Raw genomic sequence first — 57671 nt, forward strand, 5'->3', positions numbered from 1 at the left:
ATAGAACATTTACACCTCCACAGTAAATTTTTAACTATATTTTACCATAAATGTATGGAGGAGGGTGTTGTTTTAGAAGAGAAAAGTGAGCATGGAATTGAAATTATAAGACGGAGTGTTGAAAATGAAAATAATACAATTAACTTTTATAAATGAAGGTAAGAGCAGGGAATGTGATTGTATCCTTTTGTTAATGAGTTAGATACACTACTTAGAGAAACTGGTTTTTTAAGTGTAAACTGGAGACAAACAGCTCCATGTCATTGGGCATTAGTTGCATATAAATAGAGCATAAAGAGGTGATCATAGTATTTTGATCACCTCTTTATTTTTTCTAATCATGCAAAAGCAAGAAGGGTTATTTTTAGTTCGTATTGAATTAAGAGGATAAGCTTCTCTAGAAATATTTGATAAATGGGACATTGAGGACTTTCCTAATTATAAATACTTTTTCTGCTATAATGAATGAGTAGAAAGAAAGGAGTGATCCTGTGGCGTTTCCTATATTAGAAACAGAACGTTTGCGTTTAGTTGAAATAGAACAATCTTATTGTCAAAAAATATATGAAATCTTTTCATTGGATGAAGTAACGTGTTATTACGGTATGAATTCTTTTACGGAGTTTGGACAAGCTTCACGTATGATTGAATCTTTTTCAAAAAATTACTTTGAGAAAAAGGCAATACGATGGGGGATTGTATTAAAAGAAACAAATACTTTAGTGGGTACAATTGGATTAAATAATTTACAACTATGGAGTAAACGATCTGAAATTGGATATGACTTACATCCTCGTTATTGGGGGAATGGTTATGCATCAGAAGCGGCTCGAGAAATTATTCATTATGGATTTCGAGATTTAGGCTTATTTAGAATTGGAGCTATTACATACCCTGAAAATGTTACTTCTTGTAAAATGTTATCTAAAATAGGCTTTCATAAGGAAGGGTTATTACGTGGATATATTCATCAAGGAAATAAGCAACATGATGCACTATTGTATTCTATAGTTCGAACGGATGTAGAGGATATAAATTTATAATAAAAAACCCCTCTTATAAAAGAGGGGTTAAGTAAAAATTAACCTATTTTAGGTAATAAACGTTCTCCGCTTTTCATGCTACTTTTACATAAAGGGCATTTAGGCTCTTCTTCAAATGAAAAGTTCTTTCTCATCCATCCTAAACAATCCTCTGATTCACATTCCCAGACAGGGGTTTGTTCTGGTGGTACTTCAGCTACATCGTTCTTTCGATTGCGATACATATAACCACTCCTTTTATGTAAAAAATTTTAGTTATATATTAAAAAGGTTGTTAACCGAGCTGGTAACAACCTTTTTATTGTTTGAATTATAGCTTTACAACGTTTTTAGCTTGAGGTCCACGGTTACCGTCTTCAACTTCGAAGCTAACTTCTTGACCTTCGTCAAGAGACTTGAAGCCGTCGCCAGTGATAGCTGAGAAGTGAACGAATACGTCGTTACCGTCTGCAACTTCGATGAAACCGAAACCTTTTTCGCTGTTAAACCATTTTACTTTACCTGTTAATGTCATGGTAATGCCTCCTAAAATTTAAAAAGATTACAATATGATCGGCCTTATTTGAATGAAAAATAAAAGTTCACATATTATCAAAGACCCATAAGGAGTACAAAATAATCCTGATTGATACTTGATAATATGCAAAGAAAATATGGTGTTAAATTGACCTTAATTACTATCTTACAACAAATGGTGGGAAATAGCAAGTGCTGGTAATACCAGTGAATAATCTTGGTGATAATAGTAAAACGCACAAAGTCATCTCTTTTATTTATATATTATTCCAAATTTAGGTTTATGCTAAACAGAGAAAATTTTTATTGAAAGTTTGTATTAGAGAAACGATATATAGTATTGATATATTTGTTATGGAGGCGAGAATATTGCAATTTACTCAATTTAAAATAATTGAAGCAGCTAAAGAAGGAAGAAAAAAAGTTCATCCAATATTCGCTGTTATACTCGCAATTGTATTTTTAACTTTAGGTGAATTGTTCATGTTATTTATGTTGTTTTTACCGAAAGCAGAAACACTTTTAATGAAGGCAATTTATAGTGATATTGAGATGGTACTGACGTTTGGCGGAGCTGTATTTTTTGTTTTTTTATGGGTTAGATTTGTAGAGAAAAGATCAATTTCATCCATTGGTTTTTGGAGAAATCAGTGGATAAGAAAATATTTGAGAGGTGCATTATTAGGGTTTGTTTTCATTTCAATACCAGTCATGCTACTTTTATTAACAGGAATTATACAACTACAAATGCAACAAATTACGCCAACCGCTATAATTGGAATTGTGGGATCTTTAGTTGCTTTTTTAATACAAGGTGCAACAGAAGAAATTGTAGTTCGAGGTTGGTTATTTCCGGTCCTTTCTGTTAGAAGTCGTATATGGATTGGGATTGTTGTGACTTCTTTTTTATTTGGTTTTCTTCATTTACTAAATCCAGGTATTACAATTCTTTCAATATCCAATATAATATTAGTTGGTGTATTTGCAGCTTTTTACGCTTTGAAAGACAGTAGTCTTTGGGGGATATGCGCGTGGCATTCGTTGTGGAATTGGGCACAGTTTAATATTTATGGTTTTGCAGTTAGTGGAATGGAAATGTATTCTACACCACTTTTTAAACCTGTAACAAAAGGATCGGAAGTCCTTCATGGGGGCTCGTTCGGAATTGAGGGGAGTATCATTACAACAATCATGCTTTCTGTCGCTTCAATTGTTTTATGGAGACAGTTATGGGGTAGAAAAGAGAAACAAAGAGATTTAAGTTAATGAAAGTGGGAGAAACTATGGGGATTATAGCATTTGAGGGAGCGAGTGCGGTTGGTAAGAGTAGCACGTGTCGTGAATTAGAAAAAAATTATGGTGCGTATATTATACCTGAAGTGAATTTTTTATTTGAAAGACCAGAAAATGAACATAGAACTTGGTATTTTGAAAAACAAGTAGAGCGCTGGAAAATAGCATTGCAGAAGTCAGAGCAATATGAATTAGTAATACTTGATGGTGATATTTATCAACCACTTAGTTATAATTGGTGTTTCCATTTTGATATATTTAATCAGCCGTTATCTTTAATAGAAAACTTTTATAAAGAAAAGCTGATACATAGGGAAATTGGTTTTCCCGATCAATATTTTTATTTATATACGAATGATGAAGAACTTAGAAAACGGAAAGAATCTGACGAGACAAAAAGAAGAAGAAACTTTGAAAAACACTTACATATATCAAAATCGTTTCAACGTTATTATGAAAATTTAAATGCTGTTACAGACGGGTATTGCAAAATGATTGATGCGAAAAGTGTAAAATCGAATGAATTAGAAATTGTGAAAAGTTTAAACAGTTTAAAAGTGTGTGAAGAGAGACGTGTTGATGTTTCCAGGTTAGATGCGATTACGAAGTGGTTAAAAGAACATCGTGCATAAAAACAACGAGTGCCTTATAAGGTACTCGTTGTTTTTTTATGTATTATATATTGATTTTAAAATTTGTAAGTTTGCTTTTTCATTTTTCTTAATAGCAATTGCATATTTAGCTAGAAAGAGCTGAGAAGGATAAACGGGTAGTTCACCACAAATGTCAATACCATAGACATTTTTATTCCTAATAAGAGAATGTAAACATTTTAATAGTGTAGAAATTTTCATATGTCCTTGGTCCCAATTTGTAATAGTTACTTTTGAATCTAAAACATCTTTATCAATGCTTACATATATAGTATCTGTATGAATATGTGAAAGTATCGTATGTGTAGATACTTCATAAGTTGTATCTATCGGGAATACTTCTACGCATGAATAATCATTAGAATGAATGGTTAAAGAAGAAGGTCCGATAATAATTACTTTCTTTAATTTCGGGTTATTTTGAAGTGCGAATGATACCCATGAACCGCAAGAAATAAGAGTATGTTCATTTTGTTCTTCTAAATTCATGTCAGTGTGATGATCAAATAAAATAAGGCTAAATGGTTCATCTATTTCTTTTAGTAGCAAATAAGATACATAATGATAATTTCCAGAACCGATAAAGGTGATTCCTCTTTGCTTTCTACGATATAACTCCCGTTTTATACGCTTTAAAGAAGGAGTCTCGCAATACAGGTTTGAGTGCTCTAAATGACTAAAATCAATATCTTCATGTGAATAAGAATGAAGTTTATTTTGTAATAAATATGTATCATCAAAGTTTAAAAAAGTTAAACCGCTATACAATAAACTCATATTTATTCATCTCCTTTATATGTAGGCTAGCATATATTTTTGTGAATTTAAAACGAAATGCTTTGAGGTGGATTTGCATTTGAAATAGATGGGTTATTTTTACAGAATAATCTTTCAATTTATAAAAGAAAGAAATATAATATAAGGAAATGTATATGTGGTTCAAGAAATAGAAAATATGAATGGGATATGTGGGAGGAAACAAGCAAGATGAAAACATTATTTAAAATAATAGGTATTATAGCTGGTATGGCGGTAATCGGCGTAGGTTTAACATATGGTATGCTGTATTATCTAAATAATAGTAAACCAGCTGCGAAAAAGGCATCACCAGCTGCTCCGGCAGCAGAAGTACTAGCTGATAGTAATGTAAAAGCTGAAGATGCAAAGCTTTTAGAAAATGGCAATCATTCACTACAGAATAGCGGTTTTAATAAAAATTTTAAATGGACAGATGAGAAAATACAGACAGCATTACATGAAATGGCACATCAAAAAACGAAAGCTGATCAAAAGTGGGGCTATATTTTTATCACACAAGAACGAATTGAAAGTTTACTTGATATTGTAAAGAGTAATGATCTAGTACAAGGAAATACATATGCAGATATTTTAGAAAGATGGAAACAAGGAAAATATGAAAAGATGGAAGCGGATCACAACAAGATTTGGAAATTACAAAGCGGGAATTTAGGCGAAGGAAAAGGAGTAATGTCAGAAGCGGAACAAAAAGAGTTAATTAATCAAGTGTTTATGCAAAAAGGTACATATTCAGGCAGTAAATTAATTGCAGATGGGGGACAGACTAATAAATAAGATAATATTGGAAGAGAGTAAGTGCTTATTAGGCAGTTACTCTTTTTTTTGTGCACCTTTTAGTCCCGCTCTAGTAAGGAAAGAAACGATTGTAAAACGGGTGAAATCCATCTAGATTTATGATAGATTACATGGCTTTGAATAACTGTTGGAGTTTCGATAGGCTGAAAACAGAGTTGCTCTTTTTGACAACTTTCTTGTACAACGATGTAAGGAAGAATTGAAATTCCTAACTCACACATGACAGATTGTTTAATGACTTCAACGTTGGAAGTTTCAAATGTTTTAGCTGGAATATTTCCGCTTTGACGTAAAAAACGATCTACCATCGGTCTATAGCCACAGCTTTGTTCTGTAAAGATAAATTGGGTAGCCTTTAATAAATAAAATGGATTAGAGTGTGTTGAGTAATGTGTAGGTAAAATCCATCCAAATGCTTCATTACAAAAAGTACGTGTAATAAAATCATTATGTTCCATACTTTCCCCAATTATGAAAATAACATCTGTTTCTCCTTCACGCAGCTTATTCATTGCCTGTTCGTTTGTAGTTGTTTCCAGTACGATATTTACTTTCGGATTCTCCTGTTTGTACATACGTAATAATTGTGGTAATCGGTACACTGCTAATGATTCGTTAGATGTGATACTTAATGTTCCCTCTAAATCATCACTATTTTGAGGGATTTCTTGTGCTTTTTCATAAATAGCAAGTAATTCTAGAGCATAAGGGTGAAATTGATGACCTGCTTTTGTAAGAAGAACTTTTTTCCCTAATCGATCGAATAGAGGGAGATGTAAATCGATTTCTAATGCTTTCATATGCGCTGTTACTGTAGGTTGCGCATACCCTAACGCTTGAGCAGCTTTAGAAAAACTACCATACTTAACGATGGCACAAAATGTTTTAACGTGTCTTATTTCCATCAGTTATCCCTCTTTTATTATCATGATTTGTGAATGATTATATCATGTATTTCAATTTTCAAAATGGTTAAATTCTTTATAAAATGAAATTGTAGAAATATTCATTTAAGTGATATTGGGGGGAGAAAAGATGATCAAAAAGGGCTATCATGTAGCTGTAGTTGGGGCTACAGGTGCAGTAGGACAGAAAATTATTGAACTGTTAGAGAAAGAAACTCAATTTAATATAGTTGAAGTTACATTGCTTTCGTCAAAACGATCCGCTGGTAAAGTAGTGCGATTTAAAGGACGGGAGATAATAATAAAAGAGGCAAAAACAACTAGCTTTGAAGGTGTAGATATTGCCTTTTTTAGCGCTGGAGGAGAAGTTTCTAGACAATTTGTCAATCACGCAGTCTCTAGTGGTGCTATCGTAATTGATAACACGAGTGAATACCGAATGGCACATGATGTACCGCTCGTTGTTCCAGAAGTAAATGCGCACACTTTAAAGAAGCATAAAGGGATCATTGCAGTTCCGAATTGTTCAGCATTACAGATGGTGACGGCACTTCAACCAATTCGAAAAGCATTCGGATTGGAACGAATTATTGCTTCCACATACCAAGCTGTGTCAGGTTCAGGAATTCATGCGATTCATGAATTAAAAGAACAGGCAAAGTCAATGCTTGCAGGTGAAGAGGTTAAGAGTACTATACTGCCAGCGAAAAAAGATAAAAAACATTATCCAATTGCGTTTAATGTACTTCCGCAAGTAGATACATTCACAGATAATGATTTTACGTTTGAAGAAGTAAAGATGATTCAAGAGACGAAGAAAATTTTGGAGGACCAAAACTTGAAAATGGCAGCTACTTGTGTGCGCGTTCCGGTCGTATCCGGGCACTCAGAATCGGTTTATATAGAACTGGAAAAAGAAGCAACTGTTGCAGAAATAAGAGAAGTGTTGCTGGATGCACCAGGTGTTATATTGCAAGATAACCCAAGTGTACAGCTGTATCCAATGCCGCTATATGCAGAAGGGAAAATAGATACATTTGTTGGTAGAATTAGAAAAGACCCTGATACACTAAAAGGATTCCATCTTTGGATCGTTTCCGATAATTTATTAAAAGGTGCCGCTTGGAATTCAGTTCAAATTGCAGAAACGTTGGTGGAGGAAGGGATTATTTAGTATAGATCAAAACTAGGGAACGGTTTATGACTACAGTTTCCTAGTTTTTATTTTATAATTGTTTTTTTATTCTAGCCAGATTTGATTTGAAAGGTAGTAAAAAACATCAAGAATGAATAAAATTCATTTGGTATGATATGGATATATTCAAAGTGAGGGGGAATTAGATGTACCAAGTAAAAGGCTACTTTTCATCATTAAAAGGAAGTCATTATGATATTGGAAAGCAACAAGGAGAGTTTGTGAAAAATCATCCGTATCTCATTCCACAATTTATACAGCAAGAACATTTAGTATCAGATAATTATTGGACAGAATCTAGAAATATATTAAATCAATATTGTCCAGGAATTAATGCAGAAATTGAAGGTTTTTGTGAAGTATTGAAAATTCCTGCTAGAAATATGATGTATTATTATCAAACACTATTAAAAGCAGGATGTAGTCATTGTGTCGTATTACCTAAAAAGACAGATTCAAAGCACACATATGTATTAAGAAATTATGATTTGTCACCAGAAATAGATGATATTCGTTTTTGCTCTACACATGTTGAAGGCGCGTATGCCCATAGTGGATTTTCTACTTTTTATTTTGGTCGAACTGAAGGTGTTAATGAGCATGGGTTAGCTGTTACATTTTCAGCATGTGGTCAACCAGTAGGAAATATTGAAGGCTTACGAAAGCCAGTGTTAAGTGGTTTACAATGTTTTGCGGTAATTCGAGTAGTATTGGAGAAATGTAAAAATGTGCAAGAGGCGAAGGCACTAATAGATGAAATGCCAATTGCAAGTAATATTAATTTAATTGTAGCAGATCCTTTAGACGCAGCACGTATTGAAATATTTGACGGTTTTAAATCAATTACTACAATTGATGAGGAAAGCCAAGATTTTATCGTATCAACAAATCATGCGATCAGTTTATCTGTTCAACAATTGAATAATAGAAGATTAAAACAATCTACAAACAGATATCAAACATTGTATGAACATTTAAACCGAAATGAACAAGTGAGCATGGATTCTTTAAAAGGATTAGTAGAAAGAGAGTATCCTACTGGGCTGACAGTACATAATTATGAAGAATGGTTTGGAACTTTGCATTCTGTCTTATTTGATTTGCATAATTGTACAATGAATATTTGCTTCGGATCTCCACTATTCAACGATTGGTACTCATTGAAAGTTGGAGAAAGCCTGTCCTTTTCTGAGGTGAATGTGAAATTTAATAATAAAACGTATACTGACTTTTGGAGAGAAGAACGCTATTAATTGATTCAAGAAGAATAAATGAGATAAAATGGTAATAACAAGGTGTATATACGGGAGGAATTGCCATTGTTAAAAGTTATGTTACCGATTGTTCTTATTTTATTTGTTGCCGTTTCAATGTATATTACTTATGAAAAAAGAAAAAAAGCAGGGGTAAAAGGATTGAAGAGTGCGTTAACTTCAATTTGTTTCTTTACACTAGCAATCTTAAATTTGGTTGCATATTGGTTTAACTTTGGCGGGATTTTTATTTGGTTCATTTCAATTGTTTTATTGCTAGTTGGGGCATATTTTACGAAATATATTCCAATATCTAAAAAGGTACATTGAAATTTATATGAGTTTACATGTTATGTTTTATAATGTTGTGAAAAGAGATTATTCTACTAGGTCGTTGTGAAGCGGTTTTATAGGATAATCTCTTTTGTTCGTTTAGCTGTGTAAAGAACGTACTGTTCTTTTTAGTTGCTCAATAAATTCTCGAGTTGCAGCACACATATATTTATCTTTTCTATAAATAAGCCCAATTTCTATTGTTGGAGTAGGATGCTCTATTTTAATAGCTTGAATGTTTTTATTTTGTAAAAAGTCTATATACGGTTTTGGTAACACTGTAATTCCCATTCCTTTTGAAACCATTTGGATTAAAGATTCCATCGTACTAATTTCTAAAATTGGTTTTGGTTTAAAGTTAAATTTTTGACAATGAGATGTAATTAGTTCGGTTAAAAAGAAATTTTTAGGTAAAAGAATTAAAGGGTAGTTCTGTAATTCAGCAATAGATACATGATTACGTTCAGTTAATTGATGACCGGTTGGTACGACTAATGTAAGTTCACTTTTGTATAGAGGGGTAGAAATAATCTCTTTATCTTGCACCGGGAGAAATGTAATGCCAATATCTAGTTCGTTTTGTAATAATTTTTCACGAATATCTCCTGTGCGAAGCCCTAATACAGAAAGCTCTATATTGGGATATGAATGATTAAAATTTAATATAGCTGGTGGTAGTAAATAATTTACGACGGTTAACAAAGAGCCTATTGTTAAGGAACCTTGCTGTAATCCGTTTAAATCTTGAATTGCAGAACGAGCTTGTTCGACTTCATGAAAAATGGTTTTACTATGTAATAATAAAATCCGTCCTGCATCAGTTAAAGATATTTTTTTACCGATACGATCGAAAAGCGGCATTCCTACTTCATGTTCTAATGCACGTATTTGCTGACTTAGAGAAGGTTGTGAAATATTTAATTTCTCAGCTGCTTTTGTGAAATGCAATTCTTTTGAAACAGCTAAAAAATATTCAAGTTGTCGTAATTCGATTGGGATCACCTCAAGTTTAATGATAGGTTATACCTATCATTATTATATAAATAATTGGATTGAACAATGATTTTTCGGGTTTTATAATGAACTTTATATAACAGAGATAGTTGTGAAAATAAATCGAGAGAGAAAATCATGTGACACCTTTAAAGGAGGAAAAAGAATGGCTAATGGATATCAATTATTATCTTTAAATATAGGGTTACCAAAAGAGGTTACATACGGGGGGAAGGTAATTCATACAGGTATAAATAAGAAACAAGTAAGGGAACCGGTGTTTTTATCCTTTTTAAAATTTAATGGAGATGGCCAGGCGGATTTAGTACATCATGGCGGAGTAGATAAAGCGGTATGCGTATATTCGGGAGAACATTATGGATATTGGGAAAAAGAGTTGAATCAAGATCTTGTATATGGAGCATTCGGAGAAAACATTACAATTAGTGGTCTGTGTGAAGAGGATGTATGTATTGGTGATACATTTCAAATTGGAGAAGCAATTGTACAAGTAACACAGCCAAGACAACCTTGTTTTAAATTAGCTAAGAAATACAATATTCCAAAGTTACCACTTTATTTTCAAGAAACAGGATATACAGGATTTTATTTTCGTGTATTAAAAGAAGGATGGGTATCACCTGTTGATACGTTAAAGTTACTGAAGTCTAATCCGAAAGGTGTAACAGTAGCATTTGCTAATCATATCATGCATAAGGAAAAACAAAATATGGAAGGGCTAAAAAGGATCTTAGAAGTACACGAACTTTCTACTAGTTGGAGAAATACGTTTGAAAAGCGAATGAGAGGAGAAGAAATTAATACGAAGGAAAGACTAGAAGGAAAAAAATAATAATAAATATTTTTTTATAAATGGTGCATTTCTATTAGTAAAAACGAAGTAGATAGCACTATTTTTATATAATAAACTTATTAATATTCAAAAATCTTAATATTTTTTTATTCGACTTATTTTCGAATAGTCAAAACATAAAATAAATTAGACTTTTTTTTTATATTTTATGATAGTATATTGATTGGTAAGACCTATTATTTTAAGAGCAGGTTCTACAACTACATCTAATTTGATGGAATTAACGTATGGAGGGACAACATGGGGAATGTTGAAAATTTTGAAAAACTTCTTTTAGAAGAACCGAAAAGAGAGCAGTTATTTCCTTTATTTGAAGAAGTGTTTGGGATTACAACTCAAACATTAAATGATTTTTCGGAGAAAGGATATTGGGACAATACATATAAGGCTGTATCATTTTTACAGGATGATAAAGTGATAGCAAATGTTGCGGCATTTTCGTTACCATTGCTAGTAAATGGTGAAAGAATAAATGCAGTGGGAATTCAATCGGTAATGACACACCCTAATTTTCGTAGACAAGGACTCATGACACAATTAATGAGTAAAATGATAGTAGAAATCGATAAGAAATGTGAATGTACTTTATTGTTTACGGAAATACCTGAACTATATGCATCATTTGGGTTTAAAGTTGTGCAGGAGTATTTGATGACTATTTCATATGATAAAAAGAATAATAATGATTCCTTACTTAGAAAGTTAGATTATTATATGGAAGAGGATAGAAAGTTAATACATGAAACTATTGATAGTAGCCAAAGACTTTCAAATAATTTTTCAACATTAAACTTCCGCCCTTCGTTTTATTTGAATATGTATGACTTGGAATGGAATGAGAAATTGTATTATTCAGAGAAACTAGATGCTCTTATTGTGTATGAAATAGATAATGAAAAGTTGAAATTATATGGAGTGTTTGCGCCAGTAATTCCAGTTTTAGATGAAATATGCAGGGAAATCGCTGAAAGATTTACAGAAATCGAATTTTATTTCTCTCCAGATCAATTAGGGATTGAAGATGTACAGTTTACAGAATTACAGTCTAGTAAGTATTTAATGGTGCGAAGTAATAAAGAGTTAGATTTTAAAGGATATAAGTTCCCAGTATTAACAGAGTTCTAATTGTTTATATAGATATTTTTGATGGGGAGGATATAAGTATAAATACTATTTAAATAGGTTTATACATGTGAAGTCCACCTAAGAAAATGAATTTGAGATTAAATTTTGCAGTTGAACAAATATAGATAAAAAACCGTATTCTTTCTATTTAAGAATACGGTTTTTCTAATTGCGTAATATAAAGCACATTTATTGACCCGAAAGTCATAAATGCTTATCATTTAATAATGTTAAATATTAATTTACATAATATAATAGGAATAAGAAAGAAATTACAAACTACATCGCTTAAATAAGGAGGGATATGAATTATTCAGTGGTAATTTCATGGGAAAAGGAGATTATGTATGAAATCATTTCGCAAGTTATTACAGTATTTAAAACCATACATGTTCTTCGCTATAATTGGACCGCTATTTATGGTACTTGAGGTTGCGATGGACTTAATTCAACCGACTATTATGCAACATATTATTGATGTTGGGATAGCAAATCGTGATTTGAATTATGTAATAAAAATGGGGCTTCTTATGATAGGAGCTGCAGCACTCGGTTTAGTTGGAGGACTTGGGTGTATGATGTATTCTACAAAAGCAGCTGTTAATTTCGCTACAGACATACGAAAAGATGTATTTGCGAAAGTAGAAACATTTTCTAGTGAAAATCGTGATTCATTTGGAACTGGGAAATTATTAACGATTGTGACAAATGATATTACTTCTATTCAATCGGCGATGACGATGACATTACGTGTACTTGTTCGTGGTCCTTTGTTATTTATCGGAAGTATAATAATTGTTTTTGTAACAGCACGCGAGTTATTTCCTATATTACTTGTGGTTGTTCCAATTTTATTACTTGCGATTATATTCATTGCAAGTAAAGCGAGCGGAACGTTCAAAAAAGTGCAAGAAGCATTAGATAAAGTGAATACAAAGCTACAAGAAAATTTATCTGGAGTACGTGTTATTAAAGCGTATGTAAGACAAAAATATGAAATTACTCAGTTTGGAAATGTTAATACAAATTTAACGAAGATAAATATTCGAGCGGTGCAGCTTATTTCCATAATGATGCCAATCATTATGTTAGTTGTAAGCGGCGGGATTGTCGCAACATTATGGATTGGTGGAGAAAAAGTATTTGATGGAACGCTTCAAGTAGGAGCTATTTTAGCGTTTATAAACTATTTGAATATTATTTTAATGTCACTTATGTCTATAAGTATGGTATTTATGCAAATCGCGCGAGCATTTCCATCTGCGGATCGTGTACAGCAAGTTTTAAATACTGAGGTTGATATTATAAGTGAAACAAATGCGTTTGTACCTAAGCAAATTGGGGGACAAATTGACTTTAAAAATGTTAGTTATAGTTACACGAAAAATAATGAATATGTTTTAAAAGATATTTCATTTAACATATGTAAAGGTGAAAAAGTAGGAATTATCGGTTCTACAGGAAGTGGTAAATCCACTTTAGCAAAACTGTTACCGCGTTTATACGATGTTGATCAAGGGGAAGTATGCATTGATGGAATAAATGTTAGAGCATACGATTTACAAAAACTTCGTGCTTCAATCGGGTTTGTACCTCAAAAGGCATTATTGTTTTCAGGTAGCATAGAAGAGAACTTACGTTATGGTAAAGAAGATGCAACGAATGACGAACTGGAAGTAGCGGCTTCATCAGCTTGTGCGACTGAGTTTATTAACAAGTTGAAAGATTCATATCAATATCATTTAACACAAGGTGCGACGAATTTATCAGGTGGACAAAAACAACGTGTATCCATTGCAAGGGCACTTGTGAGAAAGCCATCCATTCTTATATTAGATGATTCTACATCAGCAGTTGATGCGAAATCAGAATCTAACATTCAATCGGCATTAAGAACAGAATATAAAGGAACAACAACATTATTAATCGCCTCTAAAATCTCATCTATAATAGATGCTGATAAAATTCTCGTCTTAGATAACGGTGAATTAGTTGGTGATGGTACACATGAAGAATTGTTAGAACAATGTGAGGTATATCAAGAAATCTATCTTTCCCAAGGTGGCAATTTACATAAAGAAGGTGGGAAAGAACATGCGTAATTTTCAAGGGCAATTTGCTAATAAAGGTGGGCGTAACGCGCCTAAAATGGGTGAAGCTAGAAACACTAAAGGAACTGTATTGCGAGTATGGAACTATATGGGGTATCAAAAGGCTGCTCTTACGTTCGTTATATTTTTAGTATTTGTTACGACGTTACTTGGGTTATTAGGTCCTTATTTAATGGGAGTAATTATAGATCAATATATTGTACCGAAAGATTTAAGTGGAACTGCAAGAATGTGTATGTTACTTATCGCAATTTACGGTGTTACAGTGTTTTTAACATGGTTACAAACATTTGTTATGATTAACGTTGCATTAAAAACAATACAAAAAATACGACAAGATATTTTTGAGAAAATCCAAACGCTTTCTTTACGGTTCTTTGATGTACGTTCTCAAGGGGATTTAATGAGCCGTGTTACAAATGATATAGATAATTTGAATCAAGCGTTGACGCAAAGTGTTGTACAAATTATTTCATCAGCATTAACCTTTATAGGTGTAACGATTGCGATGTTCGCATTAGATTGGATTTTAGCGATTGTTACTTTAATTACAGTACCTATTATGTTTTTCGTTACAAAAAAACTAGTTACTTATAGTGGTAAAAACTTTGCAAAGCGTCAAAAAGATTTAGGAGAATTAAATGGTTTTATTGAGGAAGCTATAACAGGAGCGGATGTTACAACATTATACGGGAAAGAAAAAGAAACCGTACTAAATTTCAATAAAATTAATGAACAACTAAGAATTTCAGCTACGAAGGCGGATACATTTTCAGCTTTTATTTTTCCAAGTATGAACTTTATAAATAACTTAGGTATGGGGCTTGTAATTGGGACTGGTTCAGTTATGGTTTTAAATGGAATGACAACAGTTGGTGTCATTGCTGCTTTTATTAATTATTCTCGTCAATTCTCAAGACCACTCAGTCAATTTGCAACTTTAATGAATACAATTCAAGCGGCAGTTGCTGGTGGAGAACGTGTCTTTGAAATTATGGATGAAGTACCGGAAATTCAAAATAAAAAAGATGCATGTATTGTACAAAATTTACAAGGGCATGTTGCACTCGAGAATGTTTCATTTGGTTATGAGGAAAATAAAACGATTTTAAAAGAAGTGAGTCTTAAGGCACAGCCAGGGGAGACAATTGCTTTAGTTGGTCCAACTGGATCGGGCAAAACAACAATCATTAATTTGCTAACTCGCTTTTACGATATACAGCAAGGGCAAATTCATATCGATGGAAAAGATATAAAAGATTATGATATGAATTCGTTGCGAAGTAAAATAGGAGTAGTTTTACAAGATACGTATTTATTTGCTGGGACGATTATGGATAATATTCGTTATGGTCGATTAGATGCTAGTGATGATGAAGTAATTAATGCAGCTAAGGCAGCATCTGCACATTCTTTTATTAAACATTTACCGAATCAATATGAAACAAAAATTGCTTCAGAAGGATCGAATTTAAGTCAAGGACAAAAACAACTTCTTGCGATTGCGCGGGCGATTTTAGCAGATGCAGATATATTAATTCTTGATGAAGCGACATCTAATATTGATACGAGAACAGAATTACAAATACAAGAAGGACTAAACAATTTAATGAGAGGTCGAACAAGTTTCGTAATCGCTCATCGACTGAAAACGATTGAAAAAGCAGATCAAATCCTTGTTATAAAAGATGGAAGTATTTTGGAAAGAGGGAATCATGAATCTCTTATGAAAGATAGAGGGTTTTACTTTGATCTGTATACGAGTCAGTTTAAAATTTAATAAAAACTTTAATATGATGCGGTTTCTCTAGGAAAGAGAAACCGTATTTTTATATTTGTAAACATTATTATCCAAATAGTTGTTCACTAAATGTTTTAACTGCGTATTCTTGCATCCAAGGTAAAACATTCGTAAGGTTATGAAAAAATCTTTATGACCCATTCGTTCACTTGTAATTTTTGGATGTACAAATTGTTCCGAAAAAGTGTTGCATGATTATGACGTAAACTATGAAATCGAAGTTTTTGTATTTAATAGTGAAATAATTGAACTTTGATTATACAACGGCAGTGGAACAAATAGAGCGAATGAAGACAACCTTAATGAGTGTTTCACGTTATATTTATACGTTTTAATGATTTAATAAATAATACAATTTGAATTTTATTAAAAAAAGACACTGTTTCCAGTGCCCCAATTTACTACGAGAGTTTTATGAGGAAACTTAAATAGGTGAATTTAAGTTTCTCTATAATATATGAGACTACAATTAGAAAATCACTTATTTTTTAAAGGAGTTAATGGGTAATTGTATGTGCTAAAATCTTTATTAAAAATATCCTGTACTAATTGGATCGTTTCATGATCATAAAAACTATCGTATGTTGGGAGGCGTGGGAATAAAGGATCGGTAATATCAGCATCTGCAAAATTACCTCTAAAAATCGCTCTGTCCTTCTGATGATGCCATGATTTGGTTAGTATGTGTAAAGGAGAAGTTTTTAATTGATATGTTTGTTCTAAGTGCGCAATTTCAGTAGAGAAATTTTCAAGGTAGATATACTTTGTAACAAACTCCTCCTCAGCTGGTTCATATTGCTGCATTAAATGTGGATCTACTTGTTCTAAATCTTTCATTTGCGCTTTTAAATAGTAGAGAAAGATTTTAAATGAAATAGGCTTATTACAAAATTCATTACCATAATAAAAATTCCGAATAGGATTCCATGCTGGGTTTTCTATGTGAGGCGGGGCAATTAGTGAGAAGAATGAACTTACAGCTCTTGTATAGGGGTTTCTCACTAATTTATAGGAATCTTTTCCGTTTGTATATAAAGCCGCAGCTAGTTCAATAAAGTAGTCGGAGGAGTTTTTGTATATTTCATTTTCATAATTATGGATGAAGGAATCGTATTTTATGGCTTGTTTAAATAAATTTATTTGATAAAAAAACCAATGTGCAAGTGAAGTACAGCCACTTTTCTGACTCCAAAATAAAATCAAAGGGAAGTTAGAGTTAAAGTGCGGAACGCGTCCGTATTTAATAATATTTGCAAAAGACATAGTTAGCCTCCATTCAGTTATGTCAATTATTTTTAATTTATGAATAAACAACTAGGCATATGAACAAGAGAAGAGGATTAGAATAGATAATTTAATAACAATATAACTTTAAAATGAAAGCGTTATCTTATAGGGATATGAAAAGAGTACACAAAAAATGTGTACTCATAACAATCTAAATTATTTTAAGGACCATGATTAAAAGAAAAAATATGTAATTACAGCGATAAATTTGGGGGATATGTAAATATTGTGAATTTATTCATGTAAATAAAACTCAACAGAATAATCCTTTTTTCATAAACAAAAAGGCGGTTGTTTCCGCAACCACCTTTTTATAAAACAAAGCACTTTTTCAGAAATAAAATATGAATGATTTCTGAAAAGGTTATAAGATTTAATCCTATTTTCACAACTCAAGTGACGAGCTTAATTTTTAAGAAAGGAATGACTACATTATATGAAAGCTTGTCTAAAAAGGGGTTCATATAAAAAACAGCTGGCAAAAGCTAACTGCTCGGTTCTTCAAGGAGTAACAGAGAGAAAATCTAATGTCATTTGCATTATTGACGGAATATTAAAGTTTATTTAAGGGAGGGGTACTAATTATGTAGGTTACGTGAGAAGTCCTATTAACATCCAGGCTGCGCCGATCAGAATTAAAGTTTCGAAGGTAATCCAAAACTTTCTTTTTTCTGTTTTTTGAAATTCTTTAATTACAGAAAATACGGCACTTATTCCTACAAGAGTGAAAAGAGCGATTCGGATTGTTTCAGTCATTTGCATTACCACCTTTTGTTTGAATAGTTTAATTATATATTAATTTCCATTTTGTAGAAACATAATAAAATAATCCTTTGAAAAGAAAGTGAGGTTAAAAGAATGGAGGGTAACGTAAAGCTTTTAGGTGATGATGGGATGTTAGGGATGGAGTTTAAGGAAAGAACGATTCGTTTTTATAACACAGAAGAAGATGTGATGGAATTATTTTCTACGAGAGTGCAGACTCAAGAAGTCATCGATTTTCTTGAAGAATGTAAAAAAGGAAATGAAGTAAAAGTTCAACAGAGTAGATCAATCGGAGGGGAACCGTATCGTATGAATCAATTTTCATTTTTTGAAGACATCGATGAAAAGGAGATGCGAAGACTTGTGGTGAAAGAGCTAAAAAACTACAAAGCATTGTGCGTCCGGATGAAAAATCAAGAAGAGCAGGAAAATTAGCGAAGAGAGCGTGTTTATAAGCTAGTGCGTTTATATCTTGAAAAACTAGTTAAGCAAGGAGAAATAAAGGAAGTAAAAAGAAGCAGAAGAAAAAGATGATTCTGTAAAAAGCAACCATTTGGGTGCTTTTTCTTTTACACAAAACAAACGAACTCAATGAAAAAAACAGCGATGTATGAGATTTTTATACTAGTCAGTTTGAAATTTAATATAGTGCGGTTTCTCTAGAAAGGAGAAACCGCATTTTTATATTTGTAAAGATAATTAGAAATATAGATTTGAAATTTTTTAGATAAATGAATTGTTAGCAAAAACTAGCAACTTCAGTGACAGGTGGAAGAAACAATTTACGTGGTATTGTAATAATCTCAAGAGCCATCTGAGCTGAATAGAGAAGTATTGGAGTTAACTCTAAAGCGTGAGTTAATAATAATATAAAGCTTGTTAGGATTGCAAAGCTCCCCCAAAAGAAACTTTTTGAAATGTTACGGAAATCTTTTATTAAGGAAAAGAAAGAAACAAATGCTGTAACAAAGAGAATCAAAATTTTATATTTATCAGTCATTAAATCCCTCCTAAAGTACAGTAGCTTATATTATAACGTGTTTTTATGTATTATAATAAAAAGATTTCGAAATGAATAGTTTAAAAAAGTAAATGCCGCAACTTAATATATTAGTTGTGGATTTTTGTTTTTGTATTCTTTGTTTTAGAAAATAGATAATCTAGAATTAAAAATTAAAAAATAGATTAGTGCCCTTATTATTGTTTGCTGGAGCTTTACTGGATATTTGACCGGACAATAAGACGAGCTTTGAATATATTAATAAAAAAGGGGATGTTGAACAATGGCTAGATATAGTTTACATGGAGGTCACAATAGTATTGTACAGGGTGCGAATTATGGGAATCGGAAAGAACACATTATGGATCGCCAAGTTAAGGATGCAGTTGTTGCTAAATTAAGAGCATTAGGGCATACAGTTTATGATGATACTGATGAAGTAGGGACAACACAAGCACAAAATTTAAATAACATTGTATCAAAAACAAACTCACATGATGTAGACTTAGTAGTTTCATTTCATTTAAACTCATATGATACGAATGCTAATGGTGTTGAAGTTTTGTACTATGACCAACAAGCTTTATCAGCAAAGATAGCAGCGCAACTTTCAAAAGATATTGGCTGGTCAAATCGTGGCGCTAAGGAGCGAAAAGATCTTTATGTATTAGCGAATACGAAAGCACCTGCAATCTTAATTGAACTTGGATTTATCGATAATGAAGCAGATATGTCAAAATGGAATCCAGATAAGATTGCAAATTCAATTGTTTATGCGTTAACGGGGCAATCTGGTGGGACAACTCCGCCATCGAAAAAAAATATCATTCAATCAGGAGCTTTTTCACCGTATGAAACCCCCGATGTAATGGGAGCATTAACGTCACTAAAAATGACAGCTAATTTCATCTTACAATCGGATGGTCTAACATATTTTATCTCTGAACCAACTTCAGATGCGCAACTTAAAGGAATGACGGATTACCTTGATCGTAAAGGCTGGTGGTATGAAGTTAAGTAAAGATTTTAGTTTAGTGGAACAGAATATTTAAAAATCAATAGTCAAAAAAGAGGATTACTTATAATGAGTAATCCTCTTTTTATTTTATCTCATATGAATAAGAGTAGATATAGAAAATTACCACCTTAAAACTAAATAAGTAATGCATGTAAGCGGGAGGTTCATTTGGTATATCAGCTATATTTGTAAATTATACTTTTAAACAGAAATGAAATTTAGAGTTTGAATTTAATTGATTACAATTGAAAAAGCACTAAAAACTAATAAAACGGCCATAATGATGTTAAAAGATTTAGTATGTTTTAATAAAAGTTTTTGGAACATGGAACCAAATAAGCTCCAACTAAATGTACTCATTAACCCGACTACACCTAGAAATAATGAGAAGAGTAGAAAACTTGAATATGAATTATAGTAAGGGAGAATAAAAGTTGACACTACAGTCAGGCCAAATAGTATCCCTTTAGGGTTAACAAACTGAAGGAAAATCCCCACTGTAAATAAGTTTTTATTATGTTTTTCATCGGGATCTGTACTAGTTTTACTAGTGAGTATTTTAAAAGCTAAATATAGCATATATGCTACACCTAAAATTTTTAAAGGGAATTCTATTATGGGTAGGATATTAATTAGTACAATATTAAAGAAGCTACATAAGGAAGTGAGGATGAAAAACCCGAAAGCTACTCCAAAACAAAATTGCATACTCCTTTTTAAACCGTGTTGATTGGCGTATGTCATAGCTAAAAAATTGTTAGGTCCGGGTGTGAAGCTACTTATAAAAACAAATAACAAAAAAGAAAATATAGGCATTTCAATACCCCCTAATTATTTGGTGTGTGTTATAATGACCGAAAAGGACAATATAGCGTGTGCTTTTTATTATACATAACGGTCGTTATATTGTATATAGTGTAGGAGTGTTTCTTATGGAAGAAATTCAACTTATTTTAGCAAAAAATTTAAAAACAATACGTGAAAAAGAGAAAATGAGTTTAGAAAAGGTCTCTCAATTAACGGGTGTGAGTAAAACGATGATTGGACAAATTGAACGAGGAGAGTCAAGTCCAACATTAACAACGATATGGAAAATTGCTAATGGTTTGAAAGTGTCTTTTACTTCTTTAATCAATAATCCGCAACCAGATACGAAAGTTGTTTTACGAAATGATGTTCAAGTATTATCAGAAGACAATGGGAGATATAAAGTGTATCCTTCTTTTCCTTTTCAAGATGATAGGAACTTTGAAATCTATACGGTTGAAATTGAAACAGAAGGAAAATTAAGTTCGGAAGGCCATAAAGAAGGAACCGAAGAGTTTATAACGGTGTTTGAAGGGGAATTGATAATTGAAATAAATGATTGTCAATATACATTAAATAGCGGAGATGCAATTCGCTTTAAGGCGGATAGACCGCACTCTTATCATAATTCCGGAAGTACGCTAACTCGGTTAAGTATGACCATTTATTATCCAGCTGCATAAACTTACCATTGCATCAAGAATATAAAGAAATGTATGTTGATAAACCATCTATAAGAGATGGTTTTATTTTTTAAAATTCATAAAAAAAGACACTCGTTTGAGTGTCGACATAGTATTGCTCTCGCGTATAGGATTGGAGTATGTTTCTCAAATACGTTTTGAGATGGTTCGCATTTTGGGAAACTGTCTTCTTATTCAATGTAACATTGGCAGGGAGAAGTGTAAATTGATAATGTATATACGGAAAATTTAGTATAGATGGTTACTACTATGAATATAGTACAAATTGTTTTTGTTGCTTAATAACTGTCGTGAAATTATTGAAATATTATTAGCTTTAGAAATGACGTAATAGTTACTACTTTAGCAGCTAAGAATGTTTATTATAAAAAAGAATGAATCATTTATTAATCGATTCGTATAATTGTTAAAGAGGCACCTGTTGAACCACCTCCAACTAAATTAACTATGGATAATACGCCGAATAGTTGAAGGGAAATTGTATTACCAGCAATTAAATTGGTTATTAAATTATTATTATAATTTGAAGTTGATATTGCGGGTGAAAAAATAGATCCGGGAAGTGGAGTCGAAGAGTTTAATAGTAGCCTTGTACCAGCAAGTAGAGAAGTTGTTGTATTAATTTGATAGGTTAAATAATATCTTCCAGTAACAGGAATTGTATATATATCATTTGTAGCGTTCACTGTAAAATTACCTAGACTTTGGTTATTAGAAAGTGGAATATTAGTTCCACCTAATATGACTGAGATGGGACCACCTAATGTATTATTAGCGAACATAGAGTTTGTTGTAATAATGGGTCCAGTAAAGCCTGTGGGTCCAGTAATACCTGTGGGTCCAGTAATGCCTGTGGGTCCAGTAATACCTGTGGGTCCAGTAAAGCCTGTGGGTCCAGTAAAGCCTGTGGGTCCAGTAAAGCCTGTGGGTCCAGTAATACCTGTGGGTCCAGTAATGCCTGTGGGTCCAGTAATGCCAGTAGGACCGGTAATACCTGTGGGCCCAGTAGGACCTGTAAGTCTGTATGGAAGAATAATTTCAAGAGCCAGTGATAATAGTTCTTTTTTTATTTTTTCATTCCTATTTTGAATATAAATCACCTCATTTTTAAATTAGAACGTAGCCGATTTAGTATTTTGAAATGGAACTATCATTTTATTATATTAATACTACTAGTTATAGCAACGGTAAAAAGTTTACTATATGTAAAAATCATTTGAGAATGAAAAAAGTAGTTATGGAATTCTTCTAAAATGATAGATGTATTATTTTGTTAAGTAGTAAACAAAAATGTGGAACGAGGTATTAAAGTGAAGCGAGATAATAAATTATCAATAAATAAAGCTATGATAAAACCTGAAAACATTGGACCTACGTTTCCAATTCTTCCCCCAATTTATATTCCAACGGGCCCAACGGGTTTAACGGGAATGACCGGTCCAACGGGTGCAACTGGTTTAACAGGATCACCGGGAGTAACAGGTGCAACTGGTTTAACGGGATCACCGGGAGTAACAGGTGCAACTGGTTTAACGGGATCACCGGGAGTAACAGGCCCGACTGGTTTAACAGGATCGCCGGGAGTAACAGGCCCGACTGGTTTAACAGGATCGCCGGGAGTAACAGGTGCAACTGGTTTAACAGGATCACCGGGAGTAACAGGTGCAACTGGTTTAACAGGATCACCGGGAGTAACGGGTGCAACTGGTTTAACAGGATCACCGGGAGTAACAGGTGCAACTGGTTTAACAGGATCACCGGGAGTAACAGGTGCAACTGGTTTAACAGGATCACCGGGAGTAACAGGCCCGACTGGTTTAACAGGATCGCCGGGAGTAACAGGCCCGACTGGTTTAACAGGATTACCGGGAGTAACAGGTGCAACTGGTTTAACAGGATCACCGGGAGTAACGGGTGCAACTGGTTTAACAGGATCACCGGGAGTAACAGGTCCGACTGGTTTAACGGGATCACCGGGAGTAACAGGTGCAACTGGTTTAACGGGATCACCGGGAGTAACAGGTGCAACTGGTTTAACAGGATCACCGGGATTAACAGGTGCAACTGGTTTAACAGGATCACCGGGAGTAACAGGCCCGACTGGTTTAACAGGATCGCCGGGAGTAACAGGCCCGACTGGTTTAACAGGATCGCCGGGAGTAACAGGTGCAACTGGTTTAACAGGATCACCGGGAGTAACAGGTGCAACTGGTTTAACAGGATCACCGGGAGTAACGGGTGCAACTGGTTTAACAGGATCACCGGGAGTAACAGGCCCGACTGGTTTAACGGGATTACCGGGAGTAACAGGTGCAACTGGTTTAACAGGATCACCGGGAGTAACGGGTCCAACTGGAGTTATTGGACCAATAACAACAACTAATTTATTATTTTACACTTTTTCAGATGGAGAAAAACTTATATATACAGATTCAGATGGGATCGCTCAATATGGTACAACACACATATTACCTCCTGATGAGGTTTCCTATATTAATTTGTTTATTAATGGAATACTTCAACCACAACCATTATATCAGGTTAGTAATGGTCAGCTAACTTTATTGGATAATCAACCACCAACGCAAGGTTCTTCAATTATTTTGCAATTCATCATTATTAATTAAAAAAGACAGATTCTTAAATAAAAAGAATCTGTCTTTTTGTTCTACATTAAAGTAGTTAAACTAAGTGACGATAAATTCAATTGTAATTGGAATTCCGCCGTCTAATGCATCTCCGCCAGGAATTGTAATAGCACCAGTAGGTCCAGTAGTAATACTGGAGTTCACACTAGGTTGAAGAATGCCATTTACATAAAAGTTGTAATACGTAAAAGTCGGAAAAGCAGTTGCAGTAGTACCAGCATCGTTTAAACAAGCTGTAGCAGCAATTGCAAAAGCTGCACCTGTTCCTGTTCCAGCTCCTAGTGTAGATGTAAATCTTCTAGATGCCATAAATGGTTGGATGATTGGCAATTAATTCTCACCTCCTAAATTATTTTTTGAACGAAGTATAGAATAACTTGTCCGATATATTGTATGAGAGTTTTCTATAATAGAAACGGCTTCTTAATTATTGAGAGAACATAATTTTAGTAAAGATATTGTTACTTATCTGAAAAGATGGTGTTGTTACTTGTTGGTTATATGCAAATGCTTAGTTTTAATATTTAAATTAAAATGTGCTTTTGGACCTAAGAGATAAACGTGGAAAATTAAAATAAACGCTTAAGTTTAGGTGTTTAATCTAAGCAGTCAATTATTAAAAACATATAATTAATATGTGAGTCATGAACATAATTAAATTACGTTTTCAAGTTTGATTATAATTCATGTTTCCTATTTTAAGAGAAACATATAACTTAACTATTTTTTTCAATCGCATCTTTTATAGTACTTAGAATAGGAAAACACTCAACTATAAGAAAAGTAAGGAGGAAATAAATGAAACATAATGATTGTTTTGATCATAATAACTGCAATCCGATTGTTTTTTCAGCAGATTGTTGTAAAAATCCACAGTCAGTTCCTATTACTAGGGAACAATTAAGTCAATTAATTACTTTACTAAACTCATTAGTATCAGCTATTTCAGCATTTTTTGCAAATCCAAGTAATGCAAACAGATTAGTGTTACTCGATTTATTTAATCAATTTTTAATTTTCTTAAATTCCTTATTACCTTCTCCAGAAGTTAATTTTTTGAAACAATTAACTCAAAGTATTATAGTTTTATTACAATCTCCAGCACCTAATTTAGGACAATTGTCAACATTATTGCAACAATTTTATAGCGCCCTTGCACAATTCTTCTTCGCTTTAGATCTTATCCCTATATCCTGCAACTCAAATGTTGATCCTGCAACTTTACAACTTCTTTTTAATTTGTTAATTCAATTAATCAATGCTACTCCAGGGGCGACAGGTCCAACAGGAGCAACAGGCCCAACAGGAGCAACAGGTCCAACGGGAGCAACAGGAGCAACAGGAGCAACAGGCCCAACGGGAGCGACAGGTCCAGCAGGTACTGGTGGAGCAACAGGATTAACAGGCCCAACGGGAGCAACAGGATTAACAGGAGCGACAGGTCCAACAGGAGCAACAGGCCCAACAGGAGCAACAGGCCCAACAGGTCCAACGGGAGACACAGGTCCAACAGGAGCAACAGGAGCAACGGGAGCAACAGGATTAACAGGAGCGACAGGAGCAACAGGTGGCGGAGCTATTATTCCATTCGCTTCAGGTACAACACCATCTGCGTTAGTTAACGCGTTAATAGCTAATACAGGAACTCTTCTTGGATTTGGATTTAGTCAGCCTGGTGTAGCTTTAACTGGTGGAACTAGTATCACTTTAGCGTTAGGTGTAGGTGATTATGCATTTGTAGCACCACGAGCAGGAACTATTACGTCGTTAGCAGGTTTCTTTAGTGCAACAGCTGCATTAGCTCCATTATCACCTGTGCAAGTGCAGATACAAATATTAACTGCACCAGCAGCAAGTAATACGTTTACAGTACAGGGAGCACCTCTATTATTAGCACCAGCATTTGCTGTAATAGCGATTGGTGCTACAGCATCGGGAATCATACCTGAAGCTATTCCAGTAGCTGCTGGAGATAAAATACTGTTATATGTTTCATTAACAGCAGCAAGTCCAATAGCTGCAGTTGCTGGATTTGTAAGTGCAGGTATTAATATCGTCTAACTTGTTACAATGTCTGTTTGAAAGTTGAACTGGCGTTTGTATATAGCCCTTCCTAATCTTATTAGGAAGGGCTATATTTTATGGGAAGAAAGGTAATAAATCAATTGAGAAGTTTCTTTTTGTTAAGCTGGTATAAAATAAAAATGTATGTTTTAAATTTTATTGTTTATGGAATAAGTTATATAGGTTAAAAAATTACCTATAAATAAAAAAGATGAATTCTATTAAAAATAGAATTCATCCATTTCATAAACGGTATACAAGGGAAGTAAGTTATTTATCGTGAGCGTTGAAATGTTATAGTTCAAATTCGTAATAAACTATTTGTTTTTATTACAGTTACATCCTTTTTTCTTTACATAGCCTTGTTCGGCTAAATCTCTTTGCGATTGGGAATTGGAAGATTGAGAATTCGAAGACTGAGAGGATGCTGATGAACTACTATTTTTATTATTAGAGTAGTTTTTTCGATAGTTATAATTACTCATAGTACTATCACCTCCAATTAGATATATAAATATTATATGTATGTACTCTATTAATTGTTACGAAAAAAATAGGAATGGTGGATATACAATAAAAAATCTCCTACGTATTTTCCGAGGAGATCAATAATTGTCTATTAATGAAATAAATTAATATCCCCAGTAAAGAGGGAAATAGTATGAATCTTGGTAATATAAATTTTGTTGTTGGTTAGGAGGCTGAGTTGTTGGGGTTATCGTGCCGCGGTTCTGATTACAGTTTGCTGGAGGACCAATTACTGTAGTGGATTGAATAGGGGATATCGCTTGTTTCCATTGTTGTTCATCGAGACAGTAAGTATGAGCCATCATATTAGCGGGAGTTAATCTTAAAATATCAGAACCAAAAATAACTTCTGGGGTTGGGGCATTGAAAATAGCTAATAAGTGAGTACCATCTGCTGTAGCAATTTCATAATGCCACCACGCTTGTGGAATGTTGGCAACTTGCCCTGGTTTTATCGGTAAGTTTAATATTTGGTTTGTAAAAGGATTAAGTAAGGAAACAACAGCAGATCCTGAAATACAGTAAACAAGTTCAGCTGCATTTTGATGAATATGTGGCTCTACAACATTTCCTGTACTTAAATAGATATCTAATAAAGAAGTATTTTCTAAAGTATTTAATTGTTTTATGCCAAGTACGTTTATATAATTTTGGGCATCTTTTTTAAAAAAATTACTTTTATTTAAATCATGGGTGAAATTGGTTGAGGGGGAAGTGTAGTCGATATAAGAAGTCATTTGTATTACCCGCCTTTCTTATATTTTCATGCAATTTGAATTTAGGATATGAGTCTAGTTATTGAAATGTGAAAGCGTTGCTGCTCTTCGTTTGTAAAGTGATAAAAATGTTCGTTTGAATGCACTATAATTACAAGAGTTTCATTGCGAAAAAAGGTGCTATTAATTACAATTAATGTAAAAGATAGCGCTTTTTTAATTTGGAGTACAAGGGGAGTGCAGAAAATGAACCATACTATTTTAAAAGAGTTGGAAGTTGAATTAAAAAATTACTTTCAACCGTTTTTGAATGCACCTGCAACAATAGAAGAAATTCAATATGCCGAAAGTGAAATGGGAATTGCGTTTCCAGATGAATTACGTAATCTTTATCTTGCACATAACGGTGAGGATAAATCAGGACCAGGGTTGTTTTTTGGTTTGCCATTTCTCCCGTTAGATGAAGTTTTGGATGAGTGGAGAATATGGAAAAGAATTGAAGAGGATGATTTTTTTTATTTTGATGCATTTTCAATACCAACAGAATATATTAAGGAAAGATATGTGAATCATAATTGGATACCTATTAGTAAAGATTATGGCGGTAACAATTTAGGAATAGATGTTGATCCGGATGAAAAGGGGAAAGTGGGACAAGTTATTAATTTTGGACGAGATGAAGAAGTGAAATATGTAATTGCAAATAGAATTTCAGATTTGTTACTATTTATTTTACAAACGTTAAAAAATAAAAATTTCACCATTCACCAAGAAGAAGACTATTTATATTGGGGTTATGGTGCTAACGATAATATACATTTTTTAGACGCTTTATTTAATATTGAATTACCTGTTTTACATCCTCAATTTATATTTCAATCTGAAAATAACGTGAAAGATTGGTACGATAGTTTAGATGAGAATTGGAGAAATATAGTGGGACCATCTGAACGTGCAGACAAGTTTATTAGAGAGAAGAGATTATATTTAGGTGGAAACGGAATAGAAGATATTAGTCCGTTACAGATGTGTACGGAAGTGAGAGAACTAATTTTATCTGGAAATGAAATTAAAGATTTAACAGGATTAGAACGAATGAATTCTTTAAAGAAATTATATTTAGTTAAAAATCCGGTTCAAGATTTAACGCCAATATTACATTTACGGCACTTACAAGAAATGAATATAAAGAATACGAGGGTAAATAATCTATCGGCACTTGTAGAAATGCCATCATTAAAAAAATTAGATATTTCACATACTAGTATTCAAGATTTTTCGTTACTACCGCAGTTTAAAAAGTTAGAATCGCTTACTGTACATATTTCAAATCGCGAGCAGCTCTATGCAATTTCAAAAGTAGATACTTTAAAGCATTTGTATATTTTAGGTTTAGAAAATGTTAGTGAATTGGATTTGCTTGTTTTGCAAAATTTAAATAAGTTAATCACAATTGAATTTGAAAATAGCATCATTGCTAATTTAAATTGTTTTCAACACAATGCGTCAATTCAAAATATAAAATTGACAGATACAAAGGTAAAGGATGGAGCGGCATTAGGTAAAATGAATGGACTAAAGGAATTAGAATTAGATGGCGCAACAATTGATAACCTTGAAACGATTTGTTGTTCGCATTCATTAGAAATATTTACAGGATCGTTTGAACAATTTTTTATGTTAAAAGACTCATTTGATAGAAATATAGATTTTTCAAAAATAATTGGAGGAATGAGTGAAGAAGAAAGAGAAATTTGGCACCGGCATGTAATGGATTAGAACATAATATTATTATGTAAATAAGGTAGTTTGTAGAAATAAATTTTGTGTAACTGAATGTCACATCCCTCCTTAATCGTTCGTCTTGTATGTAGAACGTATAAGGAGGGATTTTATTATGAAACATTTTGATGTAGCAATTGTTGGTGGTGGGCTGGCTGGATTAACAGCATCTATATATTTAGCGAAAGCTGGAAGGAAAGTTATTGTATTAGAAAAGTCCAGTCACTTCGGCGGCCGAGGGATGACTATAAATAAAAACGGCATTTGTATGAATCTTGGTGCACATGCTTTATATAGAGGTGGAGAAGCGTTTATAACTTTTAATGAGCTAGGAGTAAACCTTTCAGGTGGAATCCCATCTACAAAAGCACATGGAATATGGAAAGGGGATATTTATACCATTCCAACAGATTTTCGCTCCATTTTATCAACACCGTTACTTTCATGGTCTGCAAAAGTACAGTTCGCTCGTCTTATGATTCATTTAGGAAACTTAGATGTAGGAAAAATTCCAAAAATGAGTCTAACTACATGGGCAGAAAATGAAATTAAAGATCCAATGGTTCGAAATATATTTTATGCATTATGCCGAACAACAACATATACGTATGCTCCTACAATACAATTAGCAACTTCCGTACTAAAGCAAATACAGCTTTCTATGAAAGAAGGAGTACTTTATGTAGATGGTGGTTGGGAGACGATAATAACAAATTTAAGGAATATAGCAAGTACTAGTGGTGTGCAATTTCTGGCTAAAAAGCATGTTTTGAAAATAGAGAATTGTGAAGGGAAACAAAGAATACAATGTTTTGACGATGAAGTATTTGAAGCAGGTGTAGTCATTGTAACAACTCCACCGAAAGAGGCTTGTAAAATTATAAAAGGTGCAGAAGGAACAAGTTTGCAAAAATGGAGTGAACAATCTATACAAGTGACCGTGGCAGCGTTAGATATTGGTTTAAAACAATTACCGAATCCTTTACATCATTTTGCATTGGGATTAGATCAACCTATATTTTTCACGAATCAATCGAGAGCAGCTAAATTAAGTGAAGATGGATCAATTGTAGTGAGTCTAATTAAATACCATAACCCTGTACTAGAGCTGAATCATATTCAAGAAGAGAAAGAACAGTTAGAAAATGCAATGGAATTGTTACATCCGAATTGGAAAAGAGAAGTTGTTGCACAGCAATATTTACCGAAAATAACGGTAGTATATGATTTTCCTCATATTGACCGTGTTGAAAAACCAGGCCCTAATATACCTGGAATGCCAGGTGTTTATGTTGCAGGAGATTGGGCTGGACATGATGAAATATTAGCTGATGCTGCGGTGGCAAGCGGAAAACGTGCAGCGTTACACATATTAAAGCAATCTGAAAGTGAGGCAATTCATCATGGAAACGGGGCAATTATATGAGACGTATCAATCATTATTATTTTCGTTAGCATATAGAATCCTTGGGAGTGTTATGGATGCTGAAGATATCGTCCATGACGTATTTATATCACTTAATAATATGGAGGACGTTCAATCTATAGAAAATATGAGAGCTTATTTATGTAAAATGGTAACAAATCGCTCAATTGACAAATTACGTTCGGCAGCACATAAACGGAACGTATATGTCGGAATGTGGTTGCCAGAGCCATTTGTGGAAGAGATTGATGATCCATCAGAGTCATTTGTAATGAAAGAATCAATTTCTACGGCATATTTATTACTTTTACAACAATTGTCTGAGGTAGAGAGAGTTGTTTTCATATTAAGAGAGGTTTTCAGTTATGAATATGAAGAAATCGCTTCAATTGTAGATAAGAGTAGTGCGAACTGCCGAAAAATCTTTCAACGTGCACGGAAAAGTATTTTGGATAAGCCGAAGCAGTCAACATTAAGTACGAAGAAGATGGCTGCCTATGTGGAGAAATTTGTATCATCATTGCAGTGTGGGGATGCGCAAGGCATGTTAGAAGTATTAAAAACAGATGCGATATTGAAAGCGGATGGTGGTGGTAAAGCTACAACTGCAATCCATCCAATCTATTCTGCAGATAGAATTATACGTTTATTCTTTGGAATTGGGAAGAAGTTCCCGGAAGAGTACAATGTTGATTATAAGTTGGTAAATGGTGCCCCAGGTGTTATTGTTAAAGTAAATAATAAAGTGACTTATGTGCTTTCATTTACATTTGAGAATGAGAAAATCTCAAACATTTATATGATGGTTAATCCTGAAAAACTTATGCACTTAAATGTAACGGTATAAAAAAAGACGCATTTCTTTAGAAGTGCGTCTTTTTTTTATTTCTCTAACATTTCAAGAGGTACATCTTTTTCGCCTGCTACCTCAAATTTAATTTCCCCATCTTCTTCATAAATACGTGAAATAATCGGTATAGTAATCATTAATTTTTTATGCTGTTTTCGTTTTCGAGCAGCATCTAAGCTAATCACGTTCATTGTAAGCATCCTTTCTTCTAGAAATATATAAACAAAAGAAAATGCGTCCGGAAAGGGCGCTTAATTGAATTTGAAATACCGATTCATTTAATTGGGGTTTATATGATTTAACAACTGCAATTGAATTAAAAATAGTATGAATGGAATAATTGCACGTAGAAATTAACTTTACCAAAAAACGAAACAATATGCTATAAAAAAATTCAAATCTTTGTCGTATAACGAGAAAAAGGATTTCGTTTCGCATATAATGAAAGTAGACGGGCAGCAAGAGCTTTTTCATCATATTGCTTTGGAAAGGCGATGAAAAAATGGATACGTTAGATTCATTATTATTTCAACTTGAACAATATGGAGAAGAGCATGATCGAAATAAAAAAACACGGGAAGAAAAATTACGGAATATTTCTCGTGAGATGGGGCAATTTTTATCAATTTTAGTAAAAGGATGTAGCGCAAAAAACATTTTAGAAATTGGAACTTCTAATGGTTATTCTACATTGTGGTTAGCTAGCGCGGTAGAAGAAACAAATGGAAATGTAACAACTGTAGAGCTTTCTTCAGAACGAGTTGGAGAGGCACTTATCAATTTTGAAAAGGCAAACCTTTTACAAAGGATTGATGTTCATAATCAAGAAGCAGGGGCATTTTTAGATGTGCAACTAGATCATTCATTTGATTTTATTTTCCTAGATTCAGAGCGGACGCAATACATGTGGTGGCTTGAGCATATAAAACGCATTTTACAACCAAAGGGTTTTCTTGTTGTTGATAACGCAACTTCTCATGCAAGTGAGTTAGCCGAGTTTAGAAAAATGATTGAAGAAGATGAAATGTTTGAAACGGTCTTATTGGCATTTCAAAATGGAGCATTTGTAGCACTTAAGAAGAGTTAGGATTGAGCGTAATATAATTATCACATTGAAAAAGGGTGTATGTCAAAAGATTGAGTACAGTAGGATGGGAAGGACGTAATTTATATACGTAACATATGAAGAATCCGCCTTCAGCTTGTTGTTCTCTAGGTCTTAAGTCTGAGGAAAATAATGTTGAGAACAGGTATACTTATAGTAAGAAACAGGGAATGACTGCATAAACAGGCATTTCTAAAAAAATCGATTTCAAGCAGTTAGAATGTATATGAAATACGATATAATAGATGAAATATAGTGCATATAAATTCGCACATATAAATAAAGGAGCGATTTTGTTGACTGAACTCGAGAAAAAAGAACCTGTATCCATTGTGAAAGATAATAATGTAGAAGTAGTAGTAGATACAGTTATAAAAGATCAAGAATTAGAGGAACTGAATAAAGAAGCTGATCTTTATGTACAAAAATTAAATAGCGAGCAAAATACGGATTTATCAAAAGTATTGTCACAGCTAGGAGATTTAGGGGATAAAGAGCAACAAGCTGCAGGACAAACGTTATCAGCACTAAAGCGTCCTGTAACAGCGATGATGAATGGAAAGAACGAAGAAATTCCAAATACATTGTTAGAATTACGAAAAGTGGTATCAGAGCTTGATCCGAATTCATTAAAAGCAAGTGGTATGAAGAAAATTATGTTTAAAGTATTCAAGAAAAATCCACTTGAAACATACGTGCATAAATATCAATCTATAGATAAGCAAATTGAGGAGATTATAAGATCCCTACTAATTGGTCGTGACAACTTACAAGAAGATACAGTTGGTCTTGAAATGCTTAAAGAACAATCGCACGATAAAATTCACGCACTTGATAAGCAAGTATACTTAGGGAGAAAACTTGCTGGCATGCTGGAAGCTGAGAAACAAAATCCAGAACGTCAAAGAGATATTCCATTAATTAACGATGCATTAGAAAAGATTCTAGTACGTACACGTAATATGCAGCAAGCGAAAAGTGTTTTATTACAATCTATCGCATCTGTAGACATTATTAAGAAAAATAATGAAAAGTTAACAGAAGCAATTCGTAATGCCATTACGATGACGCAAAACGTTGTAACAGTTTCAGCTGCTATCCAGCTAGCGTTAACAAATCAGCGTAAAACAATTGATGCAGTGAATGCGACAAATGAAGCAATTGAATCAATGGTATTAAGTAACTCACAAGCATTAAAACAAAATACAGAAGAAACAACAAAACTTCTTGAAAATCCTGCTATTAGCATGGATAAATTACGTGAATCATTCCAAAATGTATTTGCTGCGATTGAAGCTTCTGAGAAATCATCAGAACGTATTATCGAGTCAAGTAAGAAGTTTGTAATTGAATTAGACACATTTAATGATGAAATGAAACAAAAACTCATTCAGCGTCCAAGGAAATAACAGACTTTTAGAGGAGGTGAAAAAATGAGTTTCATTCAAACAGTATTAGTACTATTGGGTACATTGCTTTTAATCGCATTTACTGTCGTTGTTTTAGTTGTATATTTCGGACGTAAACTGTATTTTTCATGGACGAAACCATATAAAAGAGCACATGATTCTTTAGATAAGTTATCGAATAAATCATTACCGTTTCTACAAGAATTTACACAGCACCCACTCTTTTATCGCTGGATTCGTACGGAAGGAAAGAAAGAACAATATACATTAAACACTCTTTTCTGTGCATCGGGTCAACGTACGAGAGAGCAAGTATTCTCAATGTTACCGAAAGAAAAACAGAAAAAAGTACATGTAATGGCAAAAACAACGAAAAAACTTACAAATGAAGATATTGATGTAGCGGCGATGAAAGTAAAAGATTTTTTAAGACAAGAAACGCAGCAAACAGTAAAACCATCAGACCTTTCGTTTTATAAATTGTATTTTTATGATCGATATCCAGATGCATTAAATACAATTCAAACGTATAAGCGCTCAATAAACCCTTCATTACAAAGAACGGTTGATGAAATTACAATTTCAGTATTAAATGCCTTACCGTATTATCAGGAGCAGCGTATGTTTGAACAACAACATAAACTTGAAACGTTTTTAATGAAAGATTTAACAGCGATGCTATCGTTAGTCGTACAATTACCACCTTCACAACGACCAGAAAAAGAAGAAGAATTAAAAATCTACTTGCAAAATTTCCAAAAAGAAATGGAAGTAGTCGAGCGAGATATTCGTGACTCGATTGATCACGATTTGAATGTGAAGATGAGAGCAGCGACTGAGAAGTTTAAGAATAAATAAAAAAAAGCGCCTTAAAGCTATAGTTCTTAGCTTTTAAGGCGTTTTTTTATTAGTTGTTATTTTGCTTTAACGGTTGTATGACTAGAAGCAACACTTTCATTATGCAATCGATCAACTGCAGTTACTACATACGTATACGTTTCTCCAGAAATAGCTGTTTTATCTACATAAATCTCTCCAAGTTTTGTCTTTCTTACAGTAGTAAGTAAATGTTTCGGATTTTCTATATCCACTTCATTTTTTCCATTCACACGGTAAATGGCGTAATAAGCAGAGTCATTCTCTCTATTATCTATGATACCTACAGCAATACCTTCATCTCTTGGAATGGCCCCTTTTAAAGTCGGTTGTTTTGGTGGATCATGATCAAGCCAAGGCATAGATGGGATTAATGCAGGGTGTTTATATATGTCTTTTGCGAGTCTATCTTTAACCCCTAGTGGATTGTTATTTATATCTTTTAAGCTAAAATGCATACTACCTTTTATTTCAGGATATAACCGGTTTAATGCAATTTGTCTTGGGTATTCTTCAGGATCAGACCAAGCTGGGATAGAATTATTATTAATTTTATACGCCGCCTGACCGATGTATAGGTGAATCGGTTTATTATTTGTTTCTTTTACCCACCAATCTACTAATATGTCATATGCAGCTGGTGTGAAACCTATATTCCAATATATTTGCGGTGTAATGTAATCAATATAACCTTTTTGTATCCATTCACGTGTATCAGCATAAAGGTCATCATAGTTTCTTTGACCTGCAGTTGTGTTAGAGCCAGTTGGATCGTCAGCTATATTTCGCCATACGCCGAACGGACTAATGCCAAACTTTACGTATGATTTTTCTTGTTTTATAGCTGTATTTAAACCTTTGACAAGTTCATTTACATTGTTACGTCGCCAATCTTCTATATTTATAAATTTACCATTATTATAAGTTTCGTACGTTTTTTGATCGGGGAATTGTTCACCCGCCACTTTATATGGATAAAAATAATCATCCATATGTAATGCATCCACATCGTAATTTTGTACAATTTCTAAAGCACCTTCAGTTATGAATTTTTTTACTTCTGGAATGCCAGGATTGTAATATAACTTTCCTCCATAAGGTACAACCCAATCGGGGTGCTGTTTTGCAGGGTGGTTATCCGATAATCGATTTATATCGGTGTGATTCATCGTTATTCGGTATGGATTAATCCATGCGTGGAATTCTATATTTCTTTTATGTGCTTCTTCAATCATAAATGCGAGCGGATCGTATCCAGGATCTTTTCCTTGTGTACCTGTAATGTATTCAGACCAAGGACCGTAATTGGAAGGGTAAAAAGCATCAGCGGTTGGTTTTATTTGTACAACAACTGCATTCATACCAGTGTTTTTTACATCGTCTAATAATCTAATAAACTCTTGTTTTTGACTTGCAATAGGTAAGCCAGTTTTTGAGGGCCAGTCAATATTAAGTACAGATGCTATCCATACAGCGCGTAATTCATGTTTTTTGTAAGTAGTATTTACTTCAGCATAAGTAGAGTGAGGGGAAATGAATGAGAAAGGAGTAAACAAGATGACAATACAGCACATCATTAATAAACGTTTCATAATCATTTATACGCCTCCCTATTATACGATTATTTAAAATAATATATGATGTGAGGTTGGCCCTGCAATTGAGAAAAATAAATATTGAAACATTAATTTAATAGGAAAAATATTTTTACTGAAATTTACTTTCAGTATAACTAAATTCTTTTACTTCTTCATATGCTTCTTAGTAAAGTGAAACTTCCTTTCATCCGAAGGGGATAAATTATAAGTATAGGAGGATTAATAAATGAAGGTTTTATTCGTTTGTTCTGGAGGGATGTCCAGTGCAATTGTTGTAAACGCTTTAAAAAAAGAGGCGGAGAAAAAAGGTGTAAACATGGAAGTCCATGCCATTGGAACAAGTGAGATAGAGGAAGAAGTAAAGAATGGCTGGGACGTTGTAATGGTTGCACCTCAAGTAAGACATCGATTTGACTCTGTAAAAAAATTTGCAGAAGAGGAATCTATCCCGTGCGGTATCATACCGCCACAAGCGTACACGCCGCTTGGCGGACCGACTTTATTAAAAACTGTAAATGATTTAATTAGTTAGGGGGAAGCGTTATGAATAAATTTGTCACGTTTCTTGATAGAAACTTATCTGGACCGATGGCAAGGCTTTCTGAACAGAGGCATTTACAAGCAATTCGTGATGGAGTTATTTCAGCGTTACCATTTATTATTGTAGGAAGTTTCTTTTTAATTGTAGCATTTCCACCATTACCGAAAGATAGTTTCATATCTGTTTGGGCATTAAAAAATCAAACAAGTATATTAATACCATATCGTTTAACGATGTTTATTATGTCTTTATATATAGCATTTGGAATAGGATATAATTTAGCGAAAAGTTATAAGCTAGATGCTTTATCAGGAGCACAGCTTGCAGTATGTTCATTACTATTAACATTAACGCCTGAATTAATTGATAAAAAAGGGTTTATGCTTCCGATGACAAATCTCGGAGGTCATGGATTATTCGTAACGATGATTGTTTCTATTTTATCAGTTGAGATATTAAGATTTTGTAAGACGAAAAATGTAATGATTAAAATGCCAGAACAAGTACCGCCGTCTGTTTCACGTTCGTTTGAAGCACTTATACCCGCTGCATTCGTTATTATTTTAATGAGTTTAGTAACTGTCGTTTTTAGTATTGATTTACATCATGTAGTTGATAAATTAGCGGCACCGTTAGTAAAAGCTGGTGATAGTTACTTCGGTGTAATCATTCCAGTATTTTTAATTACATTTTTTTGGTCATTCGGAATTCATGGTGTGTCGGTTGTTGGAACTGTTGCCCGGCCATTATGGGAAGTATATTTAGGGAAAAATGGTGAAGCAGTTGCTAGTGGCGCAAATCAGTTACCATTCATTTCACCAGAACCATTATACCAATGGTTTATATGGATTGGTGGTTCTGGTGCGACGTTAGGACTTGTATTAGCTATGATTGTATTTGGTCGATCAAAATATTCGAAGGCATTATCAAGAACTTGTATTGTGCCTGGTATTTTTAATATTAATGAACCTGTTATTTTTGGATTGCCAATTGTACTAAACCCAATATTAATTATCCCATTTATCATTACACCACTAGTAACAGCAACTATTGCATACTCAGCAACTGCGATGGGGTTTGTTACACCAACACATATAATGCCTCCATGGACATTACCAGCTCCAATTGGTGCATATTTAGCAACAGGTGGGGATTGGAGAGCGATTGTACTCGTATTTATAAACATAACAATATCATTCCTTATTTATTTACCATTCTTTAAAATGTACGACAAAAACATGCTTGAAATTGAGAAAAATGGTGATGGGGAATCTGTTAGTCCGTAAGTTTTATATTTTATTTTGAGTGATAGGCATTTTGTCTATCACTTCTTTCACATGAAGTTCAGAGAGGGTGAAATGGAATGAATATAAAATTTAGTTATAAAGGTGTATTTTTATTATTATTTGGAGTGATATGTGCAAATTTACTTTTTGTACCTTTATTAAGAATGCTAAATCTATCACAAATGCATAGTATATGGCTCGTTACAAGCATTGCGGCAAGTATTTTGCTTACAGTAGTTGTTTCTTTCATTGATGGATCGTTTGCATCAAAAGCTCAGTTATTTTTTAGATTCATATTTTTTTCAATCGGTTGTACGTTTGTAACTTACATGATTGTTTTTTAGTAAATAGGAGGTTATGCATGTTATGTATATTGCAGGGATAATGTCCGGTACTTCGTTAGACGGAATAGATGTAGCACTCGTTCATATAGAAGGGAGTGGTGTAGAGTCGAAGGTCAAACTCATCCATTTTACTACAGTTCCATTTTGTAATGATATGAAAAATGAGATCCAGCAGGCATTATCAATAGAAAATTCAAATGTACAACTCATATGCAGTTTAAATTTCAAACTTGGTTTATGCTTCGCCAATGCTGTAAGGGAAGTTTGTAAAGAGGCCAATTTTCCTTTGGGACAATTAAATTTAATTGGTTCTCACGGACAAACGATTTATCATCAGCCAAAGCAAGATGGTAATATGATTCCTTCCACATTGCAAATTGGAGAACCAGCAGTTATAGCATATGAAACGAATACGACGGTTATTTCTAATTTTCGAACGATGGATATTGCAGCAGGGGGACAAGGTGCACCACTTGTACCATATTCAGAGATTATTTTGTATCGTCATCCAACTAAAAATAGACTATTACAAAATATTGGCGGGATCGGTAATGTTACCGTAATACCAAGTCACCTAAGTGATAAGAACGTTATAGCTTTTGATACTGGTCCAGGGAATATGGTAATTGATGAAATGTGTCAAAGGCTATTTCAGTTATCATATGATCAAAATGGTAAGATTGCAAAACAGGGAGTAGTTGTAGATGAAATATTGACCTATTGTATGAACCATCCATTTTTGAAAATAAATCCACCGAAATCAACTGGTAGAGAACAGTTTGGAGAAGAATTTGTCAGTGAGTTGTTGAAGCAGTACGAAAAGCATAGTAAAGAAAATATATTGACGACTGTCACGATGTTTACAGCAAGTTCAATTGTTCATCAGTATAAGGAGTTTATTCTGCCGTATTATGAAATTGATGAGGTGATTTTAGGCGGTGGTGGCAGTTATAATCGTACACTTGTTGAAATGATACGGTATGGATTGAAGGATGAAAAATGCGACATATTCATTCAAGAAGATTTAGGCTATTCTTCAGAGGCGAAAGAAGCAATCGCCTTTGCTATTTTAGCAAACGAAACGTATCATCATAATCCGAGTAATGTGCCAAGTGCAACAGGTGCAAAGCAATCTGTAGTTTTAGGGAACATAACATTCCCTCCAACTTGAAGAGAATGAGGCGAACATATGAAATATATGATTGGAGTAGACGGCGGGGGAACAAAGACAGAAGCAATTGCATTTGATAAAGACGGAAGTGAACTTGAAAGGACTACGAGTGGTTTTGGAAATATATTAATAGATTTTGAAGAAGCACTTTTTCATATTATGGAAGCGATTGATCAATGCCAGAGAGGGTTATTAAATGGGGATTGCGTTTGTATTTGTTTAGGATTAGCGGGTGTAAGTGGGGCAAATACGAATGAATTAATATTACGTCTAAAAAAGAAGTACGGAACACAAATTGAAGTATTTAATGATGCAATGATTGCTCATGCAGCTGCTTTAAAAGGAAAGGATGGAATTTTAACAATTGGCGGTACAGGTGCGATTTGTTTAGGAAAGAAAGGGGAAGTGTACGAGTATAGCGGTGGATGGGGACATATTTTAGGAGATGAAGGAAGCGGATATTGGATTACGTTACAAGGTTTAAAGAGAATGGCAAATCAATTTGATCAAGGAGTTCCACTTTGCCCATTAAGCTTAAGAATTCAAGAAGAGTTTCAACTTTTGACATCGTCTCATATAAAAAGACTAGTATATAGTTTTTCAAAAGATAAAGTTGCAGCAATCGCACCATTCATTATTGAGGAAGCGAGAAATGGGAATAATGATGCACATGAAATTATTTTGCAAGCGGCTACGGAATTAACGAGAATTACGGTGAATATTTACAATAAGATGCAGTTTGATTTATCAACTTCAATTGCAGTAAGTGGCAGCATATTGCGTTTCGTTCCTGAAATATATGGTGAATTTAAGAAATGCTGTGAGAAGAGTATAGGAGAAGTTACATTTGTATCACAATCAGAAACAGCAGTGAAAGGAACATATTACTTAATGAAGAATTTATATTTTAATAAATAGCTGCATGAGAATTTTTGTATAATTTGTAAAAATATGATGTTAAAATGTATAAAGGAATGTGGATAAAAAAGTACAATATACATAGTTCTTGAATATTGTATATGTATTCCCATGTAGAAAGTGAATGATTACATGATTAATAGTATGCAATTTTTGTATTTGGTGGCTTCTTATTTATTTGGAAACATATTGACCGCTTATATAGTAACGAAATGGAAACATAACGTTGATATTCGAAATGAAGGAAGCGGTAATCCTGGCGCAAGAAATATGGGGCGCATATATGGAAAAGGATATTTCGTCGCTACATTTTTAGGTGATGCAATCAAAGGGGCAATCGTAGTTTCTATTGCAAAATACCTTTTTGGAGATTCTACATTTGTAATGTTAGCTTTATTGGCTGTTTTACTTGGACATATTTACCCAATTGTATTTAAAGGCAAGGGCGGAAAAGGCATTTCAACATTTATTGGAGGATTAATTGCATTTGATTATTTGATAGCGCTTACCCTTGTTGCTGTTTTCATTATATTTTATTTAATCTTTAAAGGATTTACTAAGCCGGGGCTAATTACAATCGCTTGTTTACCAGTTTGTATGATTTTGTATTCTTATTCTATTGTTACGACTATTTTAAGTGCTCTTATCATTGTACTTATTTTATATGTAAATCGAGAATAAAGGAAACTTTTATAAGTGGAGAAATCTCCACTTATAATTTAATTAAAAAGCAAGCGATAAATAGAGAAAAGAAGGGGATAGGACATGGGGTTAATTTATAAAGTTGCTGATCAAGATTGGGAATTTGAACGTATACATAGATTGAATTATAAAACATTTGTAGAAGAAATTCCGCAACATGAAGAAACGAAAGAGCGTGTTCGTATAGATCGTTTTCATGAAGAAAATACATATTTAATTTGTTTAGATGACGATAAGTTAATAGGGATGGTTGCGTTGCGAGGAAAACGACCATTCTCATTAGACTATAAAATTACAAATCTAGATTTGTATTTGCAAGAACATGGAGAACATGTATATGAAATTCGTTTGCTTTCAGTAGAACGTGAATACCGAAATGGAAGAGCATTATTAGGTTTAATTCGCTTTTTACATCGTTATTTGCTTCTAAATGGATATGAATTAGCACTCATTTCTGCTACAACACGTGAACTACCTTTATACGAACAAATGGGATTCAAATCTTTCCATACGTTAGTTGGTACTGAAGAAGCAGCCTTCCAGCCAATGTATGTTACACCTGCTATGTTTGAAGAGTCGAGTGTTGGTGGGATTATGACGAAAGAATACACATTTTTACCAGGTCCAGTAGATATTGAAGAAAATGTTCGAAAGGCATTTTCTACTAAGCCTATTTCGCATCGTTCTAAGTCATTTCAAGTGACAATGGAAAATGTCAAAAAACGTTTACTGCAAATGACAAAAGCAAAACGTGTGCAAATATTGTTAGGAACAGGGACGTTAGCAAACGATGCGATTGCTATACAGTTACGTTCTTTAAAAGGGAAAGGACTAGTATTAACAAATGGGGAATTTGGTAATAGATTAGTTGGACATGCAGCACGCGCGCAATTACATTTTGATACGTATAAAAAAGAAATGGGAGAACCGTTTATTTATACCGAATTAGAAAAAATAATGAGAACTGGCAATTATGAATGGCTTTGGTTTGTTCACCATGAAACATCAACCGGAATGTTAAATGATTTAGACGAGCTAAATGTTTTAAGTGAAAATTATAATGTGAAGCTATGTGTAGATTGTATCAGTTCGATTGGAGCAATACCGATAGACTTGAAGGATGTATATTTTGCAAGCGGTGTTAGCGGAAAGGCAATTAAATCGTTTACTGGATTATCTTTCGTTTTTTATAATCATAATGTGAAAGTAAACGAGACATTACCGGCCTATATGGACGTTGGTATGTACGAAGAAAATGAAAGTATTCCATATTCTCATTCATGGAATTTAATTTATGCACTGCAAGAAGCTTTGAAGAGATTTGAAGATGAAACGGCATTTGTAAAAATAAATGAGACATATGACTATATTGAAGATGCAGTTACTAGTATGGGTTTAAAACTTGTTTCACCAAAAGAACATGCCGCGCCAATTATACTTACCATTCAATTAGATGAAGATCAGTCTTCTAAAACAGTAGGCGATACGTTAGCGTTACAAGGATATATTGTTCATTATGAATCAGCGTATTTACGAAAGAATAATTGGATTCAAATTGCATGCCTAAATCATTATAAAGAACGTGATTTGAAGAGGATGTTAAACTGTTTGCAAATGTGTGTATTACAGAGTGGGGTACATATATAAAGATTTTTTGTTAACATAGATGGTTTCGTATAAAGGAGCTGCGACTTACGAAAACTTAGGAATAGACCATTGGAAGAGGTGTTAGTATGATAACTAAAAAACTACCGTTACATATAGACGATATTAAAAAAGCCCAAACCATTTTAGACAGAAATGCTCGTAAAACGCCACTAGTAAAATCTTTTTATTTGACTAGTAAAACAGGCGGAGAAATTCACTTGAAATTAGAAAATATGCAATTAACGGGTTCTTTTAAATTTCGTGGTGCGTTTAATAAAATGTCACAGTTGACAGATCAAGAAAAAGAGCGAGGAGTAATCGCCTGTTCGGCAGGTAATCATGCACAAGGTATTGCTTTATCTGCTCATTTACTTGGCATTAAGAGTAAAATTGTAATGCCAATTTCTGCGCCTTTAGCGAAAGTTGAGGCTACTAGAGGATATGGATCAGAAGTTGTTTTATACGGTGAAACTTTTGATGATGCGAAGGCAAAATGTGAGGAGATTATAAGAGAAACAGGTGAAACATATTTACATCCATATGATGATGTAGAGGTAATGGCTGGTCAAGGTACAATTGGTTTGGACATTCTTGATGATATGTGGGATGTTGATACTGTCATTATACCAATTGGTGGAGGTGGCATTATTTCTGGTATTGCTGTAGCATTGAAATCTTTTAATCCATCCATTAATATAATTGGTGTCCAAGCAGAAAATGTTCATGGGATGAAGGCATCTTATGACAAAGGCACGATTGTAGAACATTATGAGGCACCTACTATTGCAGATGGTTGCGCAGTTAAAATACCAGGCGATTTAACTTTTGAAGTTGTAAAAGAATTAGTAGATGATATTGTAACAGTGTCAGAAGGTGAATTAGAAGTAGCGATGAAAGACTTATTACAACGTGGAAAAGCTGTTGTAGAAGGTGCTGGTGCATTAGCTACTGCTGCACTACTTGCAGGGAAAGTGGATCCATATATTAAAGGGAAAAAGGTAGTCGCGGTTATATCTGGTGGAAACGTAGACTTGCAGCGCATTTCGAGTGTTTGTGAGCAATTTTTTGTAGCCAATGAAGTGAAATAGTATTTAAAAAACATAAGTTTTATGGAAGAAGAGCTAAGACAACTAATCTTAGTTCTTACTTTTTGTCTACCGTATATTGAATTATTATATGTAATCGTCTATTTTCAAAGATAACTCAAATAATTATATCAATATTGTCGAAACGGAAACATAAATTTAATATAATAGTTTTAACGTGCTAATGAGCGGTTAGGAGGGCAGGTCATGAATAAAGAAGAACAGGTCATGAACGGTTTCAGGGAATTATATAATAAGATGGTTTGGCTTAATAAGGATAAAATGGAAGAAGGTCTTAAAGGTTTTAAGTCTTCTGAAGTACATTGTATTGAATACATTGAAAACAATTCCGATTCTAACGTGACACAACTTGCAGAGGCTTTTTATGTGACTCGCGGTGCAATAAGTAGAATGACTAAGAAGCTCATAAACAAAGGCCTTATCGAAAGTTACCAGAAATCAGAGAATAAAAAAGAAATCTATTTTAGGCTTACTGAACAAGGGAAAGAAATATATAAAATTCACGAGGAGTTGCACAATGAGTTTCAACAGCGGGATAAAGCTGTATTTGAGCAAGTAACCGAGGCAGAGTTCGACAGTATTATTAACTTCGTGGAAAAGTATAGTAGGCATTTGGATGCAGAAATAAAGAAACAAGGTATACATATTAAGTCGTAAATTTGCCTGTTAATGCGAGATATATTTAAATAATAAAAAGGTAGCCTATTCACGGTAAGGCTACCTTTTTATTATTTTATTTTTGTTGACTAATCAACAAAACAGAGTTATTATTTTTGTTGACAAAGCAACAAAATGTTCTGAGGGGAGAAATTAAATGTCTATTTTTAAATCAAAAAATGAAACTGAAAAAAACATAGATAAACATGCTTTAATATTCGGCCTTATTTCTGTATTTTTGTGTGGAATAGGTTTCAGTATCATTATGCCTGTAGTGCCATTCTTAGTGCAGCCTTATATAAGTAGTGCGGAAGAACAGGCTCTAGTTGTTACGCTACTGACCTCTGTTTATGCGGTCTGCGTGTTTTTCGCTGCTCCTGCACTCGGAGCTTTGAGCGATAAATATGGCCGTCGTCCATTACTTTTAATATGCCTTTTCGGTTCTGCAATCGGGTACTTAGTTTTTGGTATAGGAGGGGCTTTATGGGTACTATTTGCTGGACGTATAGTAGAAGGAATAACAGGCGGGAGCATCAGTACAATTTTTGCATATTTTGCAGATATCATTCCCTCAGAACAGAGAACGAAGTATTTTGGGTGGGTGAGTGCAGTGGTAGGTGCAGGAACCATTATCGGACCAACTCTTGGGGGATTACTTGCAAAGTTTGGTCATTCTGTACCTTTATATTTCGGAGCACTTATAACTTTATTAAATGTTTTATATGGGATGAAATATATGCCTGAGAGTCTTGACAAAAATAATAGGTTAAAAGAAATTACTTTTGTAAGGTTAAATCCTTTTGCGCAGCTGGCAAACATACTTTCCATGAAAAACTTAAAATGGTTACTTGTCTCAGCGCTTTTACTTTGGATACCTAACGGACCTTTACAAGCAATTTTTACACAATTTACGATGGATACTTTTAGCTGGAAACCTGCACTAATCGGACTTATGTTTTCAATTATGGGCTTTCAAGATATCATTTCACAAGCTTTTATAATGCCAAAGCTTTTGAGCAAGCTTAGTGATAAACAAATAGCTATGCTTGGAATGGTTTCGGAGATTATTGGCTACAGTTTTATTGCAGCATCTGCTTTATTTTCCTTATATCCTCTTCTAATCGTTGGGATGTTACTGTTTGGTTTTGGTGACTCAATTTTCGGGCCTTCATTCAATGGGATGCTTTCAAAGTCTGTCGATTCTAGTGAACAAGGAAGGATTCAAGGTGGTGGCCAATCTATTCAAGCTTTGGCAAGAATGATTGGTCCAATTATGGGAGGACAAATCTATGTATCACTTGGTCATGCTGCACCTGCTTTTATGGGGATGATTCTTATAGTAGTTGCAATAGCAGTTTTGTATAGGGGCACGCATGCAACTGTATAAACTATCTGCACTATTATGGTCTTTCTTTATATAAGAATGTCTCTATTGGAATCTTTCCTGAATGAATTGTATAACAGATAAATATAAGAACAAATAATAGGGTGTCAGAACTTAGGAACAAGTACTGGCACCCTATTTGTTTACGGATTGAGAGCTAAGAGAAATTAAGAATGTATTCTGTAATGATCTCATGGTGAAGGTTAAATAGAACTATCAATAATTAAAGTTAGCTTTTTTGAAAGTAAAAAGATAGGTAAATGACTAGATAGTTTCATTATACTTGTGTTGAAGTAAATAATGACTCCATTTTTACTTTGCTCTTCTCTCGAATTTCAGCATCTGCGTGTCTCATAACATATTTATGCGCTATAGCAATTGCTAAAACATCATCTAATAAGCCAATCCCAATAATAGCAGCTATATCTGGAATAAAATCGATTGCTAATACGTAATAAGATAAAGCGGCTAATATTATGAATTTGGCTTTAGTAGGTAACCCTTTTTTTCTCATTGTGTAGTATAAAATAATACTTTCATATACGCTAGATTTACCGAGGTTTGCTGAGCTTTTCTTGAATTTTTTCCAAAGTGTCTGTTTCTCCATATAAAAACTCCTTTTACAAAAAAATAGATTTTTTAAAAGGATAGACAAAGAAGAGAGGGTATAATCAATTTTATTGTTTTTCTTATTGTATATTTCCACAAAAATAGGGAATTACCTGTTCAAAATAATATAATGTCGATTATGCAACGATTCATAGTGTTCCGTTACTTAGTATATGTTCGCTCCAAGTAATGTACTACGAAGATTAAGTTTGGTGGTAGTACGTATGAAGGTGTTACTAAATTTATATGACAAGCTACCATAGCTTATACGATTAAGCAGAATTTACGAGGGGAAATACATAGCAAGGAGTACTGTAGAAAATGGAAATTCCGCGAAAACTACAGGAAGCAAAACAACACTAGTGAAACCAACCGATAATTTGGCTGATGTTGAAGTGAAAACAATAAGGATATGAAAACCTGTACACAAGCTTCCATCGATGAATTATGACGATAAGGTGTTAAGAAGTAGTCGCCTATGGTGATGGCTTTTTTATTTTCTCAGATGAAGCCGATGAGTTTGAGTTTTAGAATTTTATCGTGGTATTATTTATGTAACAAGGGGATGTTGTAAGAAAAAAATACAATTTGAGGGGAAGATGAGAATGGGGATTTATAACTATGAAGCGAAAGAGGATTTGCAAGTAGGGGAAGTTTGTTTAGAACGAGATATTTATGAAATTATTAATTTTTACAAGAAAGGGTCAATAGTTTTATGTGATTCAGTATCTCGTTTCAGTGCGAATTCAGACAGAATGTTTGAAGTGATAAATAGGATAGAAACATATATGCATAAAAATGAAGACTATACATATCAAGTTTCGGATAGGCCCAATTTGATTTATATAGTTGAACAGGTAAGATAAGGAAAGCATTCATAACGGATGCTTTTTTCTTTGTTATATAGAAAGTACAAATTAAACGTGAATTTGGACAAAATGGACATTTAGATTCAAATTATTTGTGATATGTATAGTAAAATATATGCGGATGATTTAGTTATTATTATGCATTTTATAATCGGTATGGGGGAAGAAAAATGAAGATAATAGAATTACCAATTGAATTCGAATTTAACGGGGCAAAACAATGTATTTATCCGAGCTTAATTATAATAAACAATGAATTAACTTTAGTGGATACGGGTTATATCAATTTTTTACCTTTAATTGAAGATATAATTTTAAAACATGGGTATGAGATGAAAAACTTAAAAAATATAATTATTACTCATTATGATGACGATCATATAGGCTCTTTATACGATTTCAAAGTGAAATATCCTCAAATTAATATTATTGCGAGTGAAATTGAATCAAACTATATAAATGGTGAAATAAAATCAGAAAGATTAGTTCAAGCTGAAAGCATGTTAGAATGTATGCCGATTGAAGAGAAAGAATTTGGTGAGTGGTTTATACAACAATTAAAAAATATAAGACATATTTCTGTCGATGAAAAAGTATGTAATGGTCAAATGATTTTGAATGATGAATGTCAAATAGTAGCGACGCCAGGACATACTTCGGGGCATATTTCATTATATTTTCCGAATTTAAACTGTGTAATTACAGGGGATGCGGCTGTTCAAAATAATCGTGAATTAGTAATAGCTAATCCAAATTTTTGTTTAAATATAGAAAAAGCAGAAGCGTCTTTAAAGAGAATTAAAAACCTTAAAGCAGCAAGTTATTATTGTTATCATGGAGGAAAACTCATTATATAAAATATATATATAAACCGATCTTTCTTATATCGAAAAGATCGGTTTTTTAATTCATAGATTCTGCAATTCTAATTAATTCATTAAAAATGTTTTTATAAGAAAAAAGCCAAGTCTTTAAAAGAGCTGGCTTCATGAATTCATCATGTGAATGAGCTTATCACCATCAATTAACTTAATATTTTTATTCACAGCATATTGCTTGCGTTTTTGTTGGAATTATTCAGTAGTTTAGTCGTCACAAATATCCTCAGCTGTTAAAACCCCAAATATATCTTCATATACAGGGCTAGTATCCACATAGGAGGAAGAACGCATGCTCTCGTAACTAGAAAAAGTTACTCTAATTTCTACAGAGAAATTTAATTCATCTTCAATTCGTTGAGCACATGTTTGATAGTTCTCCCTAATCTCTTGTAGACAGTTTACAATATCTTCTCCATATATTGGATGATTTATAATTATACGTAGTTGTCTGTTGTTTTCTGGTTGCTCATTTAGGAAATAAGCGCTATCCAATTTAATATCTTCGCCAGTGATAGAAGAAGATACAATTTCTTCTATCACTGTAGCCAAAGTCTCATCACGCATTTTTTCTATTTTACTAATAATCCCGAGCTTTTTAGATGCATTACGTATCAACTTATTTTCTTTTTGATTATGCTGATGAATGAGTTGTTCCAGGTCGTCCAAAAAACATAGTAACTCCATGTGGTTATCTATCATTATGTAACCCCCTCTTTTTAAATATAGTGAGATGCAGAGGGAAATATTCGCGAAAAATGAATTGATACTAGCAATTGACAACCTATTGTGAGCATACACTGATAGGGCTAGAAGCCGCTAACAGAAGCATGTCCAAGAAAGAGTGGTTGAGTGGTAAACACAAACTTAGGAGGAAAAAGAATTTATAGAAAACATATTATTATGCTCATTGTTATTTGAATAAGAAATGCTAATTACATATTATGAGGATGGTTATTTGCTCAAAGGATATATGACTGTGATTGATATAGATCCGTTAAATAGTGCTTTAATCTGTACAGATGTTTTTTACCACAGGGTTGCACTTGTTTTTTTGATATTATTACTAGTAAAAAAGCCGAATCTTAGGATGTGCACCCCAATTGTTAGACACAAACAACAATTGGAGGTGTACTTTTTTATAGTTAAATTCTCACTAGAAGTAAAAGTAAAGGTAGTAAAAAAATATTCAGATGAAGGTGACGGAGTGAAAAGACTTGCGGGATCCATAAAGGTTCATCCGAGTGTACTCCAGCAGTGGATTAAACAATATAATGCGGTAGGTGAAAAACGCTATAGAAGATATCCCCTGGATTATAAACTGGATGTAATTAATTATATGGATAGACAAGGGACATATATTAGAGAAACAGGGGCTATTTTTAATATCCCATCTTATGGAACGGTTCGTAGGTGGAAGGAAGCATATGATTTAAAAGGCGTGGATTCCCTACATGAAAAGAAGAGAGGGCGTCCAACTATGAAAAATACAAATACAATAGAAAAATTAAGAAGTACATTTTGTCTCCGGCTAATATGAAAGGGTTATTAAAATCGGAAAGAAAACAAGAAGAATTTGTCCAACTAGTACACGATGAATATAAAAAAAGAAGGTAAGAATTTTTTTTATTTTTCATATTTGGCGAAACAAATGGTACAATGAAGGCTAATGTGAAAAATAAGGAAAAGAAGTGGTCTATTTGAAAAACTTTTTAGAATTAGGAATTAGTGAAACTTTTAATCATACATTACGTGAAAATGGAATTACAGAAGCAACACCGATTCAGGAGAAGGCAATTCCTGTTATTATGTCAGGTAAAGACATTATTGGTCAGGCGAAAACAGGGACGGGTAAAACGTTAGCATTCGTGTTACCGATTTTAGAAAAAATCGATCCAGAGTCTAGTGATGTTCAGGCTTTAATTGTTGCGCCAACAAGGGAACTAGCACTGCAAATTACAACTGAAATTAAAAAAATGCTTGTTCAAAGAGAAGATATTAATGTACTAGCGATTTATGGCGGACAAGATGTAGCACAACAATTGAGAAAATTAAAAGGCAATACACATATTGTTGTTGCGACACCAGGACGATTATTAGATCATATACGACGTGAAACAATTGATTTAAGTAATCTGTCAACGATTGTACTAGATGAAGCGGATCAAATGCTTTATTTCGGTTTCTTATATGATATTGAAGATATTTTAGATGAGACACCTGGTAGTAAACAAACGATGTTATTCTCAGCAACGATGCCAAAAGATATTAAAAAATTGGCGAAGCGTTATATGGATGAGCCGCAAATGATTCAAGTAGAAAGTGAAGAAGTAACGGTAAATACAATTGAGCAGCGTGTCATTGAGACGACAGATCGTGCAAAGCCAGATGCACTTCGTTTTGTTATGGATCGTGATCAGCCATTTTTAGCTGTTATTTTCTGTCGTACAAAGGTTAGAGCAAGTAAGCTTTATGATAATTTAAAAGGACTAGGTTATAATTGTGCTGAACTTCATGGTGATATACCTCAAGCGAAACGTGAGAGAGTCATGAAGAGTTTCCGCGAAGCTAAAATTCAGTACTTAATTGCAACGGATGTAGCAGCTCGTGGACTTGATGTAGATGGTGTAACGCATGTATTTAACTTTGATATCCCTGAAGATGTAGAAAGTTATATTCACCGCATTGGCCGAACAGGACGTGCAGGTGGATCAGGTATTGCAATTACGTTCGTTGCAGCGAAAGATGAAAAGCATTTAGAAGAAATTGAAAAAACGCTTGGTGCACCATTGCAAAGAGAAATAATCGAACAACCGAAGATAAAACGTGTAGATGAAAATGGAAAACCGGTACCAAAGCCGGCTCCAAAGAAATCAGATCAATATCGTCAAAGAGATAGCCGTGAAGGTTCAAGAAGTGGTTCAAAAGGTGGCCCAAGAAATAGCTCGAGAAATGATAACAATCGATCATTTAATAAGCCAAGTAATAAGAAAAGTAATACAAAACAAGGTCAGCAAAGACGTGGCCGTTAAATAGTTATAATTGTAAAAGAGTCGCAAAATATTGCGGCTCTTTTTTTGTTTGTATACAACAAGGATGATGGCAAGAAAAAACAAAAATTTCATTCACCGTATTTAAAAGTTACAAAAAAAATTTATAGTCCAAAACCATTAGAACAAGTGTATTACTACCATGTCGCAATTCAAGAACAAGTGCAACTTACGTATGAACAATATTTAATCGGAAAAAATCGAGAGAAAGTAATTCGTACTAACCCCCCCTGATGATGATACGGATTATGAAAAAAATCAATTGGTATAACGATACGAAAACATCTTTTGTAAACGAAGAATTGGACGATGGGGTGAAAGAAATTCGTAACACATTCAAATGGTACGGGAATGTTATGCTGCAGCAAAAAGAGAACGGAACTTATTATGTCTACTATTTAGGCATAACACTTTTGTTGAAAGAAAAGGTATTGAAGCGAGCGAATATTTTTATTACACATTCCGCAATTATCGAAATGGAACAAGAGAAGTTTATGAAGGATTTAACTCGTATTGGCGTACGATTGTTGAAAATCTGAAAACTACTTTGTTTGTTTTGTTTGATGGGAAACTCGAGAAGCACAACTGCCATCCTAATTGGGAAATTGCTTACTATGACGATGAAGGTAATGTAGTGTGAAGTTAACAGAAGGGATAGTATACGAAATAAGAAAAAAGGACTAGCAGTCGTATCTGCCGTCCTTTAATAGGAGAAAAAGTAATCTTGTTTAGAACTACGCATAAACAGAACATCTGCTTGTAATTAGTTTTACCCTAAATATACGTGTCTATACAAAAAAAGGGATAAGTAAAAAATACTTATCCCCGGAAGGGAAATCCAAAGCACCAAAATGGCTCGTATTGGTCTGCAGGTTCAAAAGTAGTATATGTAAAACGAAAAATCTCATACAAAAAGCAGACAACGATTTTGGTTGTCTGCCAGTGTGTTCAATGAGTTAGCTAATTGTGATAATTTGCATCCCCATTATGAGAAGAGTGAAGCTGCTAGTTCAAACAGCTTGTTGGTATTATTATCGATTTCTTAAAAAATATACAGAGAAAGCAGATAAGTGAAGAACCTACCTGCTTCTGTTGTAACAAAAGAAAGAAGTATTAGCCGTGGACACGGCGGCTTGAAAATAGTATGTATTTTTATTTGAAAAATATTCAAGGGGTGGAGAAACATGGGGTGTTTAATAAAAGGGGGTTGTGAAATTAATCAGCTAATTAGTAAAACAAAAGAGAAAAACAATGAGCAAATATAACAATAAAAAGGTAAATGTTCAAAAGAGCGATGAGTATAAGGTAAAACAAAATAGTTATATTAAAGCTTGATTTTCATGAAAAATAAAGCACACATATAAGTGTGCTCTTATGAACGCTTTAGATTAGTATGACTAGATAGTCACCATACAATAAAATATGCTTGTTTGATATAAATGTGTGTTAAATCTATAACATATATTTTGGGGTGTATAAGGAATATTAAATGTTAATTAGCCAAGCATATTGTTTTTATTAACGAATTTGTGCAACTGTTAAAGCGGCAGAACGAATATCTACTGTACCAATTACTTCAACCGGTACAATTTGAATTAAATCACCAGGATTTAAGTTTATTAGAATGATACCGCTGGATACATCTACTTGACCAGTGCCAATGATATTAGAACGGACTGCGGTTCCAGATCCTGCAATAATATTAGTTGATGAGTTTAGTGTCAAGAAAAAGCGCGCTGCTTCCGGGGCTACTGGAACATTATCGAGGCTGATTGTTAATGTATAACTGATTTGATAAATACCAGCTACTTGAATTCTAATACCAGTTCCTGTACTAATTGTATCATTGATTACAGGGACAGTAATGTTTGGATTTGGGCCCGTACTAGGTAGTAGTAGTGGCGTGAATAGTGTTGCAAATTGAGGTGAAGTAGCATTAAAAGCAAAACCGAGAGCTGGTAGAGTACTGGGGGCTTGTGCGCCACAATTAAAGTTTGTGAGCTTACGACTAGATGAGCGCATATTTTCACTCCTTTCTTTCATTTAGATTGCGTGAGTAATAACCTCACGTTTTGGACAAGTACAATACAATATATGGAAATTGTAGTGAATAGTGCAGAGAGCTACTGTAATGAATAAAACTACCTGCCTGTTGTACAAAGGAAATACTACGCTTACAGAAATAGTTTGTAACCTAAAGTTGAAAAAATAGTATGAACAGAGTTAAAAATGTTATTTAGAAATGAAAGAAAACATAATAAAAAAGAGCACGCTTATAAGCATGCTCTTTGACAAGAGAGGTAGATTTTTATGAGTGGATTCCTCCATACAATAAAATATGCTTGTCCGGTTAAAAGGCTTAATAAAATAGTTATTTTGGAGAAAGGAAGAATGAATAAAGAACGAATCGAAACTGTTGAGGAATTACTTGAGGATATGAAGGAATGCTCTTTGAATGGAACATCTTTAAAGGTGATTTTAATCTCGTATCTTCATTGATTGAAGAAATGAAGCGTATAACAAAATAAAAATTTCATTTTGTAGAAAAGGGGAATGGATATGTGTACTTATTGGGAAAATGCAGTTAAAGAATTCTTCAAGAAGCAAGAGCAGGAACGAAATAAAAGAGCAGCTAGCAAAAGCTAACTGCTCAATACAAGGAGATACAGAGAAGACTACTTTAAATGAATGTTGGCATACAGCCTACATACAGTATTGACCGAATATTTATTTTAAATCCAATTTATTTTAGGAGTTTTTTCTTTGTTTGAAAGTTCGAAAAGATATACAATAATTTTCTGACTATTAAATTGGGAGGGATACAAATGAAAAATGAAACGTTACATATTCAAGAAGATATTATTGAAATGCTTGATTCATTATTAAGACCGGCAGAACCATTTTGGAATGAATTTTATAAGAATAGAGAAAAGGATGTTCCGTTTTTTGAAAATGTTCCAGATGAGAACCTAGTTTCGTATATACAAAAAAAGCGGGTTTCAAAAGGAAAAGTACTAGAACTTGGATGTGGTCCGGGTAGAAATGCAATTTATCTAGCAAATGAAGGGTTTGATGTAACAGCAGTAGATTTATCTATAGAAGGCATTAATTGGGCGAAAGAGAGGGCGTTAGCAAAAGGAATAGAAATTGAATTTATTTGTGATTCGATTTTTAATTTAGAGGGTCAAAATGATTTTGATTTTGTATACGATTCGGGCTGTTTACATCATATTCCACCACATAGAAGGATACATTATGTGGATTTAATTAAAAACTCATTGAAATCGGGTGGTTATTTTGGAGTAACATGTTTTGCAGCAGGCGATCTAGATGAGAGAAATGGATCAGAATTAACAGATTGGGACGTATATAGAGGATGGAGTCTACAAGGTGGTCTTGCATATTCTGAAGAAAAATTAAAAGAGATATTTAAAGAATTTGAAGTGATTGAAATTAGAAAAATGAAACAGATTGAACAACCAAATACTATGTTTGGAGAATCATTTCTTTGGACAGCATTATTTAAGAAGAAATAAATAAGTAGATAATTGACAAACTCATCGTTTTTATAGACAATATATTTATAAGAATATACGTTCGGTTTTTGTTGGCTGATGTATGTTTCGCATAAATACATAACAAGGGGTTGTCTTTATATGAGTAACACAAATCAAAAAATCACTACGTTTTTAATGTTTGAAGGTAAAGCTGAGGAGGCGATGAATTTTTACACGTCGCTATTCGATCAATCAGAAATTGTAAGTATCTCTCGCTATGATGAAAATGGACCTGGTAAAGAGGGTTCTGTCATTCATGCAACTTTTACGTTAAATGGCCAAGAATTCATGTGCATTGATAGTTATGTAAAGCATGGTTTTACATTTACACCAGCTATGTCTCTTTATGTAACTTGTGATACAGAAGAAGAAATTGAAACTGTCTTTCATAAACTAGCGCAGGATGGAGCAATCCTTATGCCTTTAGGTGCGTATCCGTTTAGCAAAAAATTTGGGTGGTTAAATGATAAGTATGGTGTGTCTTGGCAGTTAACGCTTGCTGAATAAAAATTAAAAAAGAAAAACGTAACCTATTTATAGTTACGCTTTTCTTTTTAAGCATTTTGCTGGCCGAATCTTTTCCAAAGTTTAGCTAACAATTCAGGCTGATCCCCTTGGCTCATTATAACTTAAACAAAGGTAAGTTGATTCTTATTAAAACTCATTTTTGTTAAGACCGCTGTTAACTCTATTTCATTGTCTGCTTTAAATGCTTGCTTTTTTTCTGATCCGAATAGGCTTACTAGTTTTGTGTAATCAAGAGAGACTTTCCCTATGTGAGAAAGAAACTTTGGAAAGAAATGTTTTGGTCAAGAAGGTTTTGCTTGATTACTACGGGTGGTTCGCCGATAGGTGTAGTAAGAAATATATTGAAAATCAAGGGAAAGATGAGGTGTAGAAAATGTTAAAATCATACAAATATCGTATCTATCCAAATAAAGAACAACAAATATTTTTATTAAAAACATTTGGATGTGTTCGGTTTGTATACAACAAGATGCTTGCAGATAGAATCAAATCATATCATATCAAGAATCACAGGATAAACTTGATAAATCTGTTACATATCCTACGCCTGCACAATATAAGGCTGAATTTCCATTCCTAAAGGAAGTGGATAGTCTTGCGTTGGCGAATGCTCAAATGAATTTGAATAAAGCATACGCTAACTTTTTCCGGGATAAATCTGCTGGATTCCCGAAGTTCAAAAGTAAGAAAGATAACCATCGTAGTTATACAACAAATAACCAAAAAGGCACGGTTTACATCGAGGGTGGTTATATCAAGCTGCCAAAAATAAAGACCTTGGTAAAGATTAAACAGCACAGACAATTCTTTGGATTAATTAAGTCTACTACAGTGTCTCAAACACCTACTGGCAAATACTTTGTATCGGTTTTAGTAGAAGAAAATGAGCAATTGTTTCCTAAAGTCGATATAAAAGTTGGTATTGATGTTGGACTAAAAGACTTTGCAATATTGTCTAATGGCAAGAAATATGAGAACCCTAAATGGTTGAGAAAAGCCGAAAGAAGATTAGCTTTTCTGCAGCGCTCTTTGTCGCGTAAAAAGAAAGGTTCAAACAATAGAAACAAGGCCAGATTACAAGTTGCAAGACTTCATGAGAAGATTGCGAATCAACGCAATGATTTTCTTCACAAGATAAGCAATGAAATCACAAACGAAAACCAAGTAATTGTGATTGAGGACTTGAAAGTGAAGAAAATGCAAAAGAATCACAAATTAACAAAAGCAATCAGTGAAGTATCTTGGGCTAAATTCAGAGTGTACCTTGACTATAAAGCAATATGGAAAGGTCGTGATTTGATAATCGCACCTAAGAATTATGCGAGTAGCCAATTATGTTCTTGTTGTGGTTTTAAAAATAAGGAAGTCAAGAATCTAAACCTTAGAGAGTGGACTTGCCCTGAATGCAATAGCCATCATGACAGAGATGTAAACGCAAGTATAAACTTACTAAAATTAGCCATGTAATTGGTATTTTCTTTAGGGGTAGGTACTACCCTTATAGCTTGGTAAATATAGGTAGCTAATAAAAGTATCTACTTCCCAAGAAGCTCCCACTTCAAACAGTCTGCAAGGACCTTAAGTGGTGAGTAGTTCACTTCATTACAATTGCCAATCCATTCAAATTTTTCATGTGCTATCACATCATCTAAAAAAGCTAAATTATAATCACCAGGAACACCAAATATATGCTCAATTCCTAATTCGCTTAGTCGATCTAATAAATATGTACTTACAGTATATTGCGATTTCAAATGAATCCTCTCCTAATTGTGCATTGAATATTTCAATAAACTAAAGAACTTCTAATGTGTTCGTTAAAATATTCAATACTAGATTGTGGTATAATTTACATACAGGGGGAAAGTAGATGACACAACATAAAGAAGAACAGATGAATGAAGCATTAGCATTATTTTACTTTGCATATAAAACATTTACTGAAAAGCCAGATGAAATTATAAAAGAGTATGGCATACAACGAGTACATCACCGAATTTTATTTTTTATCGCACGATTTCCAGGGATAAGTGTAAATGAGTTATTATCACTGCTAGAAATAAGTAAACAAGCTCTTCACGGACCACTACGACAACTTGTGGAAAAGGGCTTAATTGAGAGTAATGAAGCTA

57 protein-coding genes and 6 pseudogenes (2 of these 63 running past the window's edge) are annotated in these 57671 nt (G+C 33.5%); 43 read left to right on the plus strand and 20 right to left on the minus strand.

All coding sequences use genetic code 11. From position 1 onward, the window contains the following. A protein-coding gene (locus tag J0835_RS11685) for a hypothetical protein (protein ID WP_087980401.1) crosses the window boundary here: on the minus strand, positions 1–2 show a 2-nt sliver of it. The gene continues 547 nt to the left of window position 1, outside the view; just 2 of its 549 coding nucleotides fall inside the window; only part of the start codon is in view: it crosses the left edge, with 2 bases visible at positions 1–2; its stop codon lies off the left edge, out of view. A gap of 489 nt (positions 3–491) precedes the next feature. On the opposite strand from J0835_RS11685, the gene J0835_RS11690 reads away from it, so the two are divergent. Beyond that, complete coding sequence (locus J0835_RS11690) at positions 492–1043, plus strand: GNAT family N-acetyltransferase (RefSeq protein ID WP_046954301.1); 552 nt, start codon at positions 492–494, stop codon at positions 1041–1043. A 38-nt stretch (positions 1044–1081) separates the two neighbouring features. Here the strand turns inward: J0835_RS11690 and J0835_RS11695 are convergent, their stop codons facing one another. Together J0835_RS11695 and cspD are read right to left on the minus strand one after the other, a co-directional pair. Further along, positions 1082–1267 carry a cold-shock protein gene (locus J0835_RS11695; RefSeq protein WP_000286202.1) on the minus strand — a complete coding sequence of 62 codons (186 nt, stop codon included), beginning with the start codon at positions 1265–1267 and terminating at the stop codon, positions 1082–1084. 86 nt (positions 1268–1353) lie between these two features. Beyond that, entirely contained in the window at positions 1354–1557 is a 204-nt protein-coding gene (gene cspD, locus J0835_RS11700) for a cold-shock protein CspD (protein WP_000176365.1), read from the minus strand. A 371-nt stretch (positions 1558–1928) separates the two neighbouring features. On the opposite strand from cspD, the gene J0835_RS11705 reads away from it, so the two are divergent. Continuing rightward, positions 1929–2825 (plus strand): CPBP family intramembrane glutamic endopeptidase, encoded by an 897-nt coding sequence (locus J0835_RS11705; protein WP_087980402.1) that lies wholly within the window; start codon positions 1929–1931, stop codon positions 2823–2825. A 17-nt stretch (positions 2826–2842) separates the two neighbouring features. Continuing rightward, on the plus strand, positions 2843–3484 hold the full coding sequence (locus tag J0835_RS11710) for an AAA family ATPase (protein WP_087980821.1): 642 nt from the start codon (positions 2843–2845) through the stop codon (positions 3482–3484). A 36-nt stretch (positions 3485–3520) separates the two neighbouring features. On the opposite strand, the gene J0835_RS11715 is transcribed toward J0835_RS11710, so the two are convergent. Continuing rightward, on the minus strand, positions 3521–4282 hold the full coding sequence (locus J0835_RS11715) for an arginase family protein (RefSeq protein ID WP_087980403.1): 762 nt from the start codon (positions 4280–4282) through the stop codon (positions 3521–3523). 189 nt (positions 4283–4471) lie between these two features. On the opposite strand from J0835_RS11715, the gene J0835_RS11720 reads away from it, so the two are divergent. Further along, a complete protein-coding gene (locus J0835_RS11720; protein ID WP_140386749.1) occupies positions 4472–5098 on the plus strand; it encodes a PRK06770 family protein in 627 nt (208 codons plus the stop codon). Between the two features lie 59 nt (positions 5099–5157). Here J0835_RS11720 and J0835_RS11725 read toward each other — a convergent pair whose 3' ends face one another. Next, positions 5158–6024 (minus strand): LysR family transcriptional regulator, encoded by an 867-nt coding sequence (locus tag J0835_RS11725; protein WP_087980405.1) that lies wholly within the window; start codon positions 6022–6024, stop codon positions 5158–5160. A gap of 130 nt (positions 6025–6154) precedes the next feature. Here J0835_RS11725 and J0835_RS11730 point away from each other — a divergent pair, with 130 nt between their 5' ends. The 3 genes from J0835_RS11730 (at position 6155) to J0835_RS11740 (ending at position 8802) form a co-directional block, all read left to right on the plus strand. After that, complete coding sequence (locus tag J0835_RS11730; RefSeq protein ID WP_087980406.1) at positions 6155–7198, plus strand: aspartate-semialdehyde dehydrogenase; 1044 nt, start codon at positions 6155–6157, stop codon at positions 7196–7198. Between the two features lie 167 nt (positions 7199–7365). Then, complete coding sequence (locus tag J0835_RS11735; protein WP_087980407.1) at positions 7366–8472, plus strand: C45 family autoproteolytic acyltransferase/hydolase; 1107 nt, start codon at positions 7366–7368, stop codon at positions 8470–8472. 66 nt (positions 8473–8538) lie between these two features. Beyond that, complete coding sequence (locus J0835_RS11740) at positions 8539–8802, plus strand: hypothetical protein (RefSeq protein ID WP_140386750.1); 264 nt, start codon at positions 8539–8541, stop codon at positions 8800–8802. Positions 8803–8904: 102 nt separating this feature from the next. Here the strand turns inward: J0835_RS11740 and J0835_RS11745 are convergent, their stop codons facing one another. After that, entirely contained in the window at positions 8905–9807 is a 903-nt protein-coding gene (locus tag J0835_RS11745; protein ID WP_087980409.1) for a LysR family transcriptional regulator, read from the minus strand. A gap of 157 nt (positions 9808–9964) precedes the next feature. On the opposite strand from J0835_RS11745, the gene J0835_RS11750 reads away from it, so the two are divergent. The 4 genes from J0835_RS11750 (at position 9965) to J0835_RS11765 (ending at position 15688) form a co-directional block, all read left to right on the plus strand. Then, a complete protein-coding gene (locus tag J0835_RS11750) occupies positions 9965–10651 on the plus strand; it encodes an MOSC domain-containing protein (RefSeq protein ID WP_087980410.1) in 687 nt (228 codons plus the stop codon). Between the two features lie 261 nt (positions 10652–10912). Then, positions 10913–11797 carry a GNAT family N-acetyltransferase gene (locus tag J0835_RS11755; protein ID WP_087980411.1) on the plus strand — a complete coding sequence of 295 codons (885 nt, stop codon included), beginning with the start codon at positions 10913–10915 and terminating at the stop codon, positions 11795–11797. A gap of 347 nt (positions 11798–12144) precedes the next feature. Then, on the plus strand, positions 12145–13899 hold the full coding sequence (locus J0835_RS11760) for an ABC transporter ATP-binding protein (RefSeq protein ID WP_087980412.1): 1755 nt from the start codon (positions 12145–12147) through the stop codon (positions 13897–13899). Then, the gene (locus tag J0835_RS11765) at positions 13892–15688 is read left to right on the plus strand and encodes an ABC transporter ATP-binding protein (protein ID WP_087980413.1); all 1797 of its coding nucleotides are present in this window, start codon (positions 13892–13894) and stop codon (positions 15686–15688) included. Before J0835_RS11760 ends, J0835_RS11765 begins: the two co-directional genes overlap by 8 nt. A 498-nt stretch (positions 15689–16186) precedes the next feature. On the opposite strand, the gene J0835_RS11770 is transcribed toward J0835_RS11765, so the two are convergent. Both J0835_RS11770 and J0835_RS11775 read right to left on the minus strand, forming a co-directional pair. Then, on the minus strand, positions 16187–16972 hold the full coding sequence (locus tag J0835_RS11770) for a sulfotransferase family 2 domain-containing protein (protein WP_087980414.1): 786 nt from the start codon (positions 16970–16972) through the stop codon (positions 16187–16189). Positions 16973–17587: 615 nt separating this feature from the next. Continuing rightward, positions 17588–17752, minus strand: coding sequence for a hypothetical protein (locus J0835_RS11775; protein ID WP_087980415.1), 165 nt, complete (start codon positions 17750–17752; stop codon positions 17588–17590). A gap of 102 nt (positions 17753–17854) precedes the next feature. Here J0835_RS11775 and J0835_RS11780 point away from each other — a divergent pair, with 102 nt between their 5' ends. Then, positions 17855–18196 carry a hypothetical protein gene (locus J0835_RS11780; protein ID WP_087980416.1) on the plus strand — a complete coding sequence of 114 codons (342 nt, stop codon included), beginning with the start codon at positions 17855–17857 and terminating at the stop codon, positions 18194–18196. Between the two features lie 304 nt (positions 18197–18500). Here J0835_RS11780 and J0835_RS11785 read toward each other — a convergent pair whose 3' ends face one another. Next, positions 18501–18761 carry a hypothetical protein gene (locus J0835_RS11785; RefSeq protein ID WP_087980417.1) on the minus strand — a complete coding sequence of 87 codons (261 nt, stop codon included), beginning with the start codon at positions 18759–18761 and terminating at the stop codon, positions 18501–18503. A gap of 283 nt (positions 18762–19044) precedes the next feature. On the opposite strand from J0835_RS11785, the gene J0835_RS11790 reads away from it, so the two are divergent. After that, on the plus strand, positions 19045–19782 hold the full coding sequence (locus J0835_RS11790; protein ID WP_087980418.1) for an N-acetylmuramoyl-L-alanine amidase: 738 nt from the start codon (positions 19045–19047) through the stop codon (positions 19780–19782). Between the two features lie 228 nt (positions 19783–20010). Here the strand turns inward: J0835_RS11790 and J0835_RS11795 are convergent, their stop codons facing one another. Next, the gene (locus J0835_RS11795; RefSeq protein WP_087980419.1) at positions 20011–20595 is read right to left on the minus strand and encodes a LysE family transporter; all 585 of its coding nucleotides are present in this window, start codon (positions 20593–20595) and stop codon (positions 20011–20013) included. A 59-nt stretch (positions 20596–20654) separates the two neighbouring features. Here J0835_RS11795 and J0835_RS11800 point away from each other — a divergent pair, with 59 nt between their 5' ends. After that, positions 20655–21269, plus strand: coding sequence for a helix-turn-helix domain-containing protein (locus tag J0835_RS11800; RefSeq protein WP_097860314.1), 615 nt, complete (start codon positions 20655–20657; stop codon positions 21267–21269). Positions 21270–21676: 407 nt separating this feature from the next. Here J0835_RS11800 and J0835_RS11805 read toward each other — a convergent pair whose 3' ends face one another. Continuing rightward, positions 21677–22390 carry a collagen-like protein gene (locus J0835_RS11805; protein ID WP_176373335.1) on the minus strand — a complete coding sequence of 238 codons (714 nt, stop codon included), beginning with the start codon at positions 22388–22390 and terminating at the stop codon, positions 21677–21679. A gap of 210 nt (positions 22391–22600) precedes the next feature. On the opposite strand from J0835_RS11805, the gene J0835_RS11810 reads away from it, so the two are divergent. Beyond that, entirely contained in the window at positions 22601–23917 is a 1317-nt protein-coding gene (locus tag J0835_RS11810) for a DUF4183 domain-containing protein (RefSeq protein WP_333728123.1), read from the plus strand. Positions 23918–23977: 60 nt separating this feature from the next. Here the strand turns inward: J0835_RS11810 and J0835_RS11815 are convergent, their stop codons facing one another. Beyond that, positions 23978–24268 (minus strand): DUF4183 domain-containing protein, encoded by a 291-nt coding sequence (locus J0835_RS11815; protein ID WP_001121646.1) that lies wholly within the window; start codon positions 24266–24268, stop codon positions 23978–23980. 468 nt (positions 24269–24736) lie between these two features. Here J0835_RS11815 and J0835_RS11820 point away from each other — a divergent pair, with 468 nt between their 5' ends. After that, on the plus strand, positions 24737–25999 hold the full coding sequence (locus J0835_RS11820; RefSeq protein ID WP_087980420.1) for an exosporium glycoprotein BclB-related protein: 1263 nt from the start codon (positions 24737–24739) through the stop codon (positions 25997–25999). A 635-nt stretch (positions 26000–26634) separates the two neighbouring features. Here the strand turns inward: J0835_RS11820 and J0835_RS11825 are convergent. Next, positions 26635–27267, minus strand: a complete 633-nt coding sequence (locus J0835_RS11825) for a cupin domain-containing protein (protein WP_087980421.1) — start codon at positions 27265–27267, stop codon at positions 26635–26637. A gap of 225 nt (positions 27268–27492) precedes the next feature. Here J0835_RS11825 and J0835_RS11830 point away from each other — a divergent pair, with 225 nt between their 5' ends. From J0835_RS11830 to J0835_RS11840, 3 genes are all read left to right on the plus strand, one after another. Beyond that, positions 27493–29025, plus strand: coding sequence for an SMI1/KNR4 family protein (locus tag J0835_RS11830; protein ID WP_087980422.1), 1533 nt, complete (start codon positions 27493–27495; stop codon positions 29023–29025). Positions 29026–29143: 118 nt separating this feature from the next. Next, complete coding sequence (locus tag J0835_RS11835; RefSeq protein WP_087980423.1) at positions 29144–30454, plus strand: phytoene desaturase family protein; 1311 nt, start codon at positions 29144–29146, stop codon at positions 30452–30454. After that, positions 30432–31301, plus strand: coding sequence for a sigma-70 family RNA polymerase sigma factor (locus J0835_RS11840; protein ID WP_087980424.1), 870 nt, complete (start codon positions 30432–30434; stop codon positions 31299–31301). Before J0835_RS11835 ends, J0835_RS11840 begins: the two co-directional genes overlap by 23 nt. 35 nt (positions 31302–31336) lie before the next feature. On the opposite strand, the gene J0835_RS11845 is transcribed toward J0835_RS11840, so the two are convergent. Beyond that, positions 31337–31495, minus strand: coding sequence for a hypothetical protein (locus J0835_RS11845; RefSeq protein WP_001100983.1), 159 nt, complete (start codon positions 31493–31495; stop codon positions 31337–31339). A 311-nt stretch (positions 31496–31806) separates the two neighbouring features. Here J0835_RS11845 and J0835_RS11850 point away from each other — a divergent pair, with 311 nt between their 5' ends. From J0835_RS11850 to J0835_RS11860, 3 genes are all read left to right on the plus strand, one after another. Further along, positions 31807–32391: an O-methyltransferase gene (locus J0835_RS11850; protein WP_087980823.1), complete on the plus strand. Its 585-nt coding sequence runs from the start codon at positions 31807–31809 to the stop codon at positions 32389–32391. 314 nt (positions 32392–32705) lie between these two features. Continuing rightward, entirely contained in the window at positions 32706–33818 is a 1113-nt protein-coding gene (locus J0835_RS11855) for a toxic anion resistance protein (protein WP_000137410.1), read from the plus strand. A gap of 24 nt (positions 33819–33842) precedes the next feature. Continuing rightward, the gene (locus J0835_RS11860) at positions 33843–34676 is read left to right on the plus strand and encodes a DUF3974 domain-containing protein (protein WP_000008384.1); all 834 of its coding nucleotides are present in this window, start codon (positions 33843–33845) and stop codon (positions 34674–34676) included. Positions 34677–34732: 56 nt separating this feature from the next. Here the strand turns inward: J0835_RS11860 and J0835_RS11865 are convergent, their stop codons facing one another. Next, complete coding sequence (locus J0835_RS11865) at positions 34733–36292, minus strand: glycoside hydrolase family 10 protein (RefSeq protein ID WP_087980425.1); 1560 nt, start codon at positions 36290–36292, stop codon at positions 34733–34735. Positions 36293–36518: 226 nt separating this feature from the next. Here J0835_RS11865 and J0835_RS11870 point away from each other — a divergent pair, with 226 nt between their 5' ends. The 10 genes from J0835_RS11870 to J0835_RS11915 all read left to right on the plus strand — a co-directional run bounded on the left by J0835_RS11870 (position 36519) and on the right by J0835_RS11915 (position 46051). Then, a complete protein-coding gene (locus tag J0835_RS11870; protein WP_000865895.1) occupies positions 36519–36824 on the plus strand; it encodes a PTS sugar transporter subunit IIB in 306 nt (101 codons plus the stop codon). An 11-nt stretch (positions 36825–36835) separates the two neighbouring features. Then, positions 36836–38119: a PTS sugar transporter subunit IIC gene (locus J0835_RS11875; RefSeq protein ID WP_087980426.1), complete on the plus strand. Its 1284-nt coding sequence runs from the start codon at positions 36836–36838 to the stop codon at positions 38117–38119. Between the two features lie 77 nt (positions 38120–38196). Next, the gene (locus J0835_RS11880; protein WP_001021976.1) at positions 38197–38463 is read left to right on the plus strand and encodes a hypothetical protein; all 267 of its coding nucleotides are present in this window, start codon (positions 38197–38199) and stop codon (positions 38461–38463) included. Between the two features lie 13 nt (positions 38464–38476). Then, positions 38477–39634, plus strand: coding sequence for an anhydro-N-acetylmuramic acid kinase AnmK (gene anmK, locus J0835_RS11885; RefSeq protein WP_140386751.1), 1158 nt, complete (start codon positions 38477–38479; stop codon positions 39632–39634). Positions 39635–39652: 18 nt separating this feature from the next. Beyond that, a complete protein-coding gene (locus tag J0835_RS11890; RefSeq protein WP_087980428.1) occupies positions 39653–40552 on the plus strand; it encodes a BadF/BadG/BcrA/BcrD ATPase family protein in 900 nt (299 codons plus the stop codon). Between the two features lie 132 nt (positions 40553–40684). Then, positions 40685–41233, plus strand: coding sequence for a glycerol-3-phosphate 1-O-acyltransferase PlsY (gene plsY / locus J0835_RS11895; protein ID WP_087980429.1), 549 nt, complete (start codon positions 40685–40687; stop codon positions 41231–41233). An 84-nt stretch (positions 41234–41317) separates the two neighbouring features. Then, positions 41318–42901 (plus strand): aminotransferase class V-fold PLP-dependent enzyme, encoded by a 1584-nt coding sequence (locus J0835_RS11900; protein WP_087980430.1) that lies wholly within the window; start codon positions 41318–41320, stop codon positions 42899–42901. An 86-nt stretch (positions 42902–42987) separates the two neighbouring features. Further along, the gene (gene tdcB / locus J0835_RS11905) at positions 42988–43989 is read left to right on the plus strand and encodes a bifunctional threonine ammonia-lyase/L-serine ammonia-lyase TdcB (RefSeq protein WP_087980431.1); all 1002 of its coding nucleotides are present in this window, start codon (positions 42988–42990) and stop codon (positions 43987–43989) included. Between the two features lie 204 nt (positions 43990–44193). After that, positions 44194–44664 (plus strand): MarR family transcriptional regulator, encoded by a 471-nt coding sequence (locus J0835_RS11910; RefSeq protein ID WP_064474147.1) that lies wholly within the window; start codon positions 44194–44196, stop codon positions 44662–44664. Positions 44665–44821: 157 nt separating this feature from the next. Next, positions 44822–46051 carry an MFS transporter gene (locus J0835_RS11915; RefSeq protein WP_087980432.1) on the plus strand — a complete coding sequence of 410 codons (1230 nt, stop codon included), beginning with the start codon at positions 44822–44824 and terminating at the stop codon, positions 46049–46051. Between the two features lie 274 nt (positions 46052–46325). Here J0835_RS11915 and J0835_RS11920 read toward each other — a convergent pair whose 3' ends face one another. After that, a complete protein-coding gene (locus J0835_RS11920) occupies positions 46326–46655 on the minus strand; it encodes a YkvA family protein (RefSeq protein WP_087980433.1) in 330 nt (109 codons plus the stop codon). A 607-nt stretch (positions 46656–47262) separates the two neighbouring features. Here J0835_RS11920 and J0835_RS11925 point away from each other — a divergent pair. Both J0835_RS11925 and J0835_RS11930 read left to right on the plus strand, forming a co-directional pair. Next, a complete protein-coding gene (locus tag J0835_RS11925) occupies positions 47263–47523 on the plus strand; it encodes a hypothetical protein (RefSeq protein ID WP_140386752.1) in 261 nt (86 codons plus the stop codon). A 173-nt stretch (positions 47524–47696) separates the two neighbouring features. Next, positions 47697–48383, plus strand: a complete 687-nt coding sequence (locus J0835_RS11930) for an MBL fold metallo-hydrolase (RefSeq protein WP_087980435.1) — start codon at positions 47697–47699, stop codon at positions 48381–48383. A 228-nt stretch (positions 48384–48611) separates the two neighbouring features. Here J0835_RS11930 and J0835_RS11935 read toward each other — a convergent pair whose 3' ends face one another. Then, entirely contained in the window at positions 48612–49106 is a 495-nt protein-coding gene (locus tag J0835_RS11935; RefSeq protein WP_087980436.1) for a hypothetical protein, read from the minus strand. Between the two features lie 169 nt (positions 49107–49275). Here J0835_RS11935 and J0835_RS11940 point away from each other — a divergent pair. The 4 genes and pseudogenes from J0835_RS11940 to J0835_RS11955 form a co-directional block, all read left to right on the plus strand. Beyond that, positions 49276–49479, plus strand: a pseudogene (locus J0835_RS11940) (YolD-like family protein); the annotation flags it as partial. 66 nt (positions 49480–49545) lie between these two features. After that, positions 49546–49914, plus strand: a pseudogene (locus tag J0835_RS11945) (helix-turn-helix domain-containing protein); the annotation flags it as partial. 181 nt (positions 49915–50095) lie between these two features. After that, positions 50096–51436, plus strand: coding sequence for a DEAD/DEAH box helicase (locus J0835_RS11950; protein ID WP_087980437.1), 1341 nt, complete (start codon positions 50096–50098; stop codon positions 51434–51436). 266 nt (positions 51437–51702) lie between these two features. Further along, the gene (locus J0835_RS11955; protein ID WP_242250070.1) at positions 51703–51993 is read left to right on the plus strand and encodes a hypothetical protein; all 291 of its coding nucleotides are present in this window, start codon (positions 51703–51705) and stop codon (positions 51991–51993) included. Positions 51994–52972: 979 nt separating this feature from the next. Here the strand turns inward: J0835_RS11955 and exsF are convergent. Next, the gene (gene exsF / locus J0835_RS11960; protein WP_087980438.1) at positions 52973–53476 is read right to left on the minus strand and encodes an exosporium protein ExsF; all 504 of its coding nucleotides are present in this window, start codon (positions 53474–53476) and stop codon (positions 52973–52975) included. Between the two features lie 803 nt (positions 53477–54279). Here exsF and J0835_RS11965 point away from each other — a divergent pair. Both J0835_RS11965 and J0835_RS11970 read left to right on the plus strand, forming a co-directional pair. Beyond that, on the plus strand, positions 54280–54990 hold the full coding sequence (locus J0835_RS11965) for a class I SAM-dependent methyltransferase (RefSeq protein WP_087980439.1): 711 nt from the start codon (positions 54280–54282) through the stop codon (positions 54988–54990). A 120-nt stretch (positions 54991–55110) separates the two neighbouring features. Further along, the gene (locus tag J0835_RS11970) at positions 55111–55518 is read left to right on the plus strand and encodes a VOC family protein (protein ID WP_087980440.1); all 408 of its coding nucleotides are present in this window, start codon (positions 55111–55113) and stop codon (positions 55516–55518) included. Positions 55519–55565: 47 nt separating this feature from the next. Here J0835_RS11970 and J0835_RS11975 read toward each other — a convergent pair. Beyond that, a pseudogene (locus tag J0835_RS11975) lies at positions 55566–55769 on the minus strand (indolepyruvate decarboxylase); the annotation flags it as partial. Between J0835_RS11975 and J0835_RS11980 the strand changes: the two are divergent. Next, positions 55764–55909 (plus strand): annotated as a pseudogene (locus J0835_RS11980) (transposase); the annotation flags it as partial. The pseudogenes J0835_RS11975 and J0835_RS11980 sit on opposite strands and share 6 nt — an antisense overlap. 3 nt (positions 55910–55912) lie before the next feature. Continuing rightward, a pseudogene (gene tnpB / locus J0835_RS11985) lies at positions 55913–57006 on the plus strand (IS200/IS605 family element RNA-guided endonuclease TnpB). A 125-nt stretch (positions 57007–57131) separates the two neighbouring features. Here tnpB and J0835_RS11990 read toward each other — a convergent pair. Further along, positions 57132–57293 (minus strand): annotated as a pseudogene (locus J0835_RS11990) (thiamine pyrophosphate-binding protein); the annotation flags it as partial. A 116-nt stretch (positions 57294–57409) separates the two neighbouring features. Here J0835_RS11990 and J0835_RS11995 point away from each other — a divergent pair. Beyond that, positions 57410–57671 carry the 5' portion of a MarR family winged helix-turn-helix transcriptional regulator gene (locus tag J0835_RS11995; protein ID WP_000191899.1) on the plus strand. It continues 221 nt past the right edge of the window, so the window shows 262 of its 483 coding nt (coding positions 1–262); it begins with the start codon at positions 57410–57412; its stop codon lies off the right edge, out of view.

Origin of the sequence: Bacillus cereus group sp. Sample62 (genome assembly GCF_036851315.1) — a bacterium.
GTDB lineage: Bacteria > Bacillota > Bacilli > Bacillales > Bacillaceae_G > Bacillus_A > Bacillus_A wiedmannii.

What these genes read in the sequence shown, in the direction of transcription:
- J0835_RS11780 (WP_087980416.1), top strand. Translation starts at nt 17,855, where the DNA reads ATGGAGGGTAACGTAAAGCTTTTAGGTGATGATGGGATGTTAGGGATG.
- J0835_RS11760 (WP_087980412.1), top strand. Translation starts at nt 12,145, where the DNA reads ATGAAATCATTTCGCAAGTTATTACAGTATTTAAAACCATACATGTTC.
- J0835_RS11795 (WP_087980419.1), bottom strand. Translation starts at nt 20,595, where the DNA reads ATGCCTATATTTTCTTTTTTGTTATTTGTTTTTATAAGTAGCTTCACA.
- J0835_RS11935 (WP_087980436.1), bottom strand. Translation starts at nt 49,106, where the DNA reads ATGATAGATAACCACATGGAGTTACTATGTTTTTTGGACGACCTGGAA.
- J0835_RS11750 (WP_087980410.1), top strand. Translation starts at nt 9,965, where the DNA reads ATGGCTAATGGATATCAATTATTATCTTTAAATATAGGGTTACCAAAA.
- J0835_RS11965 (WP_087980439.1), top strand. Translation starts at nt 54,280, where the DNA reads ATGAAAAATGAAACGTTACATATTCAAGAAGATATTATTGAAATGCTT.
- J0835_RS11720 (WP_140386749.1), top strand. Translation starts at nt 4,472, where the DNA reads ATGTGGGAGGAAACAAGCAAGATGAAAACATTATTTAAAATAATAGGT.
- J0835_RS11890 (WP_087980428.1), top strand. Translation starts at nt 39,653, where the DNA reads ATGAAATATATGATTGGAGTAGACGGCGGGGGAACAAAGACAGAAGCA.
- J0835_RS11875 (WP_087980426.1), top strand. Translation starts at nt 36,836, where the DNA reads ATGAATAAATTTGTCACGTTTCTTGATAGAAACTTATCTGGACCGATG.
- J0835_RS11955 (WP_242250070.1), top strand. Translation starts at nt 51,703, where the DNA reads ATGAAAAAAATCAATTGGTATAACGATACGAAAACATCTTTTGTAAAC.
- J0835_RS11865 (WP_087980425.1), bottom strand. Translation starts at nt 36,292, where the DNA reads ATGATTATGAAACGTTTATTAATGATGTGCTGTATTGTCATCTTGTTT.
- J0835_RS11830 (WP_087980422.1), top strand. Translation starts at nt 27,493, where the DNA reads ATGAACCATACTATTTTAAAAGAGTTGGAAGTTGAATTAAAAAATTAC.
- plsY (WP_087980429.1), top strand. Translation starts at nt 40,685, where the DNA reads ATGATTAATAGTATGCAATTTTTGTATTTGGTGGCTTCTTATTTATTT.
- J0835_RS11850 (WP_087980823.1), top strand. Translation starts at nt 31,807, where the DNA reads ATGGATACGTTAGATTCATTATTATTTCAACTTGAACAATATGGAGAA.
- J0835_RS11915 (WP_087980432.1), top strand. Translation starts at nt 44,822, where the DNA reads ATGTCTATTTTTAAATCAAAAAATGAAACTGAAAAAAACATAGATAAA.
- J0835_RS11930 (WP_087980435.1), top strand. Translation starts at nt 47,697, where the DNA reads ATGAAGATAATAGAATTACCAATTGAATTCGAATTTAACGGGGCAAAA.
- J0835_RS11695 (WP_000286202.1), bottom strand. Translation starts at nt 1,267, where the DNA reads ATGTATCGCAATCGAAAGAACGATGTAGCTGAAGTACCACCAGAACAA.
- J0835_RS11715 (WP_087980403.1), bottom strand. Translation starts at nt 4,282, where the DNA reads ATGAGTTTATTGTATAGCGGTTTAACTTTTTTAAACTTTGATGATACA.
- J0835_RS11925 (WP_140386752.1), top strand. Translation starts at nt 47,263, where the DNA reads ATGGGGATTTATAACTATGAAGCGAAAGAGGATTTGCAAGTAGGGGAA.
- J0835_RS11765 (WP_087980413.1), top strand. Translation starts at nt 13,892, where the DNA reads ATGCGTAATTTTCAAGGGCAATTTGCTAATAAAGGTGGGCGTAACGCG.
- J0835_RS11880 (WP_001021976.1), top strand. Translation starts at nt 38,197, where the DNA reads ATGAATATAAAATTTAGTTATAAAGGTGTATTTTTATTATTATTTGGA.
- cspD (WP_000176365.1), bottom strand. Translation starts at nt 1,557, where the DNA reads ATGACATTAACAGGTAAAGTAAAATGGTTTAACAGCGAAAAAGGTTTC.
- J0835_RS11860 (WP_000008384.1), top strand. Translation starts at nt 33,843, where the DNA reads ATGAGTTTCATTCAAACAGTATTAGTACTATTGGGTACATTGCTTTTA.
- J0835_RS11910 (WP_064474147.1), top strand. Translation starts at nt 44,194, where the DNA reads ATGAATAAAGAAGAACAGGTCATGAACGGTTTCAGGGAATTATATAAT.
- J0835_RS11725 (WP_087980405.1), bottom strand. Translation starts at nt 6,024, where the DNA reads ATGGAAATAAGACACGTTAAAACATTTTGTGCCATCGTTAAGTATGGT.
- exsF (WP_087980438.1), bottom strand. Translation starts at nt 53,476, where the DNA reads ATGCGCTCATCTAGTCGTAAGCTCACAAACTTTAATTGTGGCGCACAA.
- J0835_RS11840 (WP_087980424.1), top strand. Translation starts at nt 30,432, where the DNA reads ATGGAAACGGGGCAATTATATGAGACGTATCAATCATTATTATTTTCG.
- tdcB (WP_087980431.1), top strand. Translation starts at nt 42,988, where the DNA reads ATGATAACTAAAAAACTACCGTTACATATAGACGATATTAAAAAAGCC.
- J0835_RS11920 (WP_087980433.1), bottom strand. Translation starts at nt 46,655, where the DNA reads ATGGAGAAACAGACACTTTGGAAAAAATTCAAGAAAAGCTCAGCAAAC.
- J0835_RS11900 (WP_087980430.1), top strand. Translation starts at nt 41,318, where the DNA reads ATGGGGTTAATTTATAAAGTTGCTGATCAAGATTGGGAATTTGAACGT.
- anmK (WP_140386751.1), top strand. Translation starts at nt 38,477, where the DNA reads ATGCATGTTATGTATATTGCAGGGATAATGTCCGGTACTTCGTTAGAC.
- J0835_RS11790 (WP_087980418.1), top strand. Translation starts at nt 19,045, where the DNA reads ATGGCTAGATATAGTTTACATGGAGGTCACAATAGTATTGTACAGGGT.
- J0835_RS11710 (WP_087980821.1), top strand. Translation starts at nt 2,843, where the DNA reads ATGGGGATTATAGCATTTGAGGGAGCGAGTGCGGTTGGTAAGAGTAGC.
- J0835_RS11730 (WP_087980406.1), top strand. Translation starts at nt 6,155, where the DNA reads ATGATCAAAAAGGGCTATCATGTAGCTGTAGTTGGGGCTACAGGTGCA.
- J0835_RS11755 (WP_087980411.1), top strand. Translation starts at nt 10,913, where the DNA reads ATGGGGAATGTTGAAAATTTTGAAAAACTTCTTTTAGAAGAACCGAAA.
- J0835_RS11970 (WP_087980440.1), top strand. Translation starts at nt 55,111, where the DNA reads ATGAGTAACACAAATCAAAAAATCACTACGTTTTTAATGTTTGAAGGT.
- J0835_RS11820 (WP_087980420.1), top strand. Translation starts at nt 24,737, where the DNA reads ATGAAACATAATGATTGTTTTGATCATAATAACTGCAATCCGATTGTT.
- J0835_RS11785 (WP_087980417.1), bottom strand. Translation starts at nt 18,761, where the DNA reads ATGACTGATAAATATAAAATTTTGATTCTCTTTGTTACAGCATTTGTT.
- J0835_RS11845 (WP_001100983.1), bottom strand. Translation starts at nt 31,495, where the DNA reads ATGAACGTGATTAGCTTAGATGCTGCTCGAAAACGAAAACAGCATAAA.
- J0835_RS11825 (WP_087980421.1), bottom strand. Translation starts at nt 27,267, where the DNA reads ATGACTTCTTATATCGACTACACTTCCCCCTCAACCAATTTCACCCAT.
- J0835_RS11835 (WP_087980423.1), top strand. Translation starts at nt 29,144, where the DNA reads ATGAAACATTTTGATGTAGCAATTGTTGGTGGTGGGCTGGCTGGATTA.
- J0835_RS11770 (WP_087980414.1), bottom strand. Translation starts at nt 16,972, where the DNA reads ATGTCTTTTGCAAATATTATTAAATACGGACGCGTTCCGCACTTTAAC.
- J0835_RS11870 (WP_000865895.1), top strand. Translation starts at nt 36,519, where the DNA reads ATGAAGGTTTTATTCGTTTGTTCTGGAGGGATGTCCAGTGCAATTGTT.
- J0835_RS11775 (WP_087980415.1), bottom strand. Translation starts at nt 17,752, where the DNA reads ATGACTGAAACAATCCGAATCGCTCTTTTCACTCTTGTAGGAATAAGT.
- J0835_RS11735 (WP_087980407.1), top strand. Translation starts at nt 7,366, where the DNA reads ATGTACCAAGTAAAAGGCTACTTTTCATCATTAAAAGGAAGTCATTAT.